Origin of the sequence: Frondihabitans sp. PhB161 (genome assembly GCF_003814635.1) — a bacterium.
Lineage (GTDB): Bacteria > Actinomycetota > Actinomycetes > Actinomycetales > Microbacteriaceae > Frondihabitans.
The window spans coordinates 57672-113517 of record NZ_RKQW01000003.1; the positions used below are offsets into that span (position 1 = coordinate 57672).

Below are 55846 nucleotides of genomic sequence, written 5' to 3' on the forward strand. Positions count from 1 at the left end.
TGGCCGGCCGTGATCTTGGGCTACGGCGTGCCGATCGCCGCGACGGCGCTGCTCGCCTGCGCCATGACGCGAAGGCCGGGCGATCGGCGATTCGATGTCACGGCACTCTCGCTGTCGTCGTCGGCGTTCGCCGTCCTGAGTTCGACGGTGAACGAACCGGTCGTGGTGACGCCGGCACTCGGCGTCGTCCTGTCGGTCGCTGCGACGATCTGGGCAACGGTGTCGCGGGGAGACCGGCGACAATCGAAGATCCGGGATGTCGGCGGTCGAAGGTAGCGTTTTCGCCATCAGACCACCGGGGCGAGGAGAGCAGTTGTACGTCGATAGTCAGAACGACCGCGTCGTTACGAGCCCGACCGATCTCAGCGTGTGGGCGGCGTGCGAGTGGGGGTTCCTACGACGGCTCGACGCGAAGCTCGGGCGAATCGACGGAGCGCTGGACGAGCCCGACTCGATGCTGGAGCGCACTGCCGCATTGGGCATTGCCCACGAGGAGCGGTATCTCGAGGTGCTGCGGAGTCGGTTCGGAGCGGACGGCGTGGTGGAGTTCGCCGACCGGCCGAAACCAGCTGACTACGCCGCTGCTGCCGAGCAGGCACGGGAGGCGATGGCCCGCCGGGTGCCCGTTCTCTATCAAGCGACATTCTTCGACGGGTGGTTTCTCGGCTTCTCCGACTTTCTCGTGCTGAATAAAGCGGGAGAGTACGAGGTGTACGACACCAAGCTCGCCCGGCACGCGAAGATCTCGGCGCTCCTTCAGCTCGCGGGCTACGCCGAGCAGATAGAGGCACTCGGCATCCCGGTCGGTGACCGGGTGCACCTGGTTCTCGGCGATGGTCGCGTCAGCAGTCACGATCTGATCGACATCCTGCCGGTGTACCGGGTTCAGATCGAGCGGCTGCGCGGAGTTCTCACCGAGCGTGTGGTGGCCACCGACCCCGTCGAGTGGGGCGATCCGCGCTTCTCGGCGTGTGGCCGGTGCGTTCACTGCTCCGTCGAGGTGGAGCGCCACCGCGATCTCGTGCTCGTCGCGGGCATCACGGTGGAGCAGCGCAGGAGGCTCACCGAAGCGGGGGTCGATTCGATCGATGAGCTCGCTTCAATCGATGAGCTCGATTCGATCGATGGGGTCAAGGCCGTCGGCGGGTCACACCGACCGATTCCCGGCATCTCGCCGAAGGTGCTCGATCGCCTCGCCCGTCAGGTGAGGGCGCAGGTGGCGAGCGACGAGGTCCCACCGACTGAGGGCGAACGACCCGGCGAGCGGCGGCCGATCGTCGAGGTCGTCTCGCGAAAGGCGCTCGATGCCGTTCCCGCCTCTGACGACGGCGACATCTTCTTCGATTTCGAGGGCGATCCGCTCTACACCGAAGACAATCGCACCTGGGGCCTCGACTACCTCTTCGGGTTGGTCGACAACGACGACGCGTTCGTCGCGTTCTGGGCGCATGATGTCGCAGGTGAGCGACAGGCGCTCGTCGACTTTCTCGCCTTCGTGCGAGAGCGCCGTGCCAGGCACCCGGGTATGCACATCTATCACTACGCCTCGTATGAGAAGACGCACCTGCTGTCGCTCGCGGCGCGACACGGAGTCGGCGAGGACGAGGTCGATGAGCTGCTCCGGCAGAACGTCCTGGTAGATCTCTATCCGATCGTCCGGCAGGCTCTCGTCGTCGGGTCGCGGAGCTACTCCATCAAGAAGCTCGAACCCCTCTACATGCCGACGACGAGAACCGGCTACGACGTCGCAAACGCGGTCGACAGTATCGCCGCCTACGCGAACGCGATCGACGTCGTTCGTTCGGGTGACGTTGACGAAGGCCAGCGCCTCCTCGACCAGGTCGGCGACTACAACCGGTACGACTGCGTCTCGACGCGGCGGTTGCGAGACTGGCTGCTGACACTTCGCGGCGATGTTCACGAGACCGTCTCGACCGATGGGCTCTCCGCAACCGACCTCACCCTCGTCGAAGCGCCGCTGCCGCCCGAGCCCGACCCCGTCTTCGTCGCCCTCATGGCACTCGTCGAGGGTGTCGATCCCGCTCAACGCACGGCAGACCAGACCGCCATAGCCCTTGCGGCCAGCGCCATCGACTACCACCGTCGCGAAGCAAAGAAATCCTGGCAGGAGCACTTCAACCGCCTCGAGGCGGACATCGCCGATTTCGCCGACGACAAAGACGTCTTCGTGGTCGAGCGCGCCTCGGTCGAGGATGAGTGGGCGCCCCCCATCAAGCCGGCGAGAAACTGGTCGCGACACCTGCGCCTCAGCCTGCGTCCGGCGCCGGGAAGTCGCCTCGCGGTCGGGGCGAAGCCGCGGGCCCTCTACGACTTTCCACCCCCTCCGGGGATGAAGACGTCAGGCCCGGCATCGCGGGGCTTCACCGGGTCCATCGAGATCTCGGAGATCGTCGGAGCGAACGATGCCACGGTCGACACGATCGTTCGAGAGGTGCTTCCGAAGGGCGTCGACCCGTACGACGCTCTCCCGGTCGCCTTGACTCCGGGCCCGCCGATCGCGACGAAGGTGCTCAGCGGCGCGATCGCCGAGTGGGGGGAGTCCCTTCTCGACCATGATGCGAGCGACCTGCCGGCGGATCCTGTGCTCGATCTGCTGCGCCGGCGACCCCCGCGAGCGGTGATCGCTCCGATCGTGGGCGACGACACCGTCGGAGCAGTCGTATCGACCCTGCTCTCGGCCGAACAGACCTACCTCGCCATCCAAGGGCCACCCGGCACCGGCAAGACCTACGTCGGCTCGCGGGTGATCGCGAGGCTCGTCGCCGATCACGGGTGGCGCGTCGGGATCGTCGCCCAGTCGCACGCCGCGGTCGAGAACGTTCTCGACGCGGTCATCGAGGCGGGCCTCGATCCCGACCGGGTCGGGAAGGCGCCGAAAGACCCCGAGAGACATGCCTCGGGGTGGACTCCGCTCACGAAGAAGTCCGGTGAACTCGATTTTCTGAGCCTCGAAGGTGGCCTCGTCTTCGGCGGAACCGCGTGGACCTTCGCCGGCTCGACAGTGGAGCGACGATCACTCGACCTTCTCGTCGTCGAGGAGGCCGGGCAATTCTCGTTGGCGCCGACGATTGCGGCCAGTGTCTCGGCCGAACGGCTGCTTCTGCTCGGCGATCCCCAGCAGCTGCCCCAGGTAAGCCAGGGCACGCACCCCGAACCCGTCGACGAGTCGGCGCTCGGATGGCTTGCCGACGGACGAGATGTGCTCCCGGCCGAGTTCGGCTACTTCCTCGCCGAAACCCGCCGGATGGACGCTGCGCTCTGCGAGCCTGTCTCCCGGCTCTCCTACAACGGGGCGCTGCGCTCCAGGGCGCCGAAGCGGCTACTGGACGGCATCGAAGCGGGTCTTCATCTCGAGCCCGTCGAGCACCGCGGCAACACGACTGCTTCTCCCGAAGAAGCCGTGCGGGTGGTCGAAGTGGCACTTGATGCGGTGGGTCGCCGCTGGTTCGACGGCCCCGACGATGAGGTCGGGAGGCCGCTCGAGCCCCGCGACATCATCGTGGTCGCGCCCTACAACGCCCAGGTGCATCTACTGCGCGACGCCCTCGACGACGCTGGTCTGGGAGACACTCAGGCGGGGACGGTCGACATGTTCCAGGGGCGCGAAGGTGTGATTGCCATCGTCTCGCTCGCGGCCTCGTCGGGTAGCGAATCCGTTCGTGGCCTCGGATTCCTGGTGCAGCCCAACCGACTCAACGTCGCTCTCTCTCGCGCCCAGTGGGCGGCCTACCTCGTGGCGTCACCGGCTCTGCAGATCGGGCTTCCGCACTCGATTGCCGAGATGGCCCTCCTCAGTAGCTACGTGCGCCTGCTCGACGGAGCCGTCGCCAGCGAGAACCGTCGATTAGGCGAAGTTAAGCAGGGTGCTTAATTTTGCGAAAAGTTAGGTTTATGCTTAATGGGTGTCTCATGAAACCGTGGTTGCCGTGATCGTCGACATCGTCGACTCACGAGGTCTCTCTGATCGCGACGAGGCGCAGGGCGAGATCGAGCGGGCTTTCGAGGGGACGCCGGGTGTCGAACCGGTAGACCCTCTGCGGGCGACCGTCGGCGACGAATTCCAGGTCATCTACGCCACCCTCCCTGACGCCCTGGTCGCGACCACCAGCGCCATCCTCACCCTGCCCTCCGGTGTCGAGCTGCGATTCGGGTTCGGTTGCGGGGAGGTCCGCTCCGTAGGATCCCGCACGGCCGGCCCCGTCCAAGACGGTCCTGGCTGGTGGTCCGCCCGAGAAGCCATCGAAGAAGCACACCGCCGCGAAGACGGAAGAAGTCCGTTCCTTCGCTCCTGGTATCTCTCTGCCGGCGATCGAGGCGGCATCGAGGAGCGCGTCGTCAATGCCTACTTCTTGAGTCGCGACCACATCGTCGCCCGGATGACCACCCGTGCGCGTCGCGTGACACTGGGGCTCCTGCGTGGTGACACACAGACGCAGATCGCTGAAGCGGAGGGGGTCACTCCCTCGGCCATCTCGCAGTCGGTGCAGAAGTCCGGTGCGATCGCGGTCGTCGAGGGCCTTCGGGCGCTCAGCTCGGGAGGTCGCTGATGCTCGCCGGGCTTCTGCTCGCGCTCATCGGAGTGGCCGATATCGTGAGGGCGAGGGCGGGCACGACCACGAGGGGCGGGGCGACGTCGAGGGCGAGCGCCGGACCCGGGAGGGCAGGGCGCTCCGGGAACGCCGGGCGCTCCCGGAACGCCGAGCGCGTCGGAAGAAACAGGGAGAGCGCGATCGCCATCGCCGTGGTGTGGATCGGGCTGGGAGCAGTGGCGTGGTTCGGCCTCGGCATCGAGCCGTGGATCGTGCTCGGCGTCGCGGCCGCAGCCGGCCTGTGGGTGGCATCGACCACGGCGGTCGGATCGGGGGTCGTGGCATCGACGACGGGGCGGCCTGCAGCGGGAGAGGCTTCGGGGTCAGTGAGTCGCCGCGACCCCGCTCGGTGGTCGCTTCGTCGATCGGGGTCTTGGCCGTCGATACTTCTCACGGTCGTGGTCGCCGTGCTCTTCGTCGCCGGGCCCGGCAGCGCCGCTTCCGCTACCGGATTCGTCGTTGACTGGCACCGCGACTCCGGGCTCAGCTTCATCGACGCCCTGCCACTCGCCGCCCTTGTGGGTGGTGTCGGCTCAGCGCTGTTCCTGATTGATTCGGCCAACATCGTCGTGACATCGGCGCTCCCGAGCGGCGTCGCCGTCGACCCCGTCGCCGTAAGCGTCGTTCGCATAATCGACGATCAGGCCGACGGGGCGCCCGGGGCACCCGGGGAGGTCGAGCAGCGAGAGGCCGCGGGCGAGCCCGCTCCCGGCGACGAGGAGGTCGCCGAAGTACCCGAATCACAGACGCGGGAGCTCAAAGGCGGACGCCTCATCGGCCCGATCGAACGGTTGCTTCTCGCCGGATTCGCGCTCACCGGCGCCTTTCCCGTCGTGGCGGCGCTCATCGCAGCCAAGGGCATCGTCCGGTTTCCCGAGATCAACCGGGCAACCACGGGCAACCCCGCCGAGTACTTCCTCATCGGCAGTCTCGTGAGCTGGGCCACGGCCTTCGCGCTCGCGGGTCTGTGCTGGTTGTTAGCGCTGGCCTAATTTTCGGGCGATGTTAGGTGTGGGCTTAACTGGAGGGGATGCAGGCTGGAAGTCGGGCGGCCTTGGGCCGGATCCTTGCTGTCTGGTAGCGACATGGCCGTATCTGCAGCCTGCGCGCGGTCGAACGGGAGATTGGGCCATCTCGCAAAGCCGGCGGGCGCCGACGGGAGCGACACCGGCGGAGCGGCGCCGGCAGGCGCGACAGGCGTAGCGCCGACACCCCCCCCGCATGTGCAAACACTAAGGGTCACGTAACGGGACTCCCGCGGGAGCCCCCGACCGACTACGGTCAAGAAATGAGCGCGGAGCTGACCCTCGGGGCGGAAGAAGAGCTGCACCTGATCGACCTGCAAACGAAGCGGCTGTCGGCCCGAGCGCCCCAGCTGCTCTCGAAGTTGCCGCCCGAGAAGTTCGGCGCTGAGCTCCAGCGCACCACGGTCGAGACGAACGTGCCGGTGGTCACGAACCTCACCGATCTGCGCACCGAGATCCTCGCTCTGCGCAAAGAGCTGGTCGATGTCGCCACCGATGCCGAGCTGGCCATCGCGGCGGCCGGCACCGCCCCGCGGAGCGAGTTCGCCGACTTCGAGCTGACGACGACCGGCCGCTACGGCCGGATGCAGGAGCAGTACCGCATGCTCGTCGACGAGCAGCTGATCTGTGGCCTTCAGGTGCACGTGGGGGTGGCCGATCGCGACATGGCCGTGCAGATCATGGGTCGCGTGGCTCCCGCCTTGCCGGCGCTTCTCGCTCTGAGCGCGAGTTCGCCGTTCTGGAACGGCCAAGACACGGGTTACGCGAGCATCCGTTCGATCATCTGGCAGCGCTGGCCGAGTGCCGGCGCGACGGGGCCGATGGCGAACGCGGGGGAGTACGACCGCCTGGTGCAAGACCTGATCGGTTCCGGAGTGATCGCCGACGCGAAGATGGCCTACTTCGACGTGCGTCCGTCGTCTCATGCGCCGACGCTCGAGCTCCGCACCTGTGACGCCTGCCCGCTGGTCGACGATGCTGTGCTGATCGCCGGGCTGTTCCGCGCCGCGGTGCGGAAGGCGGAGGTCGACATCCTCGACGGCAAGCCCGAGAAGCTCCGCGCGCAGCCGCTTCACCGGGCCGCGATGTGGCAGGCCGCCCGGGCCGGGCTCACGGGCGAGCTGCTCGATCTCGGCGTGCATCCCGAGCGTCTTCCCGCGGCGCAGGCGATCCGGCAGCTGTCGGCGTCGCTCCGCCCGCAGCTCGAAGAGCTCGGCGACTGGGCCGATGTCGAGGGGCTGATCGAACAGACGCTCGCGCGTGGCAATTCGGCGGATCGACAGCGAGCCGCATATGCCGAGAACGGCCGCCTCGACGATGTGGTCGACCTGGTCGTGAAAGAGACGCACGGCTCTGCGGGCGGCGATGCCGCAAGCCTGCCGAGCATCACGGGCTACCGTTTTCGCGCAGGCGACGAGGCGATCGGGCCGGGCCTCCGCGCTCGACCCGCGTACGCCGACATCGCCGACTATTTCCACAAGCTCGACTCGGCGACGATCCAGCAGCACGCCGAGGCGCGCGACGACTGGACGAAGAACCAGGGTCTGAGCTTCACCGTCGGCGGCGAGCTCCGCGGCTTCACCGTCGACCTGGTGCCGCGAATCGTGACGAACCACGAGTGGAGCCAGCTCGCCAAAGGCCTGACGCAGCGGGCACGGGCGATCGAGTCGTTTCTGCAGGACGCCTACGGCGCGAGACGCATCGTCGCCGACGGCGTCCTGGCCGAGGCCGATGTCGTCGACGCGATGGGCTGGCGTGTCGAGGCGGCGCTTCTGCCGACCGGCACGGTGCGCGCGCCGATCCAGGGCTTCGACCTGATCCGCAATGAGTTCGGCGGCTGGCGGGTGCTCGAAGACAACGTCCGGAGCCCGAGCGGTGCGGCCTACGCGGTAGCCGTCCGCCACCTTCTCGACGAGATCGTGCCGGAGGCTCCGCGACCAGCCGGGCTGCTGGATCCTGAGACCGTCTTCGGTCTGCTCCGCGAGACCCTCCTGGCCCACGCGAAGAGCGACGATCCCACGGGCGCCGTTCTCAGCGCAGGATCCGACAGTTCGGCCTGGTACGAGCACAAAGCGCTTGCCGAGGGCGCCGGGTTTCTGCTGGTGACCGCCGACGATCTCGCGGTGAGCGATCACCGGGTGGTCGAGCGGGCCACCGGCCGAGTCATCGACACGCTCTACCTGCGCCTCGACATCGAGCTGATCGAGGTGGCGAGTGCGGCAGACCCCGATCTCGGCGTGAAGATCATGGACGTCGCAGCGACCGGCGACGTGTTTCTCGCCAACGCCCCGGGCAACGGTCTCGCCGACGACAAGGCGATGTACGTCGCGGTGCCCGATCTGATCGAGTACTACCTCGACGAGAAGCCGCTGCTCGAGTCGGTGCCGACCTATCGCCTGAGCGACGAGGCGGAGAAGCTGAGTGTGCTCGATCGGGTCGGCGAGCTCGTCACGAAGCCGGTCGACGGCGAGGGCGGGCACGGCGTGCTGATCGGGCCGAGCGCCAACGCGGCGGCCGTTGCGGAGCGTCGCGCCGAGATCGCCGAAGACCCGGCTCGCTGGGTCGCCCAGGAGGTCGTGACCCTGTCGTCGCATCCGACGCTGACCGCGCGCGGCCTCGAGCCGCGCCACGTCGACCTCCGGGCGTTCGTCTACCTGACGGGCGTGGGCCCGACGCAGAGCCGGCTCGCCGACTTCGGGCTGACGAGGGTCGCCCCGGAGGGGAGCATGGTCGTCAATTCGTCGCGAGGCGGCGGGGCGAAAGACACCTGGATCATCGGCCCCGAGCCCTCGGAGGAGCACTGACATGTGCGGACTCGCCGGTGAGCTTCGATTCGATGGTGAGCGGGCGGATGTCGCCGCGCTCGCCCGCATGGCCGGGTGCCAGGTGCATCGGGGCCCCGACGGTGACGGCCTCTGGTCGCGCGGGCCTGCGGGTCTGGCGCACCGGCGACTGTCGATCGTCGACCTGTCGCCCGGCGGCGCGCAGCCGATGGTCGATGCCGAGCTCGGCCTGACGATCGCCTACAACGGCATGGTCTACAACTACGTCGAGCTCCGCGACGAGCTGCGGTCGAAGGGCCACCACTTCTTCTCCACCTCCGACACCGAGGTGATCCTCAAGGCCTTTGCCGAGTGGAGAACGCACTTCGTCGACCACCTCATCGGCATGTTCGCGATCGCCATCTGGGAGCATCGCAGCGGTCGGCTGATCCTCGCCCGCGACCGCCTCGGCATCAAGCCGCTCTACTACGAGCAGACGGCTTCGCGCCTGCGGTTCGCGTCGACGCTCCCCGCCCTGCTCGCGGGTGGCGGCGTCGACACGTCGATCGACCCGGAGGCGCTGGCGAGCTACATGACCTTCCACTCGGTCGTGCCGGCTCCGCGCACGATCCTCGCCGGGGTGAAGAAGGTGCCGCCCGCGACCGTGCGGGTGGTCTCCCCAACCGGCGAGGTGGACGACACCACCTACTGGGAGCCCTCCTTCACCCGGGATCCCGCGCGGAGCGGATGGAGCGAGACGGAGTGGCAGGACGCGGTCATCGATTCGCTGCGCACTGCCGTGAAGCGGCGCATGGTCGCCGACGTTCCCGTCGGGGTGCTGCTCTCGGGCGGCATCGATTCGAGCCTCGTCGTGGCGCTGCTCGCCGAGGCGGGCCAGACCGATCTCGAGACCTTCAGCATCGGCTTCGACTCGGCCGGCGGAGAGTCGGGCGACGAATTCGAGTACTCCTCGATCGTCGCGAAGGAATTCGGCACGAAGCACCACCGGATCCCCATCGCCTCCGACAAGCTCCTGCCGGGCATCGACGGAGCCATCGCCGCGATGAGCGAGCCGATGGTCAGCCACGACTGCGTCGCCTTTTATCTGCTCAGTCAGGAGGTGTCGCAGTCGGTGAAGGTCGTCCAATCGGGCCAGGGTGCCGACGAGGTGCTGGGCGGTTACGACTGGTATCCGCCACTCGCCGGTGTGCCGCGCGATGGGGCTGCCGAGGCCTACGCGTCGGTGTTCTTCGACCGGCGCTGGAACGACATGAAACGCTGGCTGCGGCCCGAATGGCTGGAGGAGAACGACTCGCCGTCGGCCTTCGTTCGAGCCCACTTCGCTCGCCCCGGCGCCGACACGTCTGTCGACGCCGCACTTCGTCTCGACACGACCATCATGCTCACCGACGATCCGGTCAAACGCGTCGACAACATGACGATGGCCTGGGGGCTCGAAGCGCGCGTCCCCTTTCTCGACCACGAATTCGTCGAACTCGCGGGGGCGATCCCGCCCGACCTGAAACTGGCCGACGGGGGCAAGGGAGTTCTGAAGCGCGCCTCCCGAGGCATCGTGCCCGACGCGGTCATCGACCGGACCAAGGGCTACTTTCCGGTGCCGGCCATCCGCCAGCTCGAAGGCCCCTACCTCGAGAAGGTCCGCGAAGCTCTGCTCGACCCCGCCGCGAAGTCGCGCGGACTGTTCCATCCGGCTACCGTCGAATCGATGCTCGCGAACCCGAACTCCTCCCGGACGACCCTCGGATCGAACGCGCTCTGGCAGCTCGCCACGCTCGAGATGTGGCTGCAGGCGCAGGGCGTGACGTCGTGAGCGCCCCGGCGGGCGGGGTTTCGTCGGGGTCGGCCGTGGCGGATCCTGTGCTCGCCGACCCGTTCGTCGAGTCGCTCGTCGGCGCGTGGGGATCGTGGGGTCCGACGATGACTCGGAACGCCCGCCGCGTCGCGTTCGTCAGCGATCGCTTCGGCACGCCCGAGGTCTTCGTGCAAGACGTCGTCGTCGCGGGCTCCCTGCCGACGCCGACCCGGATCCGACTCTCGGACGACCCGGTGATCGCGGTCTCGTGGTCGGCCGACAGTGACTGGCTCGCCGTGGCCGTCGCCACCGACGGGGGAGTGCGGCAGCAGGTCTGGGTCGTGCGCCCCGACGGCTCCGACGCGCAGCGGATCGCGGGCTCGCGCGACCAGCACGCCGAGCTCGGCCCCTGGTCGCGCAGCGGGCACCGCGTCGTCGTGACGCTTCCGTCGACCGAGCCCGAGCAGCCGGCCCGCTCGTATCTCGTCGACCCGTCTGACGGCAACCGCGTCGATCTCGCCTCGGGCGACCTCATCCACATCCTCGACCTCTCGGTCGAAGAGCGACTCGTCGTGCTCCGCGACGGCGGCCGCGGACACGAGTTCGTCGTGATCGTCGACCGGCTCACCGACGAAGACCACCCCCTGCTCACCTCGCCGTGGGCCGGGTCGGCCGAGACGGCACTGATCCGCCCCTCGCCCGAGAGCGAATCCAGCCCGCTCATCGCGTATCTCTCGACCGAGGCGGGGCTCCCGCGCCGACAGCTGGTAGCCATGCCGATCGGCCCGCACGGCTGGCGGGGCACAGCCCGCGTGCTCGCGGGGCGCGACGACGCCGAACTCGAAGAACTCGACGCCGACGATGCCGGGCGCCTGCTGCTGCTCGTCTGGAATGTCGCCGGGCGCAGCGAGCTCGATCTCTACGACACGGCTGCCGGATCCTTCTCGCCCGTGCCCGGTGTTCCCGGCCAGGTGGTGACGCACCCCGTGCTGTCCCGCGACGGGCGCAGCGTACTCGCGACGGTCGAGGGGCCGACGCGACCGCGCGAGCTGTGGCGGCTCGACACCGCGGCGCTGACCTGGACGCGCGTGACCGGCGGCCCGACGCTGCCGGACGGTCTCGTCGAGCCCACGCTCGAGACGTTCACGGCGCGCGACGGGCTGACGCTGACCGGGTGGCTGTACCCGGCTGTCTCGTCCGGTTCGACTGAGTCGTCCGGTTCGGCTGTCGCGGACGCAGGATCCGGCGGCGCCGCCCTCATCCACCTCCACGGGGGCCCCGAATCGCAGGAGCGCCCCACCTTCTCGGCCCAGCACCAGGCTCTGGCCGCGGCCGGCATCACCGTGTTCGCCCCGAACATCCGTGGATCGTCCGGCTTCGGCAAGGAGTTCGTGCACGCCGACGACCTCGAACTGCGCTGGTCGGCACTGGCCGACGTGGTCGACGCCGCGCACCACCTCGTCGCCCGGGGCTTGGCCGATGCCTCGCGCATCGCCGTCGAGGGCCGCTCGTACGGCGGCTACGCGACCCTCGCCTCCCTCGCGTTCACGCCCTACGTGTTTGCGGCCGGGGTCAGCGTCTGTGGAATGAGCGACCTCCACACCTTCTATCGCGACACCGAACCCTGGATCGCCTCCGCCGCCACTACGAAGTACGGCCACCCGGTCGACGACGCGGCATTGCTCACCGCGCTGTCGCCAATGCGCGCCGTCGATGACATCGCCGTGCCGTTGCTCGTGGTGCACGGCGAGCTCGATACGAACGTGCCGATCGGCGAGGCCCACCAGATCGTCGAGGCCCTTCGAGCGCGAGCGGCGCCGGTCGACTATCTCGAGCTCGCGGCTGAGGGGCACGAGTACCGCCGGCTCGAGTCACGGCGGGCGCTGGTCGCGCGCATGGTCGAGTTCGTGGCTGGCGCTCTCGGGGTCGGCGCGGAGCATCGCTAAACGAATTACGCGTCGCTAACCGAGACGACGGTGAGTCGTGCGTAAAACGGTAAGCGAAGGATCCGCGCGACGCCGCTGAGCATGACCGTGCCCACGCGGTCGGCTCAGGCCGGCTGGGCCGGCGTCGGCACGACCGGCACCGATCCCGTCGGCGTCTGGTCGAGCGTCGTCGGAAGCGCGCGTGTCGGGGCGTCGCTCCGTGCCGCCCGGACGCACGCGATCCCGACGAGGATGGCGCCGCCGCCGAGCAGCTGCGGCACGGTGAGCCGCTCGCCGAGGAGGAGCCAGGCGTAGAAGGTCGCGGCGACCACTTCGAGCAGGCCGGCAAACGAGGCGAGGCGCGATCCGAGTCGCTCGGCGGCGGCGATGTTCGCGGTGTAGGCGATCGCGGTCGCGACGACGCCGATCACGACGACGGGTACCCACCAGGCGACGGGTGACCCGAACAGCGCGACATCGCCGAGGGGTGCCTTGAAGGGGACCAAGCGCACCACACCGGCCAGAGCGAGCGACGCGGCCCCGAGCAGCAGGCCGAAAGCGGCGAGTGCCACGGCGGGGAGCCCGTTCGGCGGTGCAGCGGCCACGACGTAGTAGATGGCGCAGCCGACCATGGCGCCGACGGCGAAGAGGAGGCCGACCGGATCGAGGGCGACGCCGGATCCTGGGGCCACGACCAGAACCAGGCCGACGAGCGCGACCACGCTGCCGATGAGCACCAGCGACTGGGGTCGTCGGCGGCTGCGGGCCCAGGCGACGGCCACAAGCAGGAGCGGCGCCATGTATTCGAGCAGGATCGCCGTGCCGACGGGCACGCGCTCGAGTGCGGCGAAATAGGTGAGCTGCGTGGCTGCGACGCCGATCGCGCCGGTCGCGACGATGCGCCAGCGGTTCCGCCAGAGGGCGTTCCAGCGACCGCGGAGGGCAACGGCGGCGAACGGTGTCAGCACGAGCCCGCCGACGAGCGACCGCACGGTGACCGCGGCGGCCGGACTCCAGCCCGCCTCGAGCAGCGGCTTGGCGAAGGCGCCCGAGAGGCCGAAGGTGAGGGCGGCGACGACGGCGATGACGAGGCCGGTCGAGGTGGTGGAGCGGGGCATGGCGACTCCTGGCGGGAGGGTGGCGGGGTGGATGATCCACACGCTAGTGTTGCCGTGAGTAAGGAGTCAACTTGCATTTTGCCCCTGACACAACTGAGACGCTGGAGTTCGTCGTGGCGCTCGTGAACACCGCCCCGGGCGCCACCCGGTCGGGAGAGGACGGGCTGCCGGATCCTGCCGCCCTGACCGCGCTGCTCGACGAGTACCGCTACTCGGGGCGGTTCGATCGCGACCCGGCCGAGCTCGCCGAGGTGCTCGACGCCCGAGACCTGTTTCGCCGGCTGTTCGCGCTCGATCGGGGCGACGCGGTCGCCCTCGTCAACCGGTTGCTGCGCGACGCCTCGGCTCTGCCCCAGCTCGTGCGGCACGACGAATTCGACTGGCACCTGCACGCGACCGAGCCGACCGCGCCCCTGGCCGAGCGCATGCGCGTCGAGGTCGCCCTCGCGCTCGTCGACGTGCTGCGGACCGACGAGTTCGACCGTCTGCGAGAGTGCGGCGCCCCGGACTGCGAGGGCGTGTTCGCCGACCTCTCGCGCAACTCGTCGAAGCGGTTCTGCAGCGTCCGGTGCGGCAACCGAATGAACATGGTGGCGTTCCGCGCCCGCGCAGCCGACTGATCGGAATTCGATAGCGCCGGTTCAGGATCCGAGGCGGAGAATGAGCGCAGGAGCAGACACCTCATGCAGACCATCAGCTACAGCATCTCGATCGTTCTCTTCGCCGCGATCCTGGCCGAGACGATGGTCAGCGTGCGCGCCTCGAAGGCGGTGCGGGGGTCGCGCGAGCGCTACGTCGCCCTGACGCAGCGGCGCCTGCTCAGTTGGGCCGTCATCGTCGGGTTCGCCGTCTCGGGCATCGTCGGCAGTCTCGCGGGCGAGCCGTTCTCCTCTCTCAGCCTTCTGATGGCCGCGTACCTACTGTCGCAAGAGCTCAAGAATCACGGCGATGACGACGACTGGTTCAAGGGCCGCAAGAAGAAGATCTGGGGCGGCGTGAAGAAGCGGCTGAAGGCCCTCGTTCGGCCGCCGCGGGTGTCGAGGCCGCCGGTGCGGGTGCCGTCGCCGGCGTTCGGGTAGCGCTTCGAGGGCGGGCCCGGCCGAAGTGACGCGGTTCGGCCAAACCGACGCGGCGCGCCGAGTGCAGTTGGCCGAAACGCGTCACTTCGGTGAAAGCCTCGCGAGGCTCATGGCGCCACTTTGCCAGAGTTGCGAACGTTACCGCCGCTAGGGTCGCGTCATGCGCCTGCTGCCCCTCCTCTCGGTCCCGGCCTTCGCGGCCCTCTTCGTCTGGCGGGCGTCGTGGCGGGAGTTCCCGTGGGGAGCGCCGTGGATCTATCTCGTGCTGAGCGTGTTGCTGTTCGTCGTCTACGGCGTCGATAAGCGGGCCGCGCGGCGGGGCGCCTGGCGCATCTCGGAGCGCAACCTGCTCATCGTCGGCGTGCTCGGCGGGTGGCCCGGCGCGGTGATCGCGCAGCAGGTGTTCCGGCACAAGACCCGCAAGTCGTCGTTCCAGTGGGCGTTCTGGGCGACCGTGACGGTGAACGCGGTCGTGGTGCTCGCCTTCGTGTAGGAGCGGGGCGCTAGCCGGCTAATTCGGCACAGGCCCCGACAGCTCCTCGACCACAGCGACGGCGGCGGGCCAGTACGACGCATAGTGCTGCGGATCGGCGTTGACCTGCACCGTGTGCGCGAGCAGCGTCGGCTGCATGGTCTGCCAGCCCGGCACCTTTACGAGCTTGGTGAAGAAGCTCGTGGCCGCGGTGAACGGCGTCATCCGGTCGGTGTAGCTGCCCCACGCGCCGTTGTCGCGCTGCTGGAACAGACCGCGGCTGTCGGGTCCGACCGCATCGCCGTGGTCGACGTTGACCAGGCTGGATTCGCCCATCGCCGTCATCACGCCGACCGCCTGCGTGTGCGTGCCGATGCCGAGGGCGCGCGCGGCGTTGATGATGTGCGCGGCGTTGATCAGCTGATCCTGGCAGTACCCGGCGATCGGACCGGCCGGCACGTGCACCGTGCCGATCTGTTTCGGCGCAGCGGCCGGGCACGAAACACTCGCCGCAGTGGGTGCCGCCGCCGACGACTCGAAACCCCCGAGCAGCGCCGACCGAGCCGCAATCACGATCGCGATCGTGAGGGCGATCACCAGGCCGCCACCGAGGGCGACTCCGAAACCGAGGATCCGCGACGACGCCCCCGGCACAGCCGCACGACCGGTTCGACGCCCGGAGCTGCCGCGCCGCCCGGACCCCGCGCCGCGGCGGGTCGCAGGTCGGCGTCGGGTGGGCACCATTCGAGGGTAGGCGATACCCGCGACGGTGCTTTCCGCCCTGAGGACGAATTGAGGGGATCTGCGGGAGGAGAGAGCACGATGGAGGCATGAGACACGTGAGACGCGCGCCCGTGAAGCCGATCGAGCCCGGGCCCGGCCAGGAGTCGGTGTGGGACTACCCGCGCCCGCCACGAGTGGAGCCCGTGACCGAGAGGGTCGTGGTGCGCCTCGGCGGGGTGGCGGTGGCCGAGACGCGCGAAGCGTTCCGCGTGCTCGAGACGAGTCACCCACCCGTGTACTACCTGCCGCGGGCCGCTTTCGTGGCCGGGGCGTTGGATCCTGCGCCCGGTCGCTCGCTCTGCGAATTCAAAGGCCAGGCGTCGTACCTCAGCGTGACGGGTGGCGGAGTGACTGCAGAGCGCTCGGCCTGGACCTACCGGGAGCCGTGGTCGGGGTACGAGATGCTGCGCGACCACATCGCGGTCTACCCGTCGGCGATGGAGTCATGCGAGGTCGGCGGCGAGGTGGTGCAGGCACAGGAAGGCGACTTCTACGGCGGCTGGATCACGTCGAAGATCGTCGGGCCGTTCAAGGGCGCGCCGGGCACGCTCGGTTGGTAGCTGGGTCGGTAGGTACGCGCCACGAATTTGAGAGCGATTCTGCCTCAGCCGCACCCGCGGGGGTTCCTGCCGACCCAGATCGCTCTCAAATTGGCGCCGCAGCGCCAAACTAGTCCGCGTCGGGCGACGGCGCCTCGGGGTCAGCCAGCGGGGCGTTCCGCTTGCCGAGCTCGATGACGGCGGCCGACGCGGCGAACCCGGCGACGAGGGCGAACAGGGTGCCGCCTGCTCCCCACTTCTTCTTGCCGATGAGCCCGTCGAACGAGGCACGGCCGGGCCCGGCCGCGATCGCTCCGAGCGCGGCGACCAGCACGGCGTTGTACTCGTAGCCGCCGTCGGCGTTCCACGGTCCGTTGCTCAGGTGCACCTTGCGAACCGCGGTGACCATCGTGCCGATGAGTCCTGCCGCGGCGAGGGGAGTGCCGGCGCCGAGCACGACGGCCGCGCCGCCCGCGGTCTCGGTCGCTGCCGCGAGGAGTGCGTTGCGCTTGGCGGGATGGATGCCGAGGCTGCCCATCATGCCGGTTACGCCCTCCAACCCGGGGCCGCCGAACGATCCGTTGAGCTTCTGGAGGCCGTGCCCCACGAAGAAGCCGCCGACGGTGATGCGAAGAAGAGTTATGCCGAGAGTCATAAGGGTTGTTCTACTCCCTGGTCGGGCGGACCGTTTGCTCGCCCCGCCGGTTCACGCCACCACGTCGCCGAAGTCGTAGGCGGCCGGGATCTCGAGTTGGTCGTAGGTGCACGAGCGCGCGTCCCGATCGGGCCGCCAGCGGTCGAACTGCACGGTGTGCCGAAAGCGGCGCCCCTCCATCTGGTCGTAGCGCACCTCCACCACGCGGGTGGGCGCGAGGCGCACGAACGAGACGTCTTTGCCCGACGAGAAGCGGCTCCGCTCGGTCTCGCCTTTGACGGCCTCGCCGTCGTCGTCGCGCACGACGTCGGGCTCCAACTCGTCGACCAGCTCGGCCCGCCGCTTGTCGGTGAATGCCGAGATGCCGCCGACGTTCTGCAGGGCGCCGTCGGCGTCGTAGAGGCCGACCAGGAGCGACCCCACGCCGGATCCTGAGGCGTGGACCCGGTAGCCGAGCACGACGACATCCGCCGTGCGGTGGTGCTTGATCTTGAGCATGCGTCGTTTGCCCGGTTCATAGACCGAGCTCAGGGGTTTGGCGACGACGCCGTCGAGGCCCGCTCCCTCGAACTCGTCGAGCCAACGCCTCGCGACCTCGACGTCGTCGGTCGTCCGGCTGAGGTGCAGCGGTGCTCGGAACGACGCCGAGAGGTCGACGAGGGCGGCTCGCCGCTCAGCGAACGGGACCCCGGTGAGATCGAGATCGCTGCAGGCCAGCAGATCGAACGCGATGAACGACGCGGGAGTCTCGCTCGACAGGGCCGCGATGCGCGAGGCGGCCGGGTGGATCCGGGCCGACAGTGCCTCCCAGTCGAGCCGCTCCGCGCCCGGTTCCCCGCGGCGCACGACGATCTCACCATCGAGAACGCAGGATCCGGAGACCTGGCTTGCGATCTCGGCCACCAGCTCGGGGAAGTACCGCGTCAGCATCTTCGATCCGCGGCTTCCGATCTCGACCCTGCTCGGCCCGTTCTCCTGCTTCTCGACGTAGATCAGGCCGCGAAAGCCGTCCCACTTCGGCTCGTAGACGAGGCCGCCCTCCACCGAGTCGGGTTCGGGCACCGTCGGCACGGCCTTGGCGAGCATCGGCGTGACCGGGTTCTCCGCGCTGGGGATCATGCGTGCCAGTGTGCTCTCGTCCGTCGGCGGGTGTTCCTGTGCCGGGTGGGCGGGCGTTCCCCGTGAATGGGCGGGTGTCGTGGGGGGGGGGGGGGGGGGGGGGGGGGGCCCCCCCCCCCCCCCCCCCCCCCCCCCCCCCCCCGCCGACTTCGCCCGGCCCCCGGCGAGAGCAGTAGCGTGACGCATGGCATCCGACGCAGTGGTCCTCGAAGTACCCGGCCCCGACGGAACGCGCGAGGTGCGCATCTCGTCGCCCGGCCGCGTCCTCTACCCCGAGCCAGGCATCACCAAGCTCGATCTCGCGAAATACCTCGGCGCGGTCGGCGAGCCGTTCGTCGAGCACAACGGTGGGCGGCCGATCTCGCTGCAGCGCTTCTCGGGCGGCATCGACGGGGAGCAGTTCTTCTCGAAGAACCCGCCGAAGGGCGCACCGTCGTACATTCGAGCGCCCGACGTCACCTACCCGAGCGGCCGCGTGCACCCGCAGCTCGTGATCGACGAACCCGCCGCCGCTGTCTGGGGCGCACAGATGAACACGGTCGTGTTCCACCCGTGGGCCTCGCGCGCCGACGCCCCCGACCTCCCGGACCAGCTCCGCATCGACCTCGACCCGCAACCCGGCACCGACTTCGGCGATGCCATCCCGGTCGCCCTCGCGCTGCGTGACGTGCTGGCCGACGCCGGACTCACCGCGTTCGTCAAGACGAGCGGCAACCGCGGTCTGCACGTATTCGCTCCCATCGCGGCGGAGCACGAGTTCCTCGAGGTGAGGCACGCCGTGATCGCTGCCGCGCGCGAGCTCGAGCGGCGGATGCCCGAGCGGGTGACGACGAACTGGTGGAAGGAAGAACGAGGCAGACGAATCTTCGTCGACTTCAACCAGGCGAATCGCGACCGGACCATGGCCGGCGCCTACAGCCCGAGAGCCCTGGCCGGGGCCACCGTGTCGGCGCCACTCGGATGGGACGAACTAGGATCCGCGGATCCTGCGCTCTTCACCGTGCTCAGCGTGCCCTCGCGGTTGGCGTCGACCGGCGACCCGTGGCACGGAATGCACGAGGCGCCGGGACCCTCGATCGCCCCGCTGCTCGAGTGGTGGGCCCGCGACGTCGAGGCCGGTCTCGGTGAGCTGCCGTTCCCGCCCGATTTTCCGAAGATGCCGGGCGAGCCCCCGCGGGTGCAACCGTCGCGCGCCAAGAAGGGGTGAGCTGCGGGCTAGGAGTCGAAGAGCAGCACGAACATCTCGTCGAGATACGCCGCCAGGTCGCGGCGGTCGCCGGGGGAGTTCCAGGCGAGGACGACTCGCGAGCCGTCGATGGACAGTGAGCCGTCGCCGCGAGCGAGAGACTCAGGATCCAGGGCGATCGCCTCGTACTCGAAGTTCACGACCTCGCCCTCGGCGAAGTGCCCCTTGGTCGCGGCGACCCGCTCGGCACGGCGCTGCTCCACCGCCAACGACAGGCTCTGCGGTCGACCGGTCTCGGTCGCACGCGTGATGCGGCCGACGCGAAAGAGGCGTGCGTCGCTCGTCACCAGCAGGATGCCGAGGCGCCAGGCCCGGCCGACCGGCGCGATCTGGACGCTTGTCTTGAATGGGCCGAAGCCGCGCGGCAACCGCACCTCGCCGAGGGCCTCGTCGCGAGCGCCCGAGGCGTCGAGCCGCTCGACAGTCGCTCGCAAGAGCCGCTCGAGATCAGCGGCAGCCTGCGCGGGGTCGATTGCGGGCTGGGCCGAGTCGGCGGAGTCGCCGGATGCGTCGGTCATGCGCCAGGGCGAGCGGTCGGGTCGGACGAGACGGCCGCCGAGATCGCAGTTCGGGTCGGGAGCACCCGACGAGAATTGCGATCTCGGCGCACGGCGTTCACGCTAACGAGCTCACGCCTGCCAGAACGCGCGGACGGACTCGGCGACGGATGCCCCCTGAGCTCGACCGGCGAGAGCCGAGGGAACGCGCGACGCGTCATCGAGGGAGTTACCGCCGAATGCCTGGAGGCTCGCAGCGTCGGCCGACACCACGAGCACGGCGCTCGGGCTGTCGGCGTCATCGCGGAGCCCGGCAACTGCCGCGTCGAGCTGCGGGCCCATCGGGCTCCGAGCGTCTTCGGCGCCGCATGACAGCACGAGCACTCGGTCGTAACCGGCCGCGACATCGGCGTTCGTCGCCGAGCGGGCGCCGCCGTCGATGTAGTGCACGCCGTCGATCTCGACGGTGGGGAAGACGAGGGGCACGGAGCAGCTCGCGGCGACGGCGCGCGCCAGCGGGATGCCGTCGGAGGAGTCGATGACCCGGAATTCGCCGTCTTCGGCATTCACGACACAGACGCCGAGCGGGGCGGATGGCCAGCCGGCGGCCTCGGGGAACTGGGCGCCGACCTGCGCCAGGAGCGGCGACTCGACCCCCTGCGAGAACGCGATCGATGCACGGCCGAGGCGGGCACGGGCGTCTTCCGGGCCGGTCGCGCCGGCGACGACCTCGGCGAGGCGCTGACCGAACGTGGCCATGTCGAGGGCGGGTGCGGGTGCGGCCGCGCTGTCGGGCGAGACTCCGGCGCCTTCCGGGGGGATGCCGGCGGCGGCAGCATCCGCGGCGCCGAACGGAGCGGCCGAGGTGGCCTGGGCGTCGTACACGGCGTCGACGTGGCCGAAGCGGAGAATGGCTCCCGCCACGGATCCTGCGCTCGTTCCGACGACCAGATCGGCGGCGCCCACATCGATGCCCTGGGACTGCAGTTCAGCGAGAACACCGAGATGCCAGGCGATACCGGCAATGCCACCCCCTCCGAGGACGAGTGCGCGGCGAGGGGAGTCAGATGTCGTTCCTGTCATGATCCGAGCCTATTCGCGTCATCCTGGCTAGGCTTTCACTTTCCGGGGGGAACCGATCAGACGCCTCTCCGTGTCCCGAACCGAGAGAAGCCATCCCATGAATCTGTCAGCACGCCTCCGTACCGCTGCTCCCGCCGCTCTGCTCGCCGGGCTGCTCGTCGTCTCCGTCGCCGGGTGCTCGTCGTCCGGTGGCGGCTCGGGCTCGGACAAGGCGGCCGGCGACAGCACGAGCACCCCGAAGTCGAGCGAGGCGTCCGGATCGTCGACGCAGACGAAGACCGAGGCCTGCTCGCTGATCAAAGACTCCGTGCAGAAGGCGTCGTCCGAGATGACGGCATCGACGACCAAGATCTCGACCGACCCGGAAGCAGCCATCGCGGCCATCCAGAAGTTGTCGACCGCTTTCCAGAAGACGGAATCGCAGGTGACCGAACCCGGCGCTGCGGACGTGGTCAAGCCGGCCGGCGAAGACCTCAAGGCGTTCGCAAAGGCCGCGCAGACGATCAAGAGCGACCCGCAGGGCACCCTGAAGAAGCTCCAGGACCTCTCGCCGACCATGCAGAAAGACTTCGCCGCCGTCGGCACCTACTGCTCCTAGGGTTTTCTCCGCCGGGTTGTTCTCCCGGATTCGTTTGGTAGAGGTAGTGCATGCCTCTCCACCGCGCCCTCGGATCGACCGCCCTCGCCGCTGCCGTGCTCGTCGTGGCCGCTGCCTGCTCGCCGATCGGGCCGGGGGCCGGGGTGTCGGATCCTGCTGGGTCTGGGTCTGGGTCTGGGTCTGGTTCTGGTTCTTCGGGCGGCTCGGCCACTGGCACGGCGACGGCCTCGGCTGCGGTGAAGGCGGCGACGTGCAAGGCGCTCAACTCGTCGCTCGACGATGTGACCTCGAAGCTGTCGTCGACCGCGAGCACGTTCGCCGCCGATCCGTCGTCTGCTGTCTCGGCCCTCGAATCGGCGACGACGACGGTGCAGGGCGTCGTCTCAGAAATTCAGGATCCGCGTGCCAAGACGCTCGTACGCGACGTCTCCGACGACCTCGGCACGCTCACCACCGCCGTGCAGAACGCCGCTGAGCACCCCCTCACGGGTGCGCCCCGAGTCCAGCGGGCCTTCGCGGCCGTGCAGAAAGACGTGGCGGCGATCACGACGTACTGCGGCTGACCTCGTCTTCACAGTCGCCTCGCTGGCGCTGTTCTCCACCGTCGTCACGCGCGGCGGCTCGGGCCGGTGGCGGTTCGGCCACGCTCGGGGGATGGACACGCGCTTCGTTACTCCTGCCCAGTTCGCTGCCGGCGGGGAGCCCGGTCGGCGGCTTCGGCGCGAGGCTTCTCGGGGCACTTTCGTGCGGGTGCGACCGGGGCTGTACCTCCCTGCGGACGACTGGCAGCAGTTCTCTGCTCGTGAGCGTCACATCGCCGCTATTCGGGCGCTTCTCGCCCGTGCGGGCCCCCATGTCGTGGTGAGCCACGCCTCTGCCGGCGCCGCGTGGGGATTTCCCGTTCTCGATGAATGGCCCCAGCGCGTGCAGCTCGTCTCACCCCGTCGGACGACGGGCAAAGTGACCTCGCGTGTGGTGCTGCATCCCTCGAGACTCGCTGTGGAAGTCAGCATCGTGCGGGGCATTCGGTGCACGTCGGCAAGCCGAACCGCGGTCGACATGGGGTTGGCTGGCGGATTCCTCTCGGCACTACTCGCGTTCGACTACGCGCTGGCCACAGGACTCGTCACTCGCCAGGAGCTGCACGATGAGATCGCTCTGAGGTCAGGCTTCCGCGGGATCGCCGCCGTGCGTGCGGCCCTCGAAATCGCCCACCCGGGGTCGAAGTCAGCGGGCGAATCCATCAGCAAAGGCCAGATCCATCTCCTGGGTTTCGAGACTCCTGAGCTGCAGAAGAAGTTCACCTGCCCCGGGGGCCGCACCTACTACGGAGACTTCTGGTGGAAGACGGTGGGCCAGATCGGTGAGTTCGACGGCGGGCAGAAGTATCTCGACGAACGGATGCGAGGCGGCCGGACGATGGAGCAGGTGCTCTTCGACGAAAAAGATCGCACCGACGCCCTTCTCGCACTCCCCGAGGTTCGAAATATCGTCAGATGGCGCTATGCAGTCGCCAGGAACCCAAATCGCCTCCAGGAGATCCTCCTTCGGGCAGGCATCCCCCTCCGTGACCCTCGCAGGAGGTGAGGCACCCCCGGATGGCCAAACAACCCCCGGATGCCACCCCGTTTTTGGCCAACCCGGGGTGCCTCGCGGCTGGTGGGGCGGGAGCTAGCGGAGCGCAGCAGCAGCGAACTCGCGCTGCAACTCTCGCTTCAGCACCTTGCCGCTCGCACCGATCGGCAGGGCCTCGACCACGTGCACCTCGCGCGGGAACTTGTAGGCCGCGAGGTGCTCGCGCACGAACGCGATCACCGACTCGCAGTCGAGCGACACACCAGGGCGCGCGATCACCGCAGCGTGCACCTCCTGCCCGTGCACGTCGTCCGGCACGCCGAACACCGCCGCGTTGGCGACGAGGGGGTGCCGCATCAGGCAGTCCTCGACCTCGCTCGGGTAGACGTTGTAGCCGTTGCGCACGATCATGTCTTTCTTGCGATCGACGATCGTGACGATGCCGTCGGCGTCCTTCGTGCCCAGGTCGCCGGTGTGGAACCACCCGTCGACCATGGCGGCATCGGTCGCCTCCGGGTTGCCGAGGTAGCCCTTCATCAGGTTGTGGCCGCGGATCACGATCTCGCCGAGCTCGCCGTCGGGGAGGAAGACGACGTGGTCTTCGACGTCGGGCTGGACGATCTCGACATCGACGCCCCAGATGGCGCGTCCGATCGTGCCGGGGCGCGGATCCTTGAGGTCGTTCACGGTGGCGACCGGAGAGGTCTCGGTGAGCCCGTAGCCCTCCTGGATGACGGCTCCGAACGTCTCTTCGAAGCGTTCGAGCACCGCGACCGGGAGAGCGGAGCCGCCCGAGACGGCGTAGCGGAGCGGAGGGCGCAGGTGGCTCGCGGCGGGGGCGGAGGCAGCGGCGAGAAGGCCGATGTACATCGTGGGCACGGCGGTGAAGATGGTCGTGCGGGTGTCGACCATCAGCTGGAGCGCTTCGGCCGGGTCGAATTTCGGCAGCAGCACGATGGAGGCCCCGCGCCGGAACACCGTGTTGAGCACGGTGGTCTGACCGAAGGCGTGGAAGAACGGGAGTCCGCCGAAGACGACGTCGGTCGCGGCCATGTCGGTGCAGTCGATCAGCTCGGTGCTGACCTGTTCGATCATCGCGAGGTGAGAGCCGACGGCGCCCTTCGGGTGACCGGTCGTTCCCGAGGTGTAGAGGATCGTCGCGGCCGCCAGAGGGTTGACCGACTCGTAGCGGTCGATGGGGGTGGCGGCGGCGGCCAGAACCTCCAACCGATCGACGGGCACGGGCGTCGGCGCGTCGAGGGGAAGCAGTACCGACACGATGGGCACACCGGCCGCCGCCGCGGCGGGGAGCGCCTCGCCGAGCTGGGGCGCGGCGACGATGGCCAGGACGGCACCCGAGTCGCGCAGCACGTATTCGATCTCCTCCTGCTTGAACAGCAGGTGGATCGGCACCACGATCGCCCCGAGTGAGAGCACCGCGTAGTAGGCGCGGCAGAAGTCGGGCACGTTCGGCAGGATCAACGCCACCCGATCGCCCCGCCCCACACCTCGGGCACGGAGGGCTCCGGCGTACGCGCGGGTCTCGTTCCAGAGCTGCCCGTACGTGGTCGTCTGCCCGCGGAAGTGCACGGCAGGGCTCTCCGGATGCCGCGCGGCCGTCTCCGACAGGATCGCCGCGATCGACAGGGTGCCGAGGCCCGGACCGCCGAGGAGGTCGGCAGTCGAGGGGGAGGAGGTGGTGAACGTCATTGTTCGGTCCTTTCGAAGAACGAGGGAAGAGCTAGTGAGAGGCGGGAACGAGCTCGAACGCCGCCTCGAGAGCGGTGCGGATGCGCTCGGGAACAGGCACCGGGCGCCGATTCACCGAGTCAACGAAGACGGTGACGAAGGTGCCGTCGGCGAGCAGCGAGTCGTCAGAGGAGCGCAGGATCCGCGGCGACCAGGCCAGGCTCGTCGTTCCGATCCGCACCGATCGCAGCTCGACCACCAGCTCCTCCGGGAACCCCGCCGCCGCTCTGAACTGGCACGAGGACGACACACAGAATCCGATCACGTCGTCGTGCAGCGGGTCGAGGCCGGTTCGGCTCATGAACCAGGTGTTGATGGCGGTGTCCATCGCCTGGTAGTAGATCGTGTTGTTGAGGTGGCCGTACATGTCGTTGTCGGCCCAGCGGGTCGCGATCGTCTGGCGATACGGGCCGGTCGTCGTGGGCGTGTTCGACGGGGTCGTGGTGGTCACGGTGTCATCCCTCCCGGAGGACGTAGGCGAAGGCGGCCCGGGCGCGGGACGCGCTCGGCATCTCGCCGGTGATCAGGTCGGCGTAGGTGAACGACTCCGAGACCCGCACCAGCAGGTAGGCCAGGTCGTGCGTCTCGAGGTCGAACGCCATGCTCCCGGAAGCCACTTCGGCCTCGAGCATGGCCTCGACCGTGGCGAGGTAGCGGCGCTGCACCTGGCTGTCTTTCGTCGTCAGCACGCGAAGGGCCCGAGTCGGCTCCTTCTTCAGGAAGCCCTGGAAGTACGGGGCTGCGATCAGAGTCTCGACGAAGTCGCCGAGGATCGAGGTGAGCCGAGCCGCTCCGGTGAGATCACAGGCGCGTTCGAGCCGCACGAGGGTCGGCTCGGCAAGCGACCACAGCACCTCGCTCAGCAGGGCGTCGCGGTTGCCGAGCCAGCGGAAGAGCGACGTGCGGTCGACGCCGAGACGCGCTGCGAGATCGTTCATGTCGACCCGCTCGCCGGCGAGGAAGGTGCGGCGGGCGAAGACGAACGCACGGATGGTGTCGGGGTGGTCGCCGCGGGCGAGCCGTGCCGCGAGCTCGGAGGGCACCCGCTGCGCGGCGAGTGCCGCGAAGGCCACGGGTGCTTGGGTCGGCGTCGACATGACCCCGACTCTAGGTCTCCTGAGAAGCTCGTGCAACATTTCGCAAAACGATGCATGATGGTGTCACACCTGATCGATCGTCAAGCAATGGAGCTGAACCGTGACTGTGACCACGTCGAAGACGAACTACCTCTCGAGCGACTTCTACTTCGCGCAAGACGCGCTGACCGCCCGCGAGAACGACAACATCCACGACCTCCGGGCCTACCTCGAATCCGAGGTCGCCCCGATTGCCGACGACTTCTGGGAGCGCGCCGACTTTCCGCACCAGGTGATCAAGCCCCTGGCCGAGCTGGGCGCCTACGGGCCCATCTGGGAGGAGTCGCGCCAGTTCGAGAACACCGCGAAGTACCGCGGCTGGGCCGCCCTCGAGTCGGGGCGCGTCGACGGCAGCGTGTCGACGTTCATCGGCGTCACCTCCGGTCTCGCGATGGGCTCGATCGGCCTCGCCGGCAGCCCGGAGCAGCGCGCGGAGTGGCTGCCCAAGATGGCCACCGGCGAAGTGATCGGGGCATTCGGTCTGACTGAACCGCTCTCAGGATCCGACGCGGCCGGCGGCCTCCGCACCACTGCCACGCGTCACGGCGACAGCTGGACGCTGAACGGCCAGAAGCGCTGGATCGGCAACGCGACCTTCGCCGACGTGGTCGTCATCTGGGCCCGCGACACTGCCGACGGCCAGGTCAAGGGATTCCTCGTCACCACCGACACCCCCGGTTTCACGGCAACCAAGATCGAGCGCAAGCAAAGCCTCCGCATCGTGCAGAACGCCGACATCACGATGACCGACGTCGTCGTGCCCGAAGAGCGTCGCCTCCAGCTCGCCAATTCGTTCCGCGACACCGCCAAGGTGCTGCTGCTGACCCGGGCCGACGTGGCCTGGCAGGCGATCGGCAACTCGATCGGCGCCTACGAATCAGCCGTCGCCTACGTCACCGAACGCGAGCAGTTCGGCAAGAAGCTCTCGTCGTTCCAGCTCGTACAAGACCTCCTGTCGCGCTGCCTCTCGAACATCTCGGCGTCGATCGCGCTGTGCATGCAGACCTCCGACCTCCTCGACCAGGGGCGCCAGACCGATGCCCATGCGTCGATGGCCAAGTCGTTCGCCACGTCGAAGATGCGTGAGACCGTGGGCTGGTGCCGCGAGGTGATGGGTGGCAATGGCATCGTGCTCGACTACGGCGTCGCCCGTCGGTTCGCCGACGCCGAGGCCATCTACTCGTTCGAGGGCACTCGTGAGATGAACTCCCTGATCGTCGGGCGCGCCATCACCGGCACGAGCGCCTTCGTCTCGTAGGGCGCCGATCATGACCGAAGCTGTCATCGTCGCCGTCTCCCGTACCCCGATCGGGCGTGCCATGAAGGGGTCCCTCCGCGCTATCCGCCCGGACGACCTGGCCGCGTTCGCGGTGCGCGACGTCCTCTCGAAGGTGCCCGAGTTGGATCCTGAATCCATCGACGATCTGCTGATGGGCTGCGGCATGCCAGGCGGTGAGCAGGGTATGAACATCGCTCGCATCGTCGCGGTCGCCCTCGGCTACGACCGCCTGCCCGGCACGACCGTCAACCGGTATTGCTCGTCGAGCTTGCAGACCACCCGCATGGCGTTCCATGCCATCAAGGCGGGCGAAGGCGACGTGTTCATCTCGGCCGGTGTCGAGTCGGTGTCGAGCGCGGCACGAGGGTCGAGCGACTACATCCCCGGCGAAGATCTTCGCAACCCGCTCTTTCCGACATTCCAGGATCCCGCAGGCGTGTGGGTCGACCCTCGCTCCCGGGGCGACCTCCCCGACCCCTACATCTCGATGGGCGAGACCGCGGAGAACGTCGCTGGCCTGCTCGGCATCTCGCGCCACGAGCAGGACGAGTTCGCGGCACTTTCGCAGAACCGCGCCGAACAGGCCATTCGCGACGGATTCTGGCAGCGCGAGATCACGCCGTTCACCCTGCCCGACGGTTCGGTCGTCTCGGTCGACGACGGCCCTCGCGCCGGCGTCACCGTCGAGACGCTGTCCGGCCTCAAGCCGGTCTTCCGCCAGGAGGGCACCGTGACGGCGGGCAATGCCTGCCCGCTCAACGACGGGGCCGCAGCGCTCGTCATCATGAGCGACAGCCGTGCGGCGCAGCTCGGCATCACACCTCTGGCGCGCATCGTGTCGACCGGCGTCACCGGACTCTCGCCCGAGATCATGGGCCTCGGACCGGTCGAGGCGTCGAAGCAGGCCCTCGCCCGCGCCGGCATGACCATCGACGACATCGACCTCGTCGAGATCAACGAGGCATTCGCCGCGCAGGTGATCCCGTCGGCCCGCGAGCTCGGCGTCTCGCACGACAAGCTCAACGTGCACGGCGGGGCGATCGCCGTCGGGCACCCGTTCGGCATGACCGGCGCCCGCATCACCGGAACGCTGCTGAACGGGCTGCAGACGCGCGACGCCACCTTCGGCCTCGAGACGATGTGCGTCGGCGGCGGCCAGGGGATGGCGATGGTGGTCGAGCGGCTCTCGTAGAGCACTGCTCGTCGACCCTCGCGGATACGAACACGAAAGGAACCACCATGACCGACCAACACAGCATCTCTGGACAACTCGGCTCTTCTGACCAGCACAGCTCTTCTGACCAGCGCGTCGCAATCGTGACCGGGGGAGCGCGCGGCATCGGCGCCGCCGTGGGAGCCCGACTCGCACGCGACGGAATGGCCGTCGCCCTGATCGACCTGCGGCAGGAGGACGCCGATGCATCGGCCGCCGCCATCACTGCCGCGGGCGGGACGGCGATCGGTGTTGCGGCCGATGTCTCGGACGAGGCGTCGGTGAAAGCGGCCGTAGAGACGGTCGTCGAGAAGCTCGGCCCGCCGACCGTGCTGATCAACAACGCCGGGATCCTTCGCGACAACCTGCTCTTCAAGATGAGCGTCGACGACTGGGACGCCGTGCTCGGAGTGCACCTGCGCGGTGCGTTCCTGATGAGCCGCGAAGTGCAGAAGTACCAGGTCGAGGCGAAGTGGGGGCGCATCGTCAACCTGTCGTCGTCGTCGGCGCTGGGCAACCGCGGGCAGGCGAACTACTCGGCCGCGAAGGCCGGCATGCAAGGCTTCACGAAGACGCTGGCGATCGAGCTCGGGCCGTTCGGGGTCACCGCCAACGCGATCGCTCCCGGCTTCATCGAGACGGCGATGATCGAGGAGACGGCCAGGCGCATGAAGGTGTCGCTCGACACGTTCCTCGAAGAGGCGGCGAAGCAGATCGCCGTTCGCCGGGTCGGTCAGCCCGACGACATCGCGGCGGCGGCGGCCTACTTCTGTTCAGAAGAAGCGGGCTACGTTTCGGGCCAAGTGCTCTACGTGGCGGGCGGGCCGCTCAATTGAGCGGGGCGACTGAGGCGTCGGTGCCGGCTGTCTTCGCGAGTCCGGCCGACCTCGTCGGAGCAGAGGGCAGGATCCTCGGCCCGTCGTCGTGGGTGACCATCGACCAGGGGCGGATTCAGGCGTTCGCCGATGCCACCGGCGACCAGCAGTGGATCCACACCGACCCGGCCCGCGCGGCTGACGGTCCGTTCGGAGCGACGATCGCACACGGCTTCTTGACGCTCTCGCTCACCGCCGCCTTCGCGGAGGAGTTGCTTCGCGTCGACGGCACAGCCCAGGTGATCAACTACGGGGCCGACAAGCTCAGGTTTCTGCAGCCGGTGCTGGTCGGCAGTCGGGTGCGCGCGGTCGGCGAGATCACGTCGGCCGCATCCGGCGCGAGCGGCGTGCGGCTCGGTTACCGGCTCACCGTCGAGATCGAGGGCGTGGAGCGGCCGGCGCTCGTCGTCGACACGGTGACGCTCTTCGTGCCGGAGTCCGTCTGACCTAGCGGAATCTGCCCGCCCCAGCGCAAATTCGAGAGCGATTCCGGCGTCTCGTCACACCCGTTGCAGGCGGTTGCGGCCGGACGATTCGGATTACTCGCAAATGTGCGAAGACTACCGGCGGGCGTGGCGCAGAACGGTGCCACGCCCACCCGGCTGAATGTCAGCGGCGGCGCCCGGATCCTGAACCGCCCGTCGCTGATCCGCCAGCAGCACCTCGACGCTGACGAATCTTGCGGATGACAGTCAAGACGACGGGCAGGTATTTGAGAAGGCGGACCATGGGGCTCTTTCGCTAGACACGGGCGGGGTTCCGGATGGATCGCCCGTCTAGAACTGAACCAGTCGTGCCTGGGCAGTCGAGTCAGTCGGGGTTCAATTTGCGAGGTACGAACGAATTGCCGTGACCACGAGGTCGTGGTCGATCACGTCTTTGAGGCCCGACGCCGTGATGGTGCCCACGACCGAGCCGTCGACGACGATCGGGAACGACCCGCCCGACACGGCGAACTCGTCGTCGATCTGGTGCGGGGTGCCCGAGGCGTCGGCCTGGAGCCGGGTCAGCAGCGAAGGCTGCGCATCGCGGAGGGCGACGTTCGACTTGCGACGCAGCCAGCTCGTGGTGTCAGCCGAGACACCGCCGAGCGCCGCCTTGTAGACGATGTGCTCGCCGAGCACGACCTGCACGGCAAGCGCGAAACCCCGCTCACGCACGATTTCGGCGGCGAGAGTGCCGAGTGAGTACGCCGCCTCCTGATCGAAGGATCCGACGGAATCGAAAGTGAGCTCGGCCAGCTGGGCGCGCACCTCGTCGGGCGTGAACTCCGGCAGGGCGGTCTCGGTGAGGGGGCTCTCGGGCAGCGGGGCGTCGGTCATGCCCCCATCCTGTCAGCCCTCCCGTCGGCGTGGGAGGCGCGCACAGTAGGGTCGGCCTATGCAGGACGACGGCGGCTGGGTCGAGCTGGCTCCGGCGAGCGCGCCCCGAGACGCGGGCTGGCCGGTGCGCCGCCGCCGGATCCTCGTCGGTGCCGGTCTTCTCGCCCTTCTCCTCGTCGCCCTCGTCACGGTCGGCGGACTCGTCGCCGCCCGCCAACTCGCCGAGGAGGAGGCCGCTGCCACCGCTGCGTCGACCACCAGCCTCCTGTCGACCGCGGTGATCGCTCCCGTGCTGTCGGACTCGCTCGTTCGCGGCACCGTCGGTCAGACCCAGTCCGCTCGGGAGGCGCTCGACGAGGTGGTCCGGGGGTGGATCCTCGGTACGGACGGCGTGGTCCGCGTGAAGCTGTCGACCGAGGCCGGGGTGATCGTCTACTCCGACGAGGCCGAACTGATCGGGCGCACGTCTCCGCTCGACCGGCACGATCGTGCGACTCTCCGTGCGGGAGGGCTGGACGCGCACGTCGTCGATTCCGACGCAGCAGGCGAGCGGTTCGACGACGCTCCGGGAACGCTTCTGGTGGCCTACCGGGGAGTCGAGACGCCCGGCGGGACGAAGCTGCTCGTCGAGGTCCTGTTCGACTACGACCGGCTCACCGAGCGTTCCGGTCAGGTCTGGCTGCGGTTCGCGGGTATCACGATCGGAGTGATCGCCGTGCTCGTCGTGCTGCTCGGGTCTCTCCTCGGCTGGTTGCTCTCGCGGCTGGCGCGGGAGGAGGCTGCCCGGCGAGAGGAACTCCGCGTAGAGCTCCAGCTGGCTCTCGGTGATGCCGCCGACGACCGTCGACGTCTCGCCGAATCCCTCCGCGACGGCCTCGTGCACGAGCTGACCGGTACGGCCCTCGCCCTCTCGGCCGCGTCGCGCGAACTCTCACAGACCGATCCGGTGCGATCCCGCCTGCTCGCCACGTCGGCTCGTCATGTCCGCGATGGGCTGGGCGGCCTCCGCACCCTCCTTATCGACCTGCATCCGGCGACGCTTTCTGTCGGAGCCCTGGCCCCGGCCCTCGACGATCTCGCTGCCCGGACGCGCAACCGTGGGCTGACGGTGCGCATCGATGTGCCCGACCGCACCGGCCTCGACGCCGACGAGAAGCGGCTCGTCTTCCGCGTGGCCCGCGAGTGCTTTGCCAACACCGTGGCGCACGCGCACGCTGGCCACCTCGCGCTGACGCTGCACGGGCGCCTTCTCGAGATCGTCGACGACGGGGTCGGCTTCGAGCTCGGTTCCGAGCTCGGTTCGGTATTGGGTGGAACTGCCGTCGACGGTGCCGAGCGGCGCCAAACGGGTTTGCGGATCCTCGTCGACGCCGCCCACACCTCCGGAGCCTCCCTCGCCTTCCGCACCGCCCCAGCCCAGGGAGTGCGCGTGCGCCTTCGCCTGCCGTGACGGGCGTCTTCGTCTCCCCAGCGGCCCGTGCGTCGCGGATCCACCCTCATCTGTGACCCCGAGGATCCGGCGGCTCGCCCCCGAGACCACCCTGTCGGATGCGCCGTCAGCCTCTGCCCTCCTCCCTGCCCTCCCGTCGGTTTCTCGTCAGCCGCGCTCTCGTCTCGGGTGCGGGTCGCAAGCGACTTCGAGCCCGAGACCTCCGGTCACCGCATCACGGAGTCAGGGCCGTCGGAGGAGAAGGTCCGGCGCTGATCGACAGGTGCCGCGACTACGCGCCGCTTCTCGCCGATGGGCACCTTTTCAGTCACCTGACAGCCGCTGAACTTTGGAGACTCCCTCTTCCGCTCGCGCCTCGGGGACAGATTCACGCTCTCCATGTCACCGCGACGGCAGCCGTGCGCGAGCCCCGTCGCCCCGGTGTCGTCGGGCACACCGGATCGGGGATCAGGTCAGTTCGTCATCTCGGTGTCAACGTCGTCGGGCCGGTTCGGGCTTGGATCCAGTGCGCCGAGCTGCTCGAGGTGGACGACCTGGTGATCATGGGTGATGCGCTGCTCTCCAAATGGTCGCCCTTTGCGGCTGCTCGGTTTCACCGCGTCGAGGATCTCCGACGACTCCTCGATCGCTGCTCCGGACGCCGGGGGATTCGGAGGCTTCGCGAGGCAATCGAGCTCATGCGGCCCAAGTCGTGGTCGCCGAAGGAATCGGAGTTGAGGCTTCTGATTGTGAGGTCGGGCCTGAGGGAGCCCGACGCTCTCAACGAGAAGGTGTACGCGGCGGATGGTTCAGCGATCGGGCGACCGGATATGCAGTACAAAGACGCCCGGGTCTACATCGAGTACGAGGGTGACCATCATCGAACGAACAAGGAGACCTTCCGCCTCGACATCGTCAAGCGAGAGCGTCTCGCCGATGAGGGCTGGCGCGGCATCCGTGTCACCGAGCTCGACCTGTCCGAGCCCGCCAGTCTCCTCCACCGGTTATCTCGCTACATCCCACGCGCCTAATGCCCCTCTTGCGTCCGTCCGCGACGCGAGACTCCCCAAATGGCCCATGCGGAGAACCACCATGGGCCATTTGTGGAGTCTCGCCGCTGCGGGGGCGGGGAGGGAGGGAGGAGGCGGGGAGGGAGGGAGGAGGCGGGGAGGGAGGGCAGGAGGGCAGGAGGGCGGAGCCGCAGCTACTCGGAGACGTCGATCAGGACCTTGCCGGTCACCGCATCCTGCACGGCCTGGTGCGCGGCAGCGGTGGATGCGAGCGGGAACCGCACCAGGGGCAGGCCCGCCGCCTCGCCGACCGGCAGAACGCCGGCAATCAGCGCCTCCGTGACGTCTTCGACGGCGGCCCGCATCGCCTCCTCGCCGATCGTGTAGAGCAGCACGAACTGGTAGCGCGTGTTCTTCGTCATGTTGGGGCGCACGGCGAGCTCCGCCGTGTCGCCGCCGTCGTCGGCGTACATCGACACGACCGATCGTTGACCGGTGACGGCGGCGTCGAGCTCGGCGTTCTTCACGATCGAGACCTCGACGATGATGTCGACACCGTCGGGTGCGATCGACTGGATGACGGCTGCGGCGTCCTCGGTCTTGTAGTTGACGATGTGGTGCGCCCCGGCCGCGCGGGCAATAGCAGCTTTCTCGTCGGACGAGATGGTCGTGATCACGGTCGCTCCAGCCCAGCGGGCCAGCTGGATCGCGGCGTGACCGACGGCTCCGGCGCCACCCTGCACGAGCACGACCTTGCCCTCGAGCGCCCCCGGGGCCAGGCGCGACGGCCCGCCTTCGAGCACGGTGAGGGCGCGGTGGGCGGTCATGGCCGGCACACCCATCGTTGCGCCGACGTCGAAGCTCACTCCGACGGGCAGCTTGACGACGCGCGCCTCCGGCAGCACGGTGTATTCCTGCGCGGTGCCGGTGGGGCGGTTGCGGGCCGAGAGGTACGTCCACACCCGGTCGCCGACTGCCAGCAGTGTCACGCCGTCGCCGACCGCGTCGACCGTGCCGGCGCCGTCCTGGTTCGGCGTCACCTCGTCGAAGTCGAGCTCGCCCTGCGCCCTCGATTTCCAGTCGGTCGGGTTGACCGCTGAGACAGCGACGCGGATCCGCACCTCGCCCGGCCCGGGCTCGGGGATCGGGCGCTCAACGAGCTGCAGGACGTCGGGGGAACCGGTGTGCGTATAGACGATGGATCTCATACCCGTAGTCAACTCTCCCGAGCGAAAAGCCTTCCCGAAGGATCCAGCCGCCCGAGAATCGCCAAACTGATCTCTCCGAGCTGCGTCACCTGCTCCGGCGTCAGGGCGTCGATTACCGATTCGCGGACGGTCGCCACGTGACCGGGGGCGGCCGCCTGCACGGCGCTCCAACCGGCGGCGGTGAGCGTCGCATTGGTCGCGCGGCGATCCTCGGCGCACGGGCTGCGCGCCACTAGCCCCTGCTCCTCCAGCCGGGAGACGACCCGCGACAGGCGGGGGAGCGTGGCGTTGGTGCGCGCGGCGAGTGCGGTCATGCGCAGGGTGCGGTCGGGCGCCTCCGAGAGCATCGCCAGGGTGAAGTAGTCGAAGTGGGTCAAACCGTCGTCGCGCTGCAACTGCGAGTCGAGCACCCCGGGCAGCAGCTCGACGACGGCGGCGAAGCGCACCCACGACGCACGCTCGGAGTCGCTCAGCCAGCGGGGAGTGCCGTCAATCGTCATGACCCCGATCGTAGCGAGTTGCTTGTGCCTACAACTAAGCGGGCGCCTCTACGCTTCTGGCATGGACGACCGCTTCCGCCTCGACGGCACCGACCTCGGCATCGACCGGGCCGCGTCGGTGGCCACGCTGGGCACCGACGGCGAGCTGTACCTCAGGATCCAGAGCGCGCACGTCCCCGAGACGGTGGCCGAGTGGGCGACGGTGCCGCCTCGGATCCTCGTCTCGGGATTGCCGGTCCGCTTCGACGACGAGGGCTTCGGTGCGACCCTCAACCAGGCGCGCCACGACGACTTCGCCCTCGGTGACGCCGACGGCGAAGCGGTGCTCGTGCTCAGCTCGCGTTTCGACCTGTTCGGTCGCGTGACGATCCACGCCGGTGATCGCGTGCGGCTCGTAGTAACGGCTGCCACGCCGTGGTCGCCCGAGCCGTGGCGGATCGACGTGTCGCTCGCCTTCGGTGGCCGTCGGAGAGCGTCGATCTAGGGAGGCCTTCTAGGGGCAGGAACTCAGGATCCGCGACATCGCCGCTCGCTCCGACGAGGTGACCCACAAGCCGTACTTCGCCTTGACCTGGATCTGGCGGGTTACGTACACGCAGCGCGACCCGGTGTCGCTAGGCAGCCACTCCGCGGCATTCTTGTTGCCCTTCGAGTTGTTCGAGTGGCCGTCGACCGCCTGGAGTTCGAGGGGGTCGTTGGCGAGGGCTTCGCGCTGGGCCTGAGTGAGGTTCTGCCCGCCCGTCCGCCAGGCGTCGCTCAGTGGCACCAGGTGGTCGATCTGCACCTCTTCGGACGACGCGGGCCCGCGCACGAAAGCCACCTTTTCGCCCGAGTAGAGCGACCGGAGGGTTCCCGACCGCACCTTGCAGTCGGCCGACCGGGTGATCGAGGTCAGGTCGCGAGCCAGAATGTCGTTTCGGGTGTCGCAGCCGTTGTGGTCGACGTCTCGCCAGGCGTCGCCGAAGTCACGCTCGCGGTCGTAACGGACGCCGGTCGCCCAGGGCCTGACGGTGAGCCCCGCGAGGCTCTTTCGCGCGGCCGCGGCCGGAATAGCGGCGGGCGTGGCGGCGGTATCGGTCGTACCCGCCGTTCCGCTGCTGCCGGTGTCGGACGTGCTGCTGCTGCCAGCGGGGTCGTACCCGAGAGGCTTGAGTGCGCCGGAGGTCGCCAGTGCTCCGATGACGAGCACGGCACCGAGCACGACGAGACCGAGGAGCGGGGTGTTCTTCTGGCGGCGGCGTCTGGGCGTGCGGGGCATCCGTCTATTCTCGCAAGCTCGACGCCGCTCGAAGTCACCCGGCGAGATGGCCCAGTCGGCCGCATGCGGGTCGAGACGGCGTCGGTCGGGCCACCTCGCGATACCCGGCCACGCGGTGCCCAGCGTGGAGCGCGCCGCTACGTAGCTGAACTACGCGACCCGGTGGTCGATGCTCAGCATCGGAACGTGGTGCCGAACCCGAACGTGGAGCGAGAGCTGCCCGCGTCGCGCGAGTGCGACCGCCGCGATGAGCGCGGCGAGCGCCGGCAAACCTCCCGACACGAGCATGCCGATGTGCACGCCGAAGGTCTGCACGATCCAGCCCATGAGCGGCCCGCCGATCGCCTGACCACCGAGCAGCACGAGCACGTAGAGCGACATGACCCGGCCCCGCACTCCGATGTTGCTCGACATCTGCACCAGTGAGTTGGACGCCGTCTGGAAGAGGAGAGCGGAGAGCCCGACGCCGACGAGCAGCACGGCGAAGGTCGCGATCGACGGCATCAGGCCAGTCGCCGCCTGCACGATGCCGGTGACCCCGACGCCGATCACGACGGTGCGCAGCCGGATGTTGGCCCGGCGGGTCGAGAGCAGCGCGCCGACGAGCGCACCGACCGCGACCATTGAGTTGAAGAGGCCGTAGCCGCCGGCGCCGACGCGGAACACCTCCGACGCGTAGGTCGCCAGAAGAACCGGCATCGTGAGACCGAACACCGCAAACACGGCGACCAGAAAAACGGGCCAGATGATCGTCGGCTTGCCCGCCGCGTAGCGAAGACCCGCTCGCAAGGCGCCCTTCTGGCGAGGTGCCGGCGCCGACCGGTGCATGTCGGCCGTGCGAAGCATCGAGAGCATCACGACCACGAGCACGCAGGCGACGCCGTTGATGACGAAAGCCCACCCGGCACCGACCGCGAGCAGGAGCACGCCGGCGATCGCGGGGCCGATCATGCCGCCGAGCTGGAACACCGAGGAGTTGACGCTGATCGCGTTGCGGAGGTTTCTCGGGCCGACGAGCTCGGTCACGATCACCTGGCGCGCCGGGTTGTCGATCACGGTGACGAGGCCGGTGGCGAACGCGATCGCCCACACCATCCAGGCCTCGACGCCGCCCGAGAGGGTGAGGGCCGCGAGGCCGAGCGACAGCACGGCGAAGGTCGATTGCGTGATCATCATCAGCATCCGCTTCGAGAAGCGGTCGACGAGCACCCCGCCCAGCAGACCGAACATCAGCATCGGCGCGAACTGCATGGCGACGGTGATGCCGACGGCGGTGGCGCTGCCGGTGAGTTCGAGCACCAGCCAGTCTTGGGCGACCCGCTGCATCCACCCGGTGGTCATGGCCACGAGGTTGCCGGCCGTCCAGATGCGGAAGTTCGGCACCGAGAGGGCGATGAAGGTGTGCCGCCACGGAGGACGCTCGGTGGCGATGGTGAGAGGTTCGGTCGGGGGGAAGGCGAGAGTAGACGGTTTTGTCGTCGTCGACATGGACACCATTCGACGGTAGGGCCGATTGGGGCATTTTGATCCCGAATGCCTCTTATCAAGGTCATTGGATTCTGCAATAGTGGGGTGATGTACGACCCCACGCTGCTTCGCACGTTCCTCGTCGTCGCCGAGACGCACAGCTTCACTCAGGCTGCGGCGCGGCTCGGCATTAGCCAGCCGACAGTGAGCCAGCACGTCTCCCGGCTCGAGAAGGCGGCGGGTCGCCTCCTCGTCGCCCGCGACACCCGCGAGGTGGCGCTCACCGACAACGGCGACGCGATGGCCGGATTCGCCCGGACGATCCTCGCGGCGCACGCCTCCGCCGAAAGCTACTTCTCGGGTTCGGCCATGCGGGGTCGGCTGCGCTTCGGTGCGGCAGACGATCTGGCAATCACGCAGTTACCGCGGATCCTTCGGCACTTCCGCCAGCTCTACCCGCAGATCAACCTCGAGCTGACCGTGAACCAGTCGATGCCCCTCCGGCGCCGTCTCGCCTCGGGTCACCTCGATCTCATCTTCGTCAAGCAGAGCGCGGGGGAGTACGAAGACGGCACACGGGTGGCCGGCGACCCGATGGTGTGGATGGCGCAGGAGCGCCTCCAGCTCGACGCCGACCAGCCGGTGCCGCTAATCACGTATCAGGCACCGAGCCTGTCGCGGCAGATGGCGATCAACGCCCTCGAGGCCGCGGGGCGCACCTGGCGGATCACCTGCAACACGCGTGACGTGAACGGCATCCTCGCAGCTGTCCGCGCCGGCATCGGGGTCGCAGTGTTTCCGTACTCGTTGATCCCCGCCGACCTCGTCAAGGTCTCGGTGCGCTTCTCGCTTCCGGGGCTCGGCGACGTCGACTACGTGCTCGTCGCCAATCCGTCGTCGCCGCGCGAGCCTGTCGATGCGCTGACGTCGGCGATCCTGAGTCGCGGGGTGTCGCGGGCGGAGTAGCGGGGCTCCGGTGCCGGTGCCCCCCCCACCCAGAACGCCACAGCCAAGGATCCGAACCCCACCAGCCCGGCGCTCGCAGTGGGCACCCGCCCCGCCCCAGGCGCGGAGTTTCGAGAGAATCTCAGACTCCCCTAGACTCGAGGGCATCGTCGGGGGGCGCAGTGTGACGGATCGCATGGGTGACCTCGACTCGAGAGGACACCATGAGCGACACTCCCCACCCGCCGAAAACCGGCGCCGACGACACCGGAACGCCGGGCACCACCGCGCCCGCTCTCGGCCGACTGGAGCGCGCCGTCCGCGATCTCCGACCGGTCGACTGGATCGCAGCGGCGCTGACCGGAGTCGGCGCGTTCGTCGTCGCCTACCTTGTCGCGGTCGTGTCGCTTCTGCTCACCACCGCTCTCGTCGTCGCCAGCTCCGGCTCGTCGGGATCGACGGGGTCCGGTAGCGCCGGCGGATCGATCGGTGATACCGGAGGCGACGGCATTCCAGCGATCTCCGGTCTGATCACCGCCGTCACGGTGATTTTCGGCGCACCCGCACAGCTCGTCGCTCTGGCCGACTTCGGTCGTCTGTCCATCCACGGCAGTGTCACCGTCGTCTCGTCCGTCAGCGGGTCGATCCACATCGGTATCGTTCCGGTTCTCGTGCTGGTGGCTCAGCTCGTCGCGCTCGTGCTCGGCGTGCGTCTGTTCCGCAGCCGACGGCTCGACCTCCTCCAGAGCGCAGTGGTCTCGGCGGTCACCGGAGCAAGCCTCGCCCTCGTCACACTCCTCGTCGGGCTCGCCCTGGCCATCCGCCTGCCGAAGGCGACGGGCTTCGATATCTCGGGCATCACCGCGGTGAATGCGCTGGCCGTCATTGCGGCGTTCGTCATCGGATCCTTCGTCGCGCTCCTCGCTCGCCCCGCGTGGTTCGCCCGAATGCACCCGGTCCTGTCGCAGCTGCTCGGAACGGTGCGCGTCGCAGCCCTGCACTTCGGTGTCCTCCTCGTCGTCGTCATGGTCGGCGTGATCATCTACGCGGCCGTCGCTCACCCCGACGGCGCGTCCGCTCTCCCGCTCGTGATCGGCAACGTCGCCGTGATAGCGATCGCGATCGGGTTCTTCGGTGGAGTCTCGGTCTCCGAATCGGCGGGGTCGCTCATGTCGACGCTGTCGGGAAGCTCGAGCGGCGCGGGTGCCGGAAGCGGCACGGCGACCGTCTTCTCCGGGGGATCCGTCACCGCCTGGCTGCTCGTCCTCCTGGTCGTTCTGACCGCCGTCGTCTCGGGCCTCGCACTCGCGGTACGACGCAACCGACGCGATCGCACGGTCGCCGACTGGGTCGCCACCGCCGTTGTCTACGCACTCCTCGGCCTGCTGCTCCAGGTGTTCGGCACGGCTGTCTTCTCCGTTCAGATCGCCGGGGTCGGGGGCGCAGGATCCGCGGGAGTCACACCGTGGACGATCGCCGTCCTGGCCGCCTGGGGCATTGCCATCGAGGTCGTCGCTCGGTACCTGGCGCCTCTCGTGCTCCCCGCTGCGACACCCGGTCTTCTCCGCGTCACCCGGAGGTTCGTCGGGCGAGACCTGACGGCGTCCGGGTCCGGTTCGGTGGCTGGCACGGAGCAGATGGGCGTCGGCCAGATGGGCGACGGCCAGATGGGCGCTGGCGAGGCAGGTGCGGAGCCCGCGATCGCGGCCGAGCCGATGTCGCCGCGGAAGCGTCGGATCCTTGTCCGCTCGCTCATCGCCGGGGGAATCGTCCTCGTCCTCGTCGTCGGGGGAGCGATCACCGCCGGCACTCTGCGTTCCACCGTTTACGGCCCGGGCCACGCCGCCGAGGCGTATCTCGCGGCACTGAGCTCGGGCGACGCCGACGCGGCCGGTCGTCTGTCAGGGGCCACCGGAACCGGCAAGGGCATGCTCACCACCAAGGTGCTCTCGTCGGCGAAGGATCGGATCCGCGACGTCGCCGTCGGAAACGCGACCGTCTCGGGTGACCTCGCCTCGGTGAAGGTCAGCTACCGTCAGGGCGGCGAATCGCACGACTCGACCTTAAAACTGACCCGGACCAGCACCTCGTGGCTGATTCACGACAAGTGGGCGGTGACGAGCTCGCTCGCCGCGCCGGTCTCGATCGCCACCGCCAGCGCACTCGGCGACGCCGACGTCACTGTCGACGGCGTCAAGGTCGGAACGACCAAGGAGGGCACGCTCACCCTCTCCGCTTTCCCGGGAACGTATTCGATCGCGGTAGCCGGCACGAAGTACTTCGAGGCCTCCTCGAAGAGCGTGACCGTCACGGCAGACGGGTATGCGGGCAGCCGCCTCGAGTTCGCCGCGGCACCCACCTCCGAGCTGGAATCCGATGCCAAGACGCTCGTGACCGATCTCATCGCGAAGTGCGCCAAAGCCACCACCGGTGAACTCGACGATGCCTGCCCGTTCTACGGCCCGGGAAGCGACGCCACCAAGGTCTCGTACAAGGTCACCTCGAAGCCGACCCTCTCGGTCGATCTGACCTACGACGGCACCGTCGTCGTCACGGGTGACGGGGGCAAAGTCGACATGAAGTACACGAGAGACTTCTTCGGTTCGACCTACAAGGGCGGCTACGAGCAGTCGATGTACATCTACAAGTCGCTGACGATCCAGGGTGACAAGCTGGTTCTCACCGATCGCTGACGCTGCGGCGGGGGCCGGCCCTGAGACCGACACGACGAGGATCCGCAACTCACCAGATTCGGCCGGCCCTGGAGACCCAGCCGGCACTGGCAGAGTTGCACCATGCCACGTCAGAACCCCCGCCGCACCGCCCTCATCCTGAGCACCGGGCTCGCCGTCAGCGGCGCCCTGCACTTCGCCCGTCCGAAGACCTTCGACGGCATCGTGCCGGAGTCGCTTCCCGGCGAACCGCGCACCTGGACCCTCGTCTCCGGCGGGGCCGAGCTCGCCTGCGCCGCGGCCCTGGCGATCCCGCGCACCAGGTCGGTCGGGGGGATCCTCGCCGCAGCGCTCTTCGTCGCGGTGTTCCCGGCGAACGTCAAGATGGCGCGCGACGCTCTGCGGAGCCGTCGAGCCGCACCGCGCCGCAAGGTCATCGCTATCGTTCGTCTGCCATTGCAGGTGCCGCTCGTTCTCCTCGCTCTGCAGGCGCGACGCGGCTGAGGCCCGATGACACACGCCCGACCGCACACGCCCGACGGCACACGCCCGACGCTCCTCGGCTGAGGGGCGGTACGCCCGGATCCCGCGCGAGCCTCTCGCACCCCGATGCTGACGTCGCCATACTGGATGCGACCGCCACCGCAGCCGATCCACAGGAGTACCAGTGCCGCAGTTCGTCCATCTCCGCGCCTCCGGCGTAAGCCTTCTTCTCGACCTCACCGACCGGCAGCTGCCCGCAGTCGTGCACTGGGGTGCCGCCCTCGGCGACCTCTCGCTCGACGAGGTCCGTGCGCTCGCGCAGGGCGACGTCGAGCCGCTGGCCGGAAACGCCGTCGACGACCCGGTGCGCCTGTCGATGCTGCCCGAGCACCACATCGGCTGGGTCGGCAAGCCGGGCGTCGCCGGGCACCGCGAGGGCCGTGACTGGTCACCGAAGTTCGAGGTGACCGACGTGCTCGTCAACGGAAGCAGCGTCGAGGGCGACTTCGTCGAGACCGGTGCCGGTCTCGTCACGGTGACCGCTCAGGATCCTGAAGCGGGGCTCCAGATCCACCTCGACGTCGAGATGCTGCTCTCCGGTCTTGTCCGGGCGCGCGCTGCCCTGCGCAACGAGGCGGCCGGCCCGTACACCGTCACCGAGTTGACGGTCGCTCTGCCTATTCCTCCCCGGGCGCGCGAGATCCTCGACTTCGCCGGTCGCTGGGGCAAGGAGCGCACGCCCCAGCGCAGCCAGCTCGTCGTGGGCATCCACGAGCGGGAGGGCCGCAAGGGCCGCACCGGTGCCGACGCGGCCACCGTGCTGAGCGTCGGCGAGCCCGGCTTCGGATTCGCCCGCGGCGAGGTGTGGGGCGTGCACACGGCCTTCAGCGGCAACCACCGGCACTATGCCGAACGTCTGTTCTCGGGCATGCAGGTGATCGGCGGCGGCGAGCTGCTGCTGCCGGGCGAGGTGCGTCTGGCCGAGGGCGAGACCTACACGGCTCCCTGGATCTACGCCGCCTACGGTGACGGGCTCGACGACCAGGCGCACCGGTTCCACCGCTACCTCCGATCGCGCGACGAGCACCCGACCAGGCCCCGCCCGATGACCCTCAACGTGTGGGAGGCCGTGTATTTCGACCACGACCTCGCGCGCCTCACCGACCTCGCCGACCGTGCCGCAGCCCTCGGCGTCGAGCGGTACGTGCTCGACGACGGGTGGTTCCGTGGTCGGCGTGACGACTTCCGCGGGCTCGGCGACTGGTACGTCGATGACGAGATCTGGCCGAACGGCCTCTCGCCCCTGATCGACCGCGTCACGGGCCTCGGCATGGAGTTCGGGCTCTGGTTCGAACCCGAGATGGTCAACGAAGACAGCGACCTCGCTCGGGCGCACCCCGAGTGGATCATGCAGACGGGGGGCCGCCTGCCCATCCGCAGCCGGCACCAGCAGGTGCTCAACCTCGGCATCCCCGAGGCGTACGAGTTCGTGCTCGAGCGGATGACCGCGATCCTCGGCGAGTACGACATCGCCTACATCAAGTGGGATCACAACCGCGACCTGATCGACGCCGGCACCTGGCCCACCGGAGTCGCGGGCGTGCACGAGCAGACGCTGGCCACCTATGCCCTGATGGACGAGCTGAAGGTGCGATTCCCCGGTCTCGAGATCGAGTCGTGCTCGTCCGGCGGCGCGAGGGTCGACCTGGGTGTGCTCGAGCGAACCGACCGCATCTGGGTCAGCGACTGCATCGACCCGCTCGACCGCCAGCAGATGAACCGCTGGACTATGCAGCTACTGCCGCCCGAGATTCTCGGCTCGCACATCGCCTCCGGGGTCAACCACACCACCGGGCGCTACCACGAGCTCTCGTTCCGCGCCGGCACGGCTCTCTTCGGGCACCTCGGCATCGAATGGGATCTCGCCAAGGCAACCGAGGCCGAGAATCACGACCTCGCGGCGTGGATCGCGCTGTACAAAGAGAAACGCGCCCTGATGCACTCGGGTGACATGGTCCGGGCCGACGAGCTCGACCCGACGGTCAACGTCTACGGGGCTGTCGCCGCCGACCGATCCGCCGCGCTCTTCTTCCTCGCGACTCTGGGCCGCAGCGAGGTGTCGCCGCGGGGGCGATTCACGCTGCCCGGTCTCGACCCGGCTCGGCGTTACCGAGTGGCCCCGATCGTCGTCGGCGATCCCGACGACGGATTCGTCGCGCCCGCCTGGTGGAATGGCGGCTCCGGCACCGTGCTGTCGGGCCGGTCGCTCGGGGTCGTCGGCCTCCACCTTCCGGGGCAGTACCCCGAGCGCGTGACCGTTCTGAGCGTCACGGAGGAGTAGTCGCGCGGGCTTATGCTGTGACTTTGCGTTTTGCGGCCTTGCACGTCGCGCACGTTCAGTTTCAGAGCTCGAGGAGTGACTGTGTCGAATTCGACGACCACCCGGATCCTGCCCACCCTCGATCGGTTCTTCGAGATCACGAAGAGGGGCAGCACCTGGGCGACCGAGGTGCGTGGCGGTCTCGTCACGTTCGTGACGATGGCGTACATCGTCATCTTGAACCCGCTGATCCTCGGCGGGTTCTCGGCCGACCAGGCGGCGAAAGACATCGCCGGCAACTGGTTGCAGAATGCCCAGGTCGGTGCCGTCACGGCACTCACCGCCGGTGTGATGACGATCCTGTTCGGTCTCGTCGCGCGTCTTCCGTTCGGCCTGGCCGCGGGGCTCGGCATCAACTCCTTCCTGGCCGTCAGCGTCGTCAAAGACGTCACCTGGCCCGAGGCGATGGGCCTCGTCGTCATTGAGGGCCTCATCATCGTGATCCTCGCCGCGACCGGCCTGCGCACGCTCATCTTCAAGGCGGTGCCGCAGGCCCTGAAGACCGCGATCAGCGTCGGCATCGGCCTCTTCATCGCTTTCATCGGGCTCGTCGACGCCGGCTTCGTGCGCACGTCGGGGGAGGCGTCGCCGCCGGTCCAGCTCGGAATCGCAGGATCCGTCGAGACGTTGCCCACCATCGTGTTCGTCATCGGACTCGTCGTGATCGGCGTCCTCGTCGCTCGCAAGGTCCGCGCCGCGATCCTCATCGGCATCGTCGTCACCACGGTCATCGCGATCATTCTCAATCTCATCTTCAAGGTGCCTGAGTCGCTCGGCACGAACCCCGCGGGGTGGAACCTCAACGCACCCGGGCTCCCGACCAGCATCGTGTCGCTGCCCGACCTCTCGCTCGTCGGTCAGTTCGACCTCTTCGGCGCTTTCTCGCGTATCGGCGGAGTCGCGGCGACGATGCTCGTCTTCACCCTGGTCTTCACGAACTTCTTCGACGCGATGGGCACGATGACCGGCCTCGCCCGCCAGGCAGGCGTCGCTGCCCCCGACGGCACGTTCCCGCGCCTTCGCCCCGCCCTGATCGTCGAGGGCATCGGCGCTGTGGCCGGTGGCGCGTCGAGCGGTTCGTCGAACACGGTGTTCGTCGAGTCGGCATCCGGCGTCGGCGAGGGCGCGCGTACGGGGCTCGCGTCGGTCGTGACCGGCCTGCTGTTCGTGCTCGCGATGTTCTTCACGCCGCTGACCCAGGTCGTTCCGCTGGAGGTCGCCGCGGCTTCCCTCGTCGTCGTCGGTGCGCTCATGGTGTCGCAGATCAAAGACATCGTCTGGACCGACTTCAGCGTCGCGCTCCCGGTCTTCCTTACCATCATCGTGATGCCGCTCACCTACTCGATCTCGAACGGCATCGGTGCCGGATTCATCTCGTGGGTGCTGCTCCGGTCGCTCTCCGGTAAGGGCAAAGAGATCAGCCCGCTGCTGTGGGTCGTCGCTCTGGGCTTCGTGATCTACTTCGCTCGCGGTCCGATTCAGGCCTGGATCGGGTAGCTCTCAGCCCTCCGTTGGGGGAGTCGGCGGGGACGGTAGTTCTGTGCCGTTCCAATCTGGTGAGAGCTGCCCGAATTTAATATGTCACAAACCGTCTAGGCTTTTTGCCTGTGATGGATATCAGCGACGAACACCTCCCGGCGACCTTCTCGCGGCGCGCACTCCTGACGACCGCGCTGGGTGCTTGGATCGCGGGTGCCCTCGCGCCGGCGTCGCCCTCACAGGCCGCGACGAGGCAACCGAGCCCCGAGCGACGGTTCTTCTACCTCGCTTCAACCGGCGACAACAGCGCCGACGGGCGCACACCCGCAACAGCCTGGCGGTCTCTCAACCGGTTGGGCACAGCTCTCTACACGGGCGCCGTCACTCGGGGCGACAGCGTCCTGTTTCGGCGGGGTGACACGTTCTACGGGCACATCGAGCACATCCCCGCCCTCGAATCGACGGCGGAGACGCCCGCCCCGCTCGTCCTCGACGCCTACGGCGAGGGCGACCGCCCGGTGATCTGCGGATACAAGATCTGCGACGACCCCACCCAGTGGAAGCCGGTCGGCGACGGCCTCTGGAGCCTCGAACTCACCCTGCGCTCCGGCGCATACACGGGCAACGTCGATTCGCAGAACGTCGACGTCGGCTTCGTGAAGGTCGACGGGATGATCTACGGCCAGAAACGCTGGAGCAGATCCGAGCTCGTCGACGACTGGGATTTCGTCTCGAACGCCAATCCGTTCGTCATCCGCTCGCAAGAAAACCCCTCGCTAGACGGGCGGCGGGTCGAGATGGCGGTCGGCGAGCATCTCATTGCCTCTCAGAGCGGATTGGCTGTCTCCGGCCTGGAATTGCGCGGTGGCGGAGCTCATGGGGTCCGCACGCCGTCCGGAGGGGTCCACAACCTTCACCTCAGTGATCTGGTCATCACGGAGATCGGCGGTGGGGAGCTGTTCGGCTCACCGGGGGCTCGCTTCGGCAACGGCATCGAGATAGGCATCGGAGCCTCGGGCGTTCTGGTCGAGAACTGCTCTGTGAGCCAGTGCTACGACGTCGCGTTCACCTGTCAAGGGCCGCAGACGCCGACCGCGCGGGGATGGCGTGACGTGGTGTTCCGCGGCAACACTGCCGCCGACAACACGCAGTCTTTCGAGGTGTGGTCGAGCGGCACCGACCGGGGCCCGGGCTCCGGCTTCGTCGATTGCGCCTTCGTCGACAACGTCTGCTCGAACGCCGGCGGTGGGTGGGGTGCGCGCGTCCGCCCCGACAACGTCGGTAAGAGCACTCACCTGCTCTTCTACGGAATGGAGCTCCCGTCACCCATCGACATCTCGGGCAACACCTTTCGTTACGCGGCTCAGAACTACGCGTACTTCCGTGCCGGCATACCGCCAGAGCTCCGACTCGATCGCAACACCATCGAACTGGACCCAACCACTCCGCTGCAGTTCGGCAAGCCCTTCACCGTCGCGACGGCCGCCGAATGGACGGCCGCCGCGGGGGTCGAGCGGAACAGCAGGTTTACTGCTCGGTGACTACTTCGCCTCCCACCACGGCGCGATGACGGCGCGCGCGAGGGTGTGCGAGAAGAGGTTGAAGCCGAGAAACGCCGGCGATGCAGTGTCGTCGATGCCAAGCGTCTCGACGTCGACGGCGTGCACGGCGATGAAGTAGCGGTGCGGGCCGTGCCCGGCTGGCGGTGCGGCTCCGAGGAAGTGCGCGAGACCACCGTCGTTCTTCAGCTGAAAGGCACCGTCGGGTAGCCCGGAGCCCTCGGCATCGCCCGCTCCCGACTCGAGCGAGGTGACCGACACAGGCACATCGACGACGGCCCAGTGCCAGAAGCCTGCCGCGGTGGGCGCATCGGGGTCGTACATGGTGACGGCGAAGCTCTTCGTCTCATCGGGGAAACCCGACCACGACAGCTGCGGGCTGACGTCGCCGCCGCCCGCCCCGAAGATGCCTGAGACCTGAGGCGTCGAAAGCGGGGCGCCGTCCTGAACGTCGGTCGAGGTGAGGGTAAAGCTCGGAACGTCGCCGATGGCGTCGTACGGCGAGGGGGTCGAGGTGCTGCTCATGAAAACTCCTTCTGTTGCGTCTGTCGCCTTCGTTCTACACGAGCCCCCCGGCTTTGCGCTCAGCTGCCGCCGCCCCGCCCCGAGATGGCCCCAACGACAAGGATCCCGCTGGCTGGCTGCAGACTGAGCCATCTCGCGATGTCGGCACCTGTGGAGAACGTCCCCGTCGGATCCTTCACCTCGGTCATCCTGTCGGCATGAAACCGGACGCCCTTCCCTCTCCGCTCGCTCAGGAGTCGTTCCGCGTCGGCGCTGGCCTGGAGCATGTGCCGTACTCGCGGCTACGCCGGGTCGACTTCGTCGCGCTGGCCCATGGCCTGCGGGTCCATCGGAGTCGAGCCGATCTCCAGCGAGCTCGACTCGCCGCTCCGCTGCTGGGAGCCAACCAGTTCTTCAGTCACACCACAGCGGCTGAGGTGTGGGGGATGCCCGTGCCGTTCGATGCGGCCCTGCACACGACCACGATCGGGGCAGGCTCGGTGACTCGTCGTCCCGGTTTCGCCGGTCACCGGGTCTCGCCTGAAGGCGTCAGCGTGGAGGTTGTGCGAGGCATACGGGTTTCGCCGCGCCTGCAGACATGGGGCGAGTGCGCAACCGTTCTCACTCAGGAGGAGCTGATCATCGTCGGCGACTACCTCGTGGGGCCGAGATGCGGTCATTCTCTTGACGAGCTGGAGGCCGAGGTGGCACGCCGCCGGGGGCAGCGAGGGGTTCGAGGCCTGCGGCATGCCCTCGCGTCGGTGTGTATCGGCGCAGAGTCGCCGCGCGAAACGCGGCTTCGGCTCCAATTGCTCGACGCCGGCTTTCGCCTTCCGCTGCTCAATTGCTCCATCCACGACGGGCCAGGGCGCTTCATCGCTCGTCCTGACATCATCTACGGCCGAGAGCGCGTCTGCGTCGAGTACGACGGTGATCATCACCGCACGGATCGCAAGACGTATCGAGACGACAAGCGACGGCGTGAAGCCCTTGCCGACGCAGGATGGCGCGTGCTGTATCTCTCCGACGACGACCTCTCCGGTCGCAGCTGGGAGGCGTTCGTCGTCCGCCTGGGCCGCGCGCTGGCACGGGGCGAATCGGACTATCTGGCGCGGCGGGCCATGCGGCATTCATGACGGCCAGCGAGATGGCCGAATCTACGCTTGGCGCGCCGCAAAGACGTAGGCTCGGCCATCTCACGGGCCAGGACGGTCTCGGGTCTGCGCGCCGCGCGCGCCATGGGACGCCCGCCACATGCGCCCGCACGTGCCACGATCAGACCATGAGCACACTCGCGACCGCAGCCGCAGCCGACGCCGTCAAGGGCCGCTCTCGGCTCCGGTTCGCGGCGATGATCGCGATCGGCGTCGTGGTCGGAGGAGCCGCCGGCCTGTTCGGAGCCGGCCTCTCGTCGATCGTGATCGGCTGGGCCGCCGCGTGCCTCAGCTATCTCGTCTGGGTGTGGCTCGCCGTCGGGCGCTTGAGCGGCGAGCAGACCCGTCAGCATGCGACCCGTGAAGACCCCTCGCGCCCGACGAGCCACCTGCTTCTGATCGTGGCGTGTACCGCGTCGTTGGCCGCGGTTGCCACGCTCGTCGTGTCGGCCAACCGAGCCTCGGGAGCGGAGGCTGGCCTCCTCGCGGGGCTCGCGGTAGTGAGTGTGGCGCTCTCGTGGTTCCTCGTGCACACGCTGTTCATGCTTCGCTACGCCGTGCTCTACTACAGCGGCACCGCCGAGGGCGGAATCGACTTCAACCAGCCCGAGCCGCCCGACTACGCCGACTTCGCCTACCTCGCGTTCGATCTGGGGATGACGTTTCAGGTGAGTGACACCACGGTGTCGTCCAGCGCGATTCGACACGTCGTGCTCCGGCACTGCCTCCTGTCGTACCTGTTCGGCACGGTGATCCTGGCGACCCTCATAAACCTCGTCGCCGGTCTCGGATCCTGACCGGCAACGCACGGAGTATCGCTCCATCCGCTCGTGTCAACCCGTGCAGCCGCACCCGAGTGAGCGCTCACCCGCGGAGTAGCGTTGATGGGGGCGCACCGACGCGCCCACGACAAGGAGCATCGTTCGCATGGAATTCAGGTATCTCGGCAACTCGGGCCTCAAGATCTCCGAGCTCACCTACGGCAACTGGCTGACGCACGGCTCCCAGGTGGAGAACGACACGGCGACCGCGTGCGTGCGCAAGGCGCTCGACGTCGGCATCTCGACCTTCGACACGGCCGACGTGTACGCCAACACTCAGGCCGAGACGGTTCTCGGCGAGGCCCTGAAGGGGGAGCGTCGCGAGTCGCTCGAGATCTTCACCAAGGTCTACGGGCCGACCGGGCCGAAGGGTCACAACGACACCGGTCTGAGCCGTAAGCACATCACCGAGTCGATCAATGGATCGCTGAAGCGCCTCCAGACCGACTACGTCGACCTCTATCAGGCGCACCGCTACGACGTCGAGACCCCGCTCGAAGAGACGATGCAGGCGTTCGCCGACGTGGTCCGCCAGGGCAAGGTGCTTTACATCGGCGTCAGCGAGTGGAACGCCCAGCAGCTCCGCGACGGGTCCGCCCTCGCGAAGGAGCTCGGCATCCAGCTCATCTCGAACCAGCCCGAGTATTCGCTCCTCTGGCGCGTGATCGAAGGCGAGGTCGTGCCGGCGTCGAAGGAGCTCGGCATCTCGCAGATCGTCTGGTCACCCGTTGCTCAGGGCGTGCTCACCGGCAAGTACAAGAAGGGCGCAGAACTGCCCGCAGGATCCCGCGCGACCGACGAGAAGGGCGGCGCCGGCATGATCTCGCGCTGGATGGGCGACGACGTGCTCGACGCCGTGGCTCAGCTGGAGCCGATCGCGAGCGATCTCGGTCTGACCCAGGCGCAGCTGTCGCTCGCCTGGGTTCTGCACAACGACAATGTCGCGTCGGCGATCATCGGCGCGTCTCGCCCCGAGCAGGTCGAGTCGAATGCGGTCGCGGCCGGCGTGAAGCTCGAGGCCGACGTCGTTGCGCGCATCGAGGCGGTGTTCGAGGGGCTGGCCGAGACCGATCCGTCGAAGACGCAGATGCCGGCGGGCCGCGAAGCCTAGCGAGTTCGGGTTCGGCCCCGGCGCATGATGCGGGGCCGAGCCCGAGGATCCTTCGGGGTCACGAAGAAAGAAGGCTCAGCACGAAGAACGGACCGCCGTTGTCGTGCTGGATCGCCGCACTGCCCGCAAACCGAGCGAAGTCGCCCGTGCCCGAACCCGGCACGATGTTGCCGAACTGACCGGAGTCGCTCGGAGTCTGCATCGCGCCGTGGTGGATGGTGATGGCACCCGATCGACCGTCGTCGAGGGTTCCCGACAGGCGCTCGACGGCGACGTAGCCGCGACCGGTCTCTTCCTCACCCGAGGTGAGAAAGACCAGGTCGCTCTGCCCGACGAGCCCGGCCGTGAACGTCTTGTGCATGGCCAGGCCCTGCACCCACGACGCATCGGCGCCCGGGATGTCGACCGGTGTCGCCGCCGTGACGTCGAAGCGGAGGGTCAGGGTCTCGACGATGTCCATGCGCTCACGCTACCCGACGCGACAAATCGGCCCCATGGCGAACTGGGCACGGCACCACAATTCGGCCCCGACACCGCAAATCGGGCCCGACCCCGCCGAAAGGCGGTGCCGGACCCGAAGTAGAGTGTCGTTACGAGCTACGCGGGAACGCTCGCCGCTTCGAGGCGGCCGAACTCCTCGTCGCTCAGCTTGATCGACGCGGCTGTCGCCGAGTCCATGATCGACTGCGGACGCGACGACCCGGGGATCGGGATCACGACCTCCGACTTCTTGAGCTCCCACGCGAGTGTGAGCACCTGCGGGCTGACCCGGCGGGCGTTCGCGATCTCGGCGAACACGGCGTGGTTCTGACCGAGGTCGGCAGCGTTGGTGATGCCGCCGAGGGGGCTCCAGGGGAGGAACGCGACGCTCATCTCGTCGCAGAGCTCGAGCTCGGCCGTCGACGACAGGAACGCCGGCGAGAACTGGTTCTGCACGCTGACCAGTCGACCGTCGAGGATGTCGTTCGCCTCGCGGATCTGGTCAACGTCGGCGTTCGAGATACCGGCCATCCGGATGACGCCCTCGTCGAGCAGTTCGACCAGTGCACCGATCGAGTCGGCGTAGGGCACCGACGGGTCGGGTCGGTGGAACTGGTAGAGCCCGATCGACTCGACGCCGAGCCGCTTGGCCGAGGCTTTCGCAGCCTCTTTCAGGTGCTCGGGTCGGCCGTCTTGATCCCAGCCGCCGTCTTTGTTGTGGACGCGGGTGTGGCCGCCCTTGGTCGCGACGAGGATCTCGTCGGTGTTGCCGTGCCAGGCCTTCAGGGCTTCGGCGATGAGGATCTCGTTGTGGCCCTCGTCGTCCAGCTTGCCCGACAGGCTGTAGGCGTCGGCGGTGTCGATGAACGTGATGCCGGCTTCGAGAGCGGCGTGGATCGTGGCGATCGACCGCTTGCGCTCAGGGCGCCCCTCGATCGACATGGGCATGGCGCCCAGTCCGATGGCGCTGACGGTGACGTCTCCGATGGTGCGTGTCTTCATGAGTTCTCTTTCGACGATGAAAAGAAGGGGTTGAGGATCCGGCTGGTCACCACGCGTAGTCCTCGGGAGCGGGCTGGTGGCCGGGGAAGATCGCGTCGAGCTTATCGAGGGCGTCCTGGTCGAGCTTGATATCGACGGCGGCGACGGCCGAGTCGAGCTGCGCCATGGTGCGCGGCCCGGTGATCGGGCCGGTGACTCCGGGCTGGTGCAGCAGCCAGGCGAGAGCGAGCTCGCCGGGCTCGTGGCCGAGCTCTTTCGCCAGGTTCTCGTACGATTCGAGCTGAGGGCGGTGGCTGTCGACGAACTCCTTCGATCGGCCTTCGAGACGACGCTTTCCGCCGTCTTCCTTGCCGATGATGCCGCCGAGGATCCCGCCCTGCAGCGGCGACCATGGGATCACGCCGAGGCCATAGTGGCGCGCCGCCGGGAGCACCTCGAGCTCGATGTCGCGGGCGATGAGGTTGTACAGGGACTGCTCGCTGACCAGCCCGAGGAAGTGCCTCGACTTCGCGGCCTCCTGCGCCTGGGCGATGTGCCAGCCGGCGAAGTTGCTCGACCCCGCGTAGAGGATCTTGCCCTGGGCGACTGCCACCTCGATGGCACCCCAGATCTCGTCCCAGGGGGTGTCACGGTCGACATGGTGGAACTGGTAGACGTCGATGTAGTCGGTCTGCAGTCGCTTCAGGCTCGCGTCGAGAGCGCGACGGATGTTGAGGGCGGAGAGTTTGCCGTCGTTCGGCCAATCTCCCATGTCGCCGTAGAGCTTCGTGCCGAGCACCGTCTTCTCACGACGCCCGCCGCCCTTGGCGAACCAGCGGCCGATGATCTGCTCGGTGATTCCCTCGCCCTTGGCCCAGCCGTAGACGTTGGCCGTGTCGAAGAAGTTGACGCCCTTGTCGTGGGCGGCATCCATGATCGCGTGGGAGTCGTCTTCGGTCGTCTGCGGGCCGAAGTTCATGGTGCCGAGAATGGTTCGGGAGACGGAGAGTCCCGTGCGTCCGAGATGTGTGTAGTCCATACCTCCTGCCTAGACCCTCGGGTCGGCGTTCGCCCGTCTCGCGCACAGGCGCTGTTCACCCGGCGTGCCGGTTGTTCCCACGCAGGATCGGTACGATCCCCGAATGTCGATGCACGAGGAGAACCACCCCGCGCACCACCACCGACTTCGCAACTCGAAGGTGGCGAAGCGGGGTCGTCTCTTTCGCGCGCGCCTCAACCTCTACCCGCGCCTTCGTCTCGCCTACAAGATCCTCATCGGCGTGCTCGGGGTGACGGTCGTGATCATCGGGCTGATCCTGATCCCGCTTCCCGGTCCGGGCTGGCTCGTTGTCTTTCTCGGCCTGGCGCTGCTCGGCACCGAGTTCCCTGCCGCCCACCGGTTCAACATGTGGGTACAGCGCAAGGTCAAGGCGGTCATCGCCTCGTTCCAGGCCCGGCGTCGCCGTCGGGCGGCCGAGCGAGCGCAGCGCTCTCAGCGGGCCACTGCCCAGCGCTAGACCTCAGCGGTCGCTTCGGTGCCCCACGTCGTGATCTCGCGGGGAACGGCGAGTTCGTGGCCGCCGGCCTCGGCGAGCACTTCGACGGCCCGCACCCGGTCTGACACCACTCCGCCCGTCGACACCATCCACGATCCGACCAGCACGCTGTCATCGACGGTCGAGTGCACGGCGACACCAGCGATGTCGAACACCCCGTAGGCGGGTTCCGCGAACGTGACGCGCAGCAGCGCCCCGTGCGCCACGGTGTCGCCCACCGCGGGTGGCGAGGTCGGCAGTGCCTCTTCCGCCGCTGCGCGTTCGGCCGAGTGGTACGTGCGCAGCAGCTGAAGGGTGCGCTGCGGCTTCTTGTTCGAGTCGAGCGGGTGGCTGCCGAGCGTCGAGCCGGCGAGCGACGTCGAGTACATGACCGAGCCCCGCACGGCGAACACGCCGTACCGCTCGGTCGAGAAGGTCGCGACGACGGCGTCGCCTTGCTCGAGCTCGGCGAGGAACGCCGTCAGAGCCTTGACGTTGCGCTTCGCCGGGGGAGTGAGGTCGTCGTCAGTCACGGAACGAGCCTAACGAGAGATCGGTGGGCCGCGCTGACGTCGGGCCGGATCCTCGGTGTTGGCGGACTCCCGGGCTGCGCGCCGATGGTTTCCAGCGACCGCCCGGTATTCTCTCGATACTCATGTCTGACAGCCCCGCCGCCGCCACCCCGTACGAGGTTCTCGGCGTCGACGCGAGCAGCAGTCAAGACGACCTCCGCAAGGCCTACCGCCGCCTGGCCCGCGAGACGCATCCCGACCTCGGCGGCACCCCCGAGCGGTTCCGGCAGGTGCAGATCGCCTGGGAGCGCATCGGCACTCCCGAAGACCGGGCTCGCTACGACAGCGGCACCGCGCGACCGCGCTCGTCGGCGTCATCCGAAGGCTCCGGCCACACCTGGGCTCCGCGACCCCCGCGACCGCGCGCCGAGTCGAAGCCGCGTGCCCGCGCCTTCGGGCACCCGGGCGGCCAGGAGCGCGTGAGGTTCCTCGAGCTGATGCGCGAGTGGGTCGGGCGAGGAGAGCCGCTCGACGATCCGTACGACCCGTTGCTCGTGCGGTCGGCACCCTCAGAGATCCGCAGGATCCTGGCCAAGGCCGTTGCCGAAGAGACCACCGCGACCGCTGTCGTCGACCTGGGCATCGCCTACACGATCTGGAGCAACGTCGCCTGCGGGCGCGAGCCCGAGCTCGACCACATCGTCCTTGCCCCCACGGGCCTCTATGCGATCAACTCCGAAGACTGGGGTTCGTCGGTGCGACTCGTCAGGGGGGAGGTCGAGACGGCCAACCTGGTGGCGGGGGAGCAGCCGGTGCGAACCCTCACCCGCAGCGCGCGGGCGTTCGAGAAGTCGAGCCGGGTGCCCTTCACCGCGCAGCTCATCGTCGTGCCCGACGAGGCTCTCGACGACCCGGTCGAACCGGCGGGCAAGGGTCGGCGCAACTCGACGTTCCTCGTGCGCCGGTCAGTGCTCCCGCACGTGCTCCGTGGTGCTCTCACCGGGGGCGAGAGCACCGACCGCGTCGACGTGTTCGAGCTGCGGGACCGACTCCAGCAGGCAGTGCGATTCGTCTGATCCGCCTCTGGCTCGCAACGCTCCGCCCTCGGGTCTTCGGCACCGCCACGGTCCGGTGAGTGGCCCCGATCTGCTGGTGTGAAGCGAGCCGCATCATCAGATCCAGCACAATCACCCGGTGGAGCGACGGGTAGCCTGGAGGGCAAACCAGGAGGATCCGTGTCAGACGCCGACGACGAGCTCGCCAGCAAGCCCGCCCGGCCCGTGACGTCGATGACGCTGCGTGCCGAGAGGCTGCGCCGCCAGTTCGCGCAGGCGGCGGGGGCGAAGGTCGACGCGTCGGATCCTGGTCTGTCGGTCGCGCCGACTCCCCGCGATCCCGAGCTCACCAACGTCTTCGCCGTGATCGGGTTCGTCGCCGGGATCGTCGCGATCTTCCTCGACTTCTTTTTCGTGCCGACAGTCGTCGCGGCCGTGTTCTGCGTGCTCGCGCTCCGCCGTGCGCACGAGCTGGACGCCCGGGGCAAGGGGCCGTTCGGCCGTCGTCGCGCTCTCTGGGGTTTCGGCCTCGCCGGTTTCGGGGCGCTCGGCATCCTGTTTCAGCTGTTTGTCCGTCCGCTCTTCTGAGACCACGGGAGCGGGAGGCTTCGGGCGGCGTCTGCCTTTCCCGGAACGTGGCAAGCTCGTGTCGTGAGCATCCACGGACCCGCCGACGGTTGGGTCGTAGCGCCCGACGGCCGTAAATTCTGGGGCAAGGCCGGTGCGGCCGGTTTGCTGATCGTCGATGCGTCCGGTCGCGTTCTTCTTCAGCACCGCGTCGAATGGAGCCACTTCGGCGGCACCTGGGGTATCCCCGGCGGGGCACGGGC

At 68.5% G+C, this 55846-nt stretch carries 55 protein-coding genes (2 of these 55 only partly in view); 35 read left to right on the top strand and 20 right to left on the bottom strand.

What is annotated here, in order from left to right; translation table 11 throughout:
• The 3 genes in view from EDF39_RS12285 to EDF39_RS12295 are tightly spaced (at most 37 nt apart) and all read left to right on the top strand, a layout consistent with a single transcriptional unit that may run on beyond the window.
• Nucleotides 1–276, top strand: partial view of a hypothetical protein gene (locus EDF39_RS12285; protein ID WP_123943572.1) — the 3' portion only. It extends 180 nt beyond the left edge of the window; the window shows 276 of its 456 coding nt (coding positions 181–456); its start codon lies beyond the left edge, outside the window; it ends in the stop codon at nt 274–276.
• 37 nt (nt 277–313) lie between these two features.
• Entirely contained in the window at nt 314–3892 is a 3579-nt protein-coding gene (locus EDF39_RS12290; protein ID WP_233573187.1) for a bifunctional RecB family nuclease/DEAD/DEAH box helicase, read from the top strand.
• Between the two features lie 31 nt (nt 3893–3923).
• Nucleotides 3924–4568 (top strand): SatD family protein, encoded by a 645-nt coding sequence (locus EDF39_RS12295; protein ID WP_123943576.1) that lies wholly within the window; start codon nt 3924–3926, stop codon nt 4566–4568.
• Here the strand turns inward: EDF39_RS12295 and EDF39_RS12300 are convergent.
• On the bottom strand, nt 4549–5004 hold the full coding sequence (locus tag EDF39_RS12300) for a hypothetical protein (protein ID WP_123943578.1): 456 nt from the start codon (nt 5002–5004) through the stop codon (nt 4549–4551). The two genes, EDF39_RS12295 and EDF39_RS12300, sit on opposite strands and share 20 nt — an antisense overlap.
• 4 nt (nt 5005–5008) lie before the next feature.
• Here EDF39_RS12300 and EDF39_RS17730 point away from each other — a divergent pair, with 4 nt between their 5' ends.
• The 4 genes from EDF39_RS17730 (at nt 5009) to EDF39_RS12320 (ending at nt 12156) form a co-directional block, all read left to right on the top strand.
• Nucleotides 5009–5602, top strand: coding sequence for a hypothetical protein (locus EDF39_RS17730; RefSeq protein WP_233573188.1), 594 nt, complete (start codon nt 5009–5011; stop codon nt 5600–5602).
• 296 nt (nt 5603–5898) lie between these two features.
• Nucleotides 5899–8439: a glutamate--cysteine ligase gene (locus tag EDF39_RS12310; RefSeq protein WP_123943580.1), complete on the top strand. Its 2541-nt coding sequence runs from the start codon at nt 5899–5901 to the stop codon at nt 8437–8439.
• A 1-nt stretch (nt 8440) separates the two neighbouring features.
• Nucleotides 8441–10228 (top strand): N-acetylglutaminylglutamine amidotransferase, encoded by a 1788-nt coding sequence (locus EDF39_RS12315; protein WP_123943582.1) that lies wholly within the window; start codon nt 8441–8443, stop codon nt 10226–10228.
• On the top strand, nt 10198–12156 hold the full coding sequence (locus tag EDF39_RS12320) for a prolyl oligopeptidase family serine peptidase (RefSeq protein ID WP_233573189.1): 1959 nt from the start codon (nt 10198–10200) through the stop codon (nt 12154–12156). The genes EDF39_RS12315 and EDF39_RS12320 overlap by 31 nt, the downstream gene beginning before the upstream one ends.
• Before the next feature lie 104 nt (nt 12157–12260).
• On the opposite strand, the gene EDF39_RS12325 is transcribed toward EDF39_RS12320, so the two are convergent.
• Nucleotides 12261–13253 carry a DMT family transporter gene (locus EDF39_RS12325; protein ID WP_123943584.1) on the bottom strand — a complete coding sequence of 331 codons (993 nt, stop codon included), beginning with the start codon at nt 13251–13253 and terminating at the stop codon, nt 12261–12263.
• Between the two features lie 71 nt (nt 13254–13324).
• Here EDF39_RS12325 and EDF39_RS12330 point away from each other — a divergent pair, with 71 nt between their 5' ends.
• The 3 genes from EDF39_RS12330 to EDF39_RS12340 all read left to right on the top strand — a co-directional run bounded on the left by EDF39_RS12330 (nt 13325) and on the right by EDF39_RS12340 (nt 14825).
• Nucleotides 13325–13873: a CGNR zinc finger domain-containing protein gene (locus EDF39_RS12330; protein WP_084815837.1), complete on the top strand. Its 549-nt coding sequence runs from the start codon at nt 13325–13327 to the stop codon at nt 13871–13873.
• Between the two features lie 63 nt (nt 13874–13936).
• Nucleotides 13937–14332 carry a hypothetical protein gene (locus tag EDF39_RS12335; RefSeq protein ID WP_055957354.1) on the top strand — a complete coding sequence of 132 codons (396 nt, stop codon included), beginning with the start codon at nt 13937–13939 and terminating at the stop codon, nt 14330–14332.
• A 160-nt stretch (nt 14333–14492) separates the two neighbouring features.
• Nucleotides 14493–14825 carry a DUF1294 domain-containing protein gene (locus EDF39_RS12340; protein ID WP_123943586.1) on the top strand — a complete coding sequence of 111 codons (333 nt, stop codon included), beginning with the start codon at nt 14493–14495 and terminating at the stop codon, nt 14823–14825.
• Nucleotides 14826–14843: 18 nt separating this feature from the next.
• Here the strand turns inward: EDF39_RS12340 and EDF39_RS12345 are convergent, their stop codons facing one another.
• A complete protein-coding gene (locus tag EDF39_RS12345; RefSeq protein ID WP_123943588.1) occupies nt 14844–15545 on the bottom strand; it encodes a hypothetical protein in 702 nt (233 codons plus the stop codon).
• An 89-nt stretch (nt 15546–15634) separates the two neighbouring features.
• Between EDF39_RS12345 and EDF39_RS12350 the strand changes: the two genes are divergently transcribed.
• The gene (locus EDF39_RS12350) at nt 15635–16147 is read left to right on the top strand and encodes a DUF427 domain-containing protein (RefSeq protein WP_123943590.1); all 513 of its coding nucleotides are present in this window, start codon (nt 15635–15637) and stop codon (nt 16145–16147) included.
• Nucleotides 16148–16256: 109 nt separating this feature from the next.
• Here the strand turns inward: EDF39_RS12350 and EDF39_RS12355 are convergent, their stop codons facing one another.
• Both EDF39_RS12355 and EDF39_RS12360 read right to left on the bottom strand, forming a co-directional pair.
• Nucleotides 16257–16781, bottom strand: coding sequence for a DoxX family protein (locus EDF39_RS12355; protein WP_123943592.1), 525 nt, complete (start codon nt 16779–16781; stop codon nt 16257–16259).
• 51 nt (nt 16782–16832) lie between these two features.
• Entirely contained in the window at nt 16833–17900 is a 1068-nt protein-coding gene (locus EDF39_RS12360; protein WP_123943594.1) for an ATP-dependent DNA ligase, read from the bottom strand.
• A 184-nt stretch (nt 17901–18084) separates the two neighbouring features.
• Between EDF39_RS12360 and ligD the strand changes: the two genes are divergently transcribed.
• Nucleotides 18085–19107, top strand: a complete 1023-nt coding sequence (ligD, locus tag EDF39_RS12365; RefSeq protein WP_123943596.1) for a non-homologous end-joining DNA ligase — start codon at nt 18085–18087, stop codon at nt 19105–19107.
• A gap of 8 nt (nt 19108–19115) precedes the next feature.
• On the opposite strand, the gene EDF39_RS12370 is transcribed toward ligD, so the two are convergent.
• Nucleotides 19116–19664, bottom strand: coding sequence for a hypothetical protein (locus tag EDF39_RS12370; RefSeq protein WP_123943598.1), 549 nt, complete (start codon nt 19662–19664; stop codon nt 19116–19118).
• A 111-nt stretch (nt 19665–19775) separates the two neighbouring features.
• On the bottom strand, nt 19776–20726 hold the full coding sequence (locus tag EDF39_RS12375) for a patatin-like phospholipase family protein (RefSeq protein WP_123943600.1): 951 nt from the start codon (nt 20724–20726) through the stop codon (nt 19776–19778).
• Nucleotides 20727–20823: 97 nt separating this feature from the next.
• Here EDF39_RS12375 and EDF39_RS12380 point away from each other — a divergent pair, with 97 nt between their 5' ends.
• The 3 genes from EDF39_RS12380 to EDF39_RS12390 all read left to right on the top strand — a co-directional run bounded on the left by EDF39_RS12380 (nt 20824) and on the right by EDF39_RS12390 (nt 22911).
• Nucleotides 20824–21324 (top strand): hypothetical protein, encoded by a 501-nt coding sequence (locus EDF39_RS12380; protein WP_055957377.1) that lies wholly within the window; start codon nt 20824–20826, stop codon nt 21322–21324.
• Nucleotides 21325–21374: 50 nt separating this feature from the next.
• Entirely contained in the window at nt 21375–21887 is a 513-nt protein-coding gene (locus EDF39_RS12385) for a hypothetical protein (protein ID WP_123943602.1), read from the top strand.
• A 91-nt stretch (nt 21888–21978) separates the two neighbouring features.
• Entirely contained in the window at nt 21979–22911 is a 933-nt protein-coding gene (locus tag EDF39_RS12390) for a hypothetical protein (protein WP_123943604.1), read from the top strand.
• An 84-nt stretch (nt 22912–22995) separates the two neighbouring features.
• On the opposite strand, the gene EDF39_RS12395 is transcribed toward EDF39_RS12390, so the two are convergent.
• Genes EDF39_RS12395 through EDF39_RS12405 form a run of 3 tightly spaced genes read right to left on the bottom strand, consistent with a single transcriptional unit; the run spans nt 22996 to nt 25745 of the window.
• A complete protein-coding gene (locus tag EDF39_RS12395; RefSeq protein ID WP_123943606.1) occupies nt 22996–24609 on the bottom strand; it encodes a long-chain fatty acid--CoA ligase in 1614 nt (537 codons plus the stop codon).
• A 31-nt stretch (nt 24610–24640) separates the two neighbouring features.
• Nucleotides 24641–25099, bottom strand: coding sequence for a thioesterase family protein (locus EDF39_RS12400; RefSeq protein ID WP_233573115.1), 459 nt, complete (start codon nt 25097–25099; stop codon nt 24641–24643).
• 4 nt (nt 25100–25103) lie between these two features.
• Nucleotides 25104–25745: a QsdR family transcriptional regulator gene (locus tag EDF39_RS12405; protein WP_158613229.1), complete on the bottom strand. Its 642-nt coding sequence runs from the start codon at nt 25743–25745 to the stop codon at nt 25104–25106.
• A gap of 106 nt (nt 25746–25851) precedes the next feature.
• On the opposite strand from EDF39_RS12405, the gene EDF39_RS12410 reads away from it, so the two are divergent.
• From EDF39_RS12410 to EDF39_RS12425, 4 genes are read left to right on the top strand one after another with little or no spacing between them, the layout of a single operon-like run.
• A complete protein-coding gene (locus EDF39_RS12410; protein WP_123944202.1) occupies nt 25852–27042 on the top strand; it encodes an acyl-CoA dehydrogenase family protein in 1191 nt (396 codons plus the stop codon).
• 10 nt (nt 27043–27052) lie between these two features.
• The gene (locus tag EDF39_RS12415) at nt 27053–28255 is read left to right on the top strand and encodes an acetyl-CoA C-acetyltransferase (RefSeq protein WP_123943608.1); all 1203 of its coding nucleotides are present in this window, start codon (nt 27053–27055) and stop codon (nt 28253–28255) included.
• 47 nt (nt 28256–28302) lie between these two features.
• Nucleotides 28303–29112, top strand: coding sequence for a 3-oxoacyl-ACP reductase FabG (gene fabG, locus EDF39_RS12420; protein WP_123943610.1), 810 nt, complete (start codon nt 28303–28305; stop codon nt 29110–29112).
• A gap of 20 nt (nt 29113–29132) precedes the next feature.
• On the top strand, nt 29133–29597 hold the full coding sequence (locus tag EDF39_RS12425) for a MaoC family dehydratase (RefSeq protein ID WP_123944204.1): 465 nt from the start codon (nt 29133–29135) through the stop codon (nt 29595–29597).
• 375 nt (nt 29598–29972) lie between these two features.
• On the opposite strand, the gene EDF39_RS12430 is transcribed toward EDF39_RS12425, so the two are convergent.
• The gene (locus tag EDF39_RS12430; RefSeq protein ID WP_123943611.1) at nt 29973–30473 is read right to left on the bottom strand and encodes a heme-binding protein; all 501 of its coding nucleotides are present in this window, start codon (nt 30471–30473) and stop codon (nt 29973–29975) included.
• A 58-nt stretch (nt 30474–30531) separates the two neighbouring features.
• Between EDF39_RS12430 and EDF39_RS12435 the strand changes: the two genes are divergently transcribed.
• Both EDF39_RS12435 and EDF39_RS12440 read left to right on the top strand, forming a co-directional pair.
• Nucleotides 30532–31923 carry a sensor histidine kinase gene (locus tag EDF39_RS12435; protein WP_123943613.1) on the top strand — a complete coding sequence of 464 codons (1392 nt, stop codon included), beginning with the start codon at nt 30532–30534 and terminating at the stop codon, nt 31921–31923.
• Nucleotides 31924–32321: 398 nt separating this feature from the next.
• Nucleotides 32322–32933, top strand: coding sequence for a hypothetical protein (locus tag EDF39_RS12440; protein ID WP_123943615.1), 612 nt, complete (start codon nt 32322–32324; stop codon nt 32931–32933).
• 173 nt (nt 32934–33106) lie between these two features.
• Here EDF39_RS12440 and EDF39_RS12445 read toward each other — a convergent pair whose 3' ends face one another.
• Nucleotides 33107–34120 carry an NADPH:quinone reductase gene (locus EDF39_RS12445; protein WP_123943617.1) on the bottom strand — a complete coding sequence of 338 codons (1014 nt, stop codon included), beginning with the start codon at nt 34118–34120 and terminating at the stop codon, nt 33107–33109.
• Nucleotides 34121–34128: 8 nt separating this feature from the next.
• The gene (locus EDF39_RS12450; protein WP_123943619.1) at nt 34129–34620 is read right to left on the bottom strand and encodes a MarR family winged helix-turn-helix transcriptional regulator; all 492 of its coding nucleotides are present in this window, start codon (nt 34618–34620) and stop codon (nt 34129–34131) included.
• A gap of 61 nt (nt 34621–34681) precedes the next feature.
• Here EDF39_RS12450 and EDF39_RS17520 point away from each other — a divergent pair, with 61 nt between their 5' ends.
• On the top strand, nt 34682–35104 hold the full coding sequence (locus tag EDF39_RS17520) for a hypothetical protein (protein ID WP_158613230.1): 423 nt from the start codon (nt 34682–34684) through the stop codon (nt 35102–35104).
• 9 nt (nt 35105–35113) lie between these two features.
• Here EDF39_RS17520 and EDF39_RS12460 read toward each other — a convergent pair whose 3' ends face one another.
• Nucleotides 35114–35878 (bottom strand): HNH endonuclease family protein, encoded by a 765-nt coding sequence (locus tag EDF39_RS12460; protein ID WP_123943623.1) that lies wholly within the window; start codon nt 35876–35878, stop codon nt 35114–35116.
• A gap of 150 nt (nt 35879–36028) precedes the next feature.
• Nucleotides 36029–37366 (bottom strand): MFS transporter, encoded by a 1338-nt coding sequence (locus EDF39_RS12465; protein WP_123943625.1) that lies wholly within the window; start codon nt 37364–37366, stop codon nt 36029–36031.
• Between the two features lie 87 nt (nt 37367–37453).
• Here EDF39_RS12465 and EDF39_RS12470 point away from each other — a divergent pair, with 87 nt between their 5' ends.
• The 6 genes from EDF39_RS12470 (at nt 37454) to EDF39_RS12495 (ending at nt 46845) form a co-directional block, all read left to right on the top strand.
• Nucleotides 37454–38311 carry a LysR substrate-binding domain-containing protein gene (locus EDF39_RS12470; RefSeq protein WP_123943627.1) on the top strand — a complete coding sequence of 286 codons (858 nt, stop codon included), beginning with the start codon at nt 37454–37456 and terminating at the stop codon, nt 38309–38311.
• A gap of 203 nt (nt 38312–38514) precedes the next feature.
• Nucleotides 38515–40983, top strand: a complete 2469-nt coding sequence (locus EDF39_RS12475) for a hypothetical protein (RefSeq protein WP_123943629.1) — start codon at nt 38515–38517, stop codon at nt 40981–40983.
• A 102-nt stretch (nt 40984–41085) separates the two neighbouring features.
• On the top strand, nt 41086–41466 hold the full coding sequence (locus EDF39_RS12480; RefSeq protein ID WP_123943631.1) for a hypothetical protein: 381 nt from the start codon (nt 41086–41088) through the stop codon (nt 41464–41466).
• Between the two features lie 163 nt (nt 41467–41629).
• A complete protein-coding gene (locus EDF39_RS12485; RefSeq protein WP_123943633.1) occupies nt 41630–43786 on the top strand; it encodes an alpha-galactosidase in 2157 nt (718 codons plus the stop codon).
• A 75-nt stretch (nt 43787–43861) separates the two neighbouring features.
• Nucleotides 43862–45322 (top strand): NCS2 family permease, encoded by a 1461-nt coding sequence (locus tag EDF39_RS12490; RefSeq protein WP_055957428.1) that lies wholly within the window; start codon nt 43862–43864, stop codon nt 45320–45322.
• 113 nt (nt 45323–45435) lie between these two features.
• Nucleotides 45436–46845, top strand: coding sequence for a right-handed parallel beta-helix repeat-containing protein (locus tag EDF39_RS12495; RefSeq protein WP_123943635.1), 1410 nt, complete (start codon nt 45436–45438; stop codon nt 46843–46845).
• Here the strand turns inward: EDF39_RS12495 and EDF39_RS12500 are convergent, their stop codons facing one another.
• On the bottom strand, nt 46846–47388 hold the full coding sequence (locus EDF39_RS12500; protein ID WP_123943637.1) for a YbhB/YbcL family Raf kinase inhibitor-like protein: 543 nt from the start codon (nt 47386–47388) through the stop codon (nt 46846–46848). It abuts the gene before it with no gap.
• A 425-nt stretch (nt 47389–47813) separates the two neighbouring features.
• Here EDF39_RS12500 and EDF39_RS12505 point away from each other — a divergent pair, with 425 nt between their 5' ends.
• The 3 genes from EDF39_RS12505 to EDF39_RS12515 all read left to right on the top strand — a co-directional run bounded on the left by EDF39_RS12505 (nt 47814) and on the right by EDF39_RS12515 (nt 50453).
• Complete coding sequence (locus EDF39_RS12505; RefSeq protein ID WP_123943639.1) at nt 47814–48503, top strand: DUF559 domain-containing protein; 690 nt, start codon at nt 47814–47816, stop codon at nt 48501–48503.
• A 146-nt stretch (nt 48504–48649) separates the two neighbouring features.
• Nucleotides 48650–49318 (top strand): DUF1345 domain-containing protein, encoded by a 669-nt coding sequence (locus tag EDF39_RS12510; RefSeq protein WP_123943641.1) that lies wholly within the window; start codon nt 48650–48652, stop codon nt 49316–49318.
• A gap of 130 nt (nt 49319–49448) precedes the next feature.
• On the top strand, nt 49449–50453 hold the full coding sequence (locus EDF39_RS12515) for an aldo/keto reductase family protein (protein WP_123943643.1): 1005 nt from the start codon (nt 49449–49451) through the stop codon (nt 50451–50453).
• A gap of 58 nt (nt 50454–50511) precedes the next feature.
• Here EDF39_RS12515 and EDF39_RS12520 read toward each other — a convergent pair whose 3' ends face one another.
• The 3 genes from EDF39_RS12520 to EDF39_RS12530 form a co-directional block, all read right to left on the bottom strand.
• Entirely contained in the window at nt 50512–50913 is a 402-nt protein-coding gene (locus EDF39_RS12520) for a DUF3224 domain-containing protein (protein WP_123943645.1), read from the bottom strand.
• A gap of 137 nt (nt 50914–51050) precedes the next feature.
• Complete coding sequence (locus EDF39_RS12525; protein ID WP_123943647.1) at nt 51051–51935, bottom strand: aldo/keto reductase; 885 nt, start codon at nt 51933–51935, stop codon at nt 51051–51053.
• A 46-nt stretch (nt 51936–51981) separates the two neighbouring features.
• Nucleotides 51982–52953: an aldo/keto reductase gene (locus EDF39_RS12530; RefSeq protein WP_123943649.1), complete on the bottom strand. Its 972-nt coding sequence runs from the start codon at nt 52951–52953 to the stop codon at nt 51982–51984.
• Nucleotides 52954–53056: 103 nt separating this feature from the next.
• Between EDF39_RS12530 and EDF39_RS12535 the strand changes: the two genes are divergently transcribed.
• On the top strand, nt 53057–53431 hold the full coding sequence (locus tag EDF39_RS12535) for a TIGR02611 family protein (protein ID WP_199726209.1): 375 nt from the start codon (nt 53057–53059) through the stop codon (nt 53429–53431).
• On the opposite strand, the gene EDF39_RS12540 is transcribed toward EDF39_RS12535, so the two are convergent.
• Nucleotides 53428–53982, bottom strand: coding sequence for a hypothetical protein (locus EDF39_RS12540; protein ID WP_055957457.1), 555 nt, complete (start codon nt 53980–53982; stop codon nt 53428–53430). The genes EDF39_RS12535 and EDF39_RS12540 overlap by 4 nt on opposite strands.
• A gap of 122 nt (nt 53983–54104) precedes the next feature.
• Between EDF39_RS12540 and EDF39_RS12545 the strand changes: the two genes are divergently transcribed.
• The 3 genes from EDF39_RS12545 to EDF39_RS12555 all read left to right on the top strand — a co-directional run.
• A complete protein-coding gene (locus EDF39_RS12545) occupies nt 54105–55037 on the top strand; it encodes a DnaJ domain-containing protein (RefSeq protein ID WP_123943651.1) in 933 nt (310 codons plus the stop codon).
• A 159-nt stretch (nt 55038–55196) separates the two neighbouring features.
• A complete protein-coding gene (locus EDF39_RS12550; RefSeq protein ID WP_123943653.1) occupies nt 55197–55604 on the top strand; it encodes a hypothetical protein in 408 nt (135 codons plus the stop codon).
• A gap of 63 nt (nt 55605–55667) precedes the next feature.
• Nucleotides 55668–55846 carry the beginning of an NUDIX domain-containing protein gene (locus tag EDF39_RS12555; RefSeq protein WP_123943655.1) on the top strand. Its footprint extends 691 nt past the window's final position, so 179 of the gene's 870 nt are visible here — the first part of the coding sequence; its start codon is at nt 55668–55670; its stop codon lies off the right edge, out of view.

What these genes read in the sequence shown, in the direction of transcription:
- EDF39_RS12470 (WP_123943627.1), top strand. Translation starts at nt 37,454, where the DNA reads ATGTACGACCCCACGCTGCTTCGCACGTTCCTCGTCGTCGCCGAGACG.
- EDF39_RS12335 (WP_055957354.1), top strand. Translation starts at nt 13,937, where the DNA reads ATGCAGACCATCAGCTACAGCATCTCGATCGTTCTCTTCGCCGCGATC.
- EDF39_RS12435 (WP_123943613.1), top strand. Translation starts at nt 30,532, where the DNA reads ATGCAGGACGACGGCGGCTGGGTCGAGCTGGCTCCGGCGAGCGCGCCC.
- EDF39_RS12395 (WP_123943606.1), bottom strand. Translation starts at nt 24,609, where the DNA reads ATGACGTTCACCACCTCCTCCCCCTCGACTGCCGACCTCCTCGGCGGT.
- EDF39_RS12535 (WP_199726209.1), top strand. Translation starts at nt 53,057, where the DNA reads ATGTCGATGCACGAGGAGAACCACCCCGCGCACCACCACCGACTTCGC.
- EDF39_RS12405 (WP_158613229.1), bottom strand. Translation starts at nt 25,745, where the DNA reads ATGTCGACGCCGACCCAAGCACCCGTGGCCTTCGCGGCACTCGCCGCG.
- EDF39_RS12390 (WP_123943604.1), top strand. Translation starts at nt 21,979, where the DNA reads ATGGACACGCGCTTCGTTACTCCTGCCCAGTTCGCTGCCGGCGGGGAG.
- EDF39_RS12350 (WP_123943590.1), top strand. Translation starts at nt 15,635, where the DNA reads ATGAGACACGTGAGACGCGCGCCCGTGAAGCCGATCGAGCCCGGGCCC.
- EDF39_RS17520 (WP_158613230.1), top strand. Translation starts at nt 34,682, where the DNA reads ATGGACGACCGCTTCCGCCTCGACGGCACCGACCTCGGCATCGACCGG.
- EDF39_RS12530 (WP_123943649.1), bottom strand. Translation starts at nt 52,953, where the DNA reads ATGGACTACACACATCTCGGACGCACGGGACTCTCCGTCTCCCGAACC.
- EDF39_RS12520 (WP_123943645.1), bottom strand. Translation starts at nt 50,913, where the DNA reads ATGGACATCGTCGAGACCCTGACCCTCCGCTTCGACGTCACGGCGGCG.
- EDF39_RS12460 (WP_123943623.1), bottom strand. Translation starts at nt 35,878, where the DNA reads ATGCCCCGCACGCCCAGACGCCGCCGCCAGAAGAACACCCCGCTCCTC.
- fabG (WP_123943610.1), top strand. Translation starts at nt 28,303, where the DNA reads ATGACCGACCAACACAGCATCTCTGGACAACTCGGCTCTTCTGACCAG.
- EDF39_RS12380 (WP_055957377.1), top strand. Translation starts at nt 20,824, where the DNA reads ATGAATCTGTCAGCACGCCTCCGTACCGCTGCTCCCGCCGCTCTGCTC.
- EDF39_RS12325 (WP_123943584.1), bottom strand. Translation starts at nt 13,253, where the DNA reads ATGCCCCGCTCCACCACCTCGACCGGCCTCGTCATCGCCGTCGTCGCC.
- ligD (WP_123943596.1), top strand. Translation starts at nt 18,085, where the DNA reads ATGGCATCCGACGCAGTGGTCCTCGAAGTACCCGGCCCCGACGGAACG.
- EDF39_RS12355 (WP_123943592.1), bottom strand. Translation starts at nt 16,781, where the DNA reads ATGACTCTCGGCATAACTCTTCTTCGCATCACCGTCGGCGGCTTCTTC.
- EDF39_RS12385 (WP_123943602.1), top strand. Translation starts at nt 21,375, where the DNA reads ATGCCTCTCCACCGCGCCCTCGGATCGACCGCCCTCGCCGCTGCCGTG.
- EDF39_RS12465 (WP_123943625.1), bottom strand. Translation starts at nt 37,366, where the DNA reads ATGTCGACGACGACAAAACCGTCTACTCTCGCCTTCCCCCCGACCGAA.
- EDF39_RS12510 (WP_123943641.1), top strand. Translation starts at nt 48,650, where the DNA reads ATGAGCACACTCGCGACCGCAGCCGCAGCCGACGCCGTCAAGGGCCGC.
- EDF39_RS12450 (WP_123943619.1), bottom strand. Translation starts at nt 34,620, where the DNA reads ATGACGATTGACGGCACTCCCCGCTGGCTGAGCGACTCCGAGCGTGCG.
- EDF39_RS12525 (WP_123943647.1), bottom strand. Translation starts at nt 51,935, where the DNA reads ATGAAGACACGCACCATCGGAGACGTCACCGTCAGCGCCATCGGACTG.
- EDF39_RS12315 (WP_123943582.1), top strand. Translation starts at nt 8,441, where the DNA reads ATGTGCGGACTCGCCGGTGAGCTTCGATTCGATGGTGAGCGGGCGGAT.
- EDF39_RS12475 (WP_123943629.1), top strand. Translation starts at nt 38,515, where the DNA reads ATGAGCGACACTCCCCACCCGCCGAAAACCGGCGCCGACGACACCGGA.
- EDF39_RS12505 (WP_123943639.1), top strand. Translation starts at nt 47,814, where the DNA reads ATGCCCGTGCCGTTCGATGCGGCCCTGCACACGACCACGATCGGGGCA.
- EDF39_RS12480 (WP_123943631.1), top strand. Translation starts at nt 41,086, where the DNA reads ATGCCACGTCAGAACCCCCGCCGCACCGCCCTCATCCTGAGCACCGGG.
- EDF39_RS12445 (WP_123943617.1), bottom strand. Translation starts at nt 34,120, where the DNA reads ATGAGATCCATCGTCTATACGCACACCGGTTCCCCCGACGTCCTGCAG.
- EDF39_RS12515 (WP_123943643.1), top strand. Translation starts at nt 49,449, where the DNA reads ATGGAATTCAGGTATCTCGGCAACTCGGGCCTCAAGATCTCCGAGCTC.
- EDF39_RS12430 (WP_123943611.1), bottom strand. Translation starts at nt 30,473, where the DNA reads ATGACCGACGCCCCGCTGCCCGAGAGCCCCCTCACCGAGACCGCCCTG.
- EDF39_RS12310 (WP_123943580.1), top strand. Translation starts at nt 5,899, where the DNA reads ATGAGCGCGGAGCTGACCCTCGGGGCGGAAGAAGAGCTGCACCTGATC.
- EDF39_RS12370 (WP_123943598.1), bottom strand. Translation starts at nt 19,664, where the DNA reads ATGACCGACGCATCCGGCGACTCCGCCGACTCGGCCCAGCCCGCAATC.
- EDF39_RS12415 (WP_123943608.1), top strand. Translation starts at nt 27,053, where the DNA reads ATGACCGAAGCTGTCATCGTCGCCGTCTCCCGTACCCCGATCGGGCGT.
- EDF39_RS12495 (WP_123943635.1), top strand. Translation starts at nt 45,436, where the DNA reads ATGGATATCAGCGACGAACACCTCCCGGCGACCTTCTCGCGGCGCGCA.
- EDF39_RS12500 (WP_123943637.1), bottom strand. Translation starts at nt 47,388, where the DNA reads ATGAGCAGCACCTCGACCCCCTCGCCGTACGACGCCATCGGCGACGTT.
- EDF39_RS12340 (WP_123943586.1), top strand. Translation starts at nt 14,493, where the DNA reads ATGCGCCTGCTGCCCCTCCTCTCGGTCCCGGCCTTCGCGGCCCTCTTC.
- EDF39_RS12545 (WP_123943651.1), top strand. Translation starts at nt 54,105, where the DNA reads ATGTCTGACAGCCCCGCCGCCGCCACCCCGTACGAGGTTCTCGGCGTC.
- EDF39_RS12360 (WP_123943594.1), bottom strand. Translation starts at nt 17,900, where the DNA reads ATGATCCCCAGCGCGGAGAACCCGGTCACGCCGATGCTCGCCAAGGCC.
- EDF39_RS12375 (WP_123943600.1), bottom strand. Translation starts at nt 20,726, where the DNA reads ATGACAGGAACGACATCTGACTCCCCTCGCCGCGCACTCGTCCTCGGA.